The sequence below is a fragment of the Micromonospora sp. NPDC023644 genome, from assembly GCF_040640115.1.
In the GTDB taxonomy this organism is placed as follows: domain Bacteria; phylum Actinomycetota; class Actinomycetes; order Mycobacteriales; family Micromonosporaceae; genus Micromonospora.
This window is the reverse complement of record NZ_JBFABA010000052.1, coordinates 1-40846: the sequence shown is the minus strand read 5'-3', so window position 1 is coordinate 40846 and position 40846 is coordinate 1. Positions and strand designations below refer to the sequence as shown.

The 40846-nt window shown below is 75.6% G+C and carries 41 protein-coding genes; 13 read left to right on the top strand and 28 right to left on the bottom strand.

The window, feature by feature from the left end; genetic code table 11:
- A partial coding sequence (locus tag AB0G08_RS25725) for a DUF6597 domain-containing transcriptional factor (protein WP_358092230.1) occupies positions 1 to 425 on the bottom strand: 425 nt, incomplete at its 3' end.
- 37 nt (positions 426 to 462) lie between these two features.
- Between AB0G08_RS25725 and AB0G08_RS25720 the strand changes: the two genes are divergently transcribed.
- A complete protein-coding gene (locus AB0G08_RS25720) occupies positions 463 to 1314 on the top strand; it encodes an arginase family protein (RefSeq protein ID WP_358092228.1) in 852 nt (283 codons plus the stop codon).
- Between the two features lie 203 nt (positions 1315 to 1517).
- On the opposite strand, the gene AB0G08_RS25715 is transcribed toward AB0G08_RS25720, so the two are convergent.
- Positions 1518 to 1751, bottom strand: a complete 234-nt coding sequence (locus AB0G08_RS25715; RefSeq protein WP_358092226.1) for a hypothetical protein — start codon at positions 1749 to 1751, stop codon at positions 1518 to 1520.
- Between the two features lie 171 nt (positions 1752 to 1922).
- Between AB0G08_RS25715 and AB0G08_RS25710 the strand changes: the two genes are divergently transcribed.
- The 3 genes from AB0G08_RS25710 to AB0G08_RS25700 all read left to right on the top strand — a co-directional run bounded on the left by AB0G08_RS25710 (position 1923) and on the right by AB0G08_RS25700 (position 4568).
- Positions 1923 to 2870, top strand: a complete 948-nt coding sequence (locus AB0G08_RS25710; protein WP_358092224.1) for a serine/threonine-protein kinase — start codon at positions 1923 to 1925, stop codon at positions 2868 to 2870.
- A 123-nt stretch (positions 2871 to 2993) separates the two neighbouring features.
- Complete coding sequence (locus AB0G08_RS25705; protein ID WP_089000686.1) at positions 2994 to 3422, top strand: OsmC family protein; 429 nt, start codon at positions 2994 to 2996, stop codon at positions 3420 to 3422.
- Positions 3423 to 3722: 300 nt separating this feature from the next.
- Complete coding sequence (locus AB0G08_RS25700; RefSeq protein WP_358092222.1) at positions 3723 to 4568, top strand: hypothetical protein; 846 nt, start codon at positions 3723 to 3725, stop codon at positions 4566 to 4568.
- A 36-nt stretch (positions 4569 to 4604) separates the two neighbouring features.
- Here AB0G08_RS25700 and AB0G08_RS25695 read toward each other — a convergent pair whose 3' ends face one another.
- The 5 genes from AB0G08_RS25695 to AB0G08_RS25675 form a co-directional block, all read right to left on the bottom strand.
- Entirely contained in the window at positions 4605 to 5153 is a 549-nt protein-coding gene (locus tag AB0G08_RS25695) for an ATPase (RefSeq protein ID WP_358092220.1), read from the bottom strand.
- Between the two features lie 161 nt (positions 5154 to 5314).
- A complete protein-coding gene (locus AB0G08_RS25690; RefSeq protein ID WP_357882723.1) occupies positions 5315 to 5761 on the bottom strand; it encodes a response regulator in 447 nt (148 codons plus the stop codon).
- A gap of 70 nt (positions 5762 to 5831) precedes the next feature.
- A complete protein-coding gene (locus AB0G08_RS25685; RefSeq protein WP_358092218.1) occupies positions 5832 to 6179 on the bottom strand; it encodes an STAS domain-containing protein in 348 nt (115 codons plus the stop codon).
- A gap of 85 nt (positions 6180 to 6264) precedes the next feature.
- A complete protein-coding gene (locus AB0G08_RS25680; protein ID WP_358092216.1) occupies positions 6265 to 7317 on the bottom strand; it encodes a cobalamin-dependent protein in 1053 nt (350 codons plus the stop codon).
- The gene (locus tag AB0G08_RS25675) at positions 7314 to 9074 is read right to left on the bottom strand and encodes a PP2C family protein-serine/threonine phosphatase (protein WP_358092214.1); all 1761 of its coding nucleotides are present in this window, start codon (positions 9072 to 9074) and stop codon (positions 7314 to 7316) included. The genes AB0G08_RS25680 and AB0G08_RS25675 overlap by 4 nt, the downstream gene beginning before the upstream one ends.
- Positions 9075 to 9322: 248 nt before the next feature.
- Between AB0G08_RS25675 and AB0G08_RS25670 the strand changes: the two genes are divergently transcribed.
- Together AB0G08_RS25670 and AB0G08_RS25665 are read left to right on the top strand one after the other, a co-directional pair.
- Positions 9323 to 9679, top strand: a complete 357-nt coding sequence (locus AB0G08_RS25670; protein ID WP_358092212.1) for an STAS domain-containing protein — start codon at positions 9323 to 9325, stop codon at positions 9677 to 9679.
- Between the two features lie 57 nt (positions 9680 to 9736).
- Complete coding sequence (locus tag AB0G08_RS25665) at positions 9737 to 10081, top strand: STAS domain-containing protein (protein ID WP_358092210.1); 345 nt, start codon at positions 9737 to 9739, stop codon at positions 10079 to 10081.
- Between the two features lie 71 nt (positions 10082 to 10152).
- Here AB0G08_RS25665 and AB0G08_RS25660 read toward each other — a convergent pair whose 3' ends face one another.
- Positions 10153 to 10467, bottom strand: coding sequence for a hypothetical protein (locus tag AB0G08_RS25660; protein WP_151454803.1), 315 nt, complete (start codon positions 10465 to 10467; stop codon positions 10153 to 10155).
- Positions 10468 to 10680: 213 nt separating this feature from the next.
- Between AB0G08_RS25660 and AB0G08_RS25655 the strand changes: the two genes are divergently transcribed.
- Together AB0G08_RS25655 and AB0G08_RS25650 are read left to right on the top strand one after the other, a co-directional pair.
- Positions 10681 to 11661, top strand: coding sequence for a DUF2267 domain-containing protein (locus AB0G08_RS25655; protein ID WP_358092208.1), 981 nt, complete (start codon positions 10681 to 10683; stop codon positions 11659 to 11661).
- Between the two features lie 63 nt (positions 11662 to 11724).
- Entirely contained in the window at positions 11725 to 12519 is a 795-nt protein-coding gene (locus AB0G08_RS25650) for a fused MFS/spermidine synthase (RefSeq protein WP_358092206.1), read from the top strand.
- Positions 12520 to 12646: 127 nt separating this feature from the next.
- On the opposite strand, the gene AB0G08_RS25645 is transcribed toward AB0G08_RS25650, so the two are convergent.
- Both AB0G08_RS25645 and AB0G08_RS25640 read right to left on the bottom strand, forming a co-directional pair.
- Positions 12647 to 13948, bottom strand: coding sequence for an NAD(P)/FAD-dependent oxidoreductase (locus AB0G08_RS25645; protein ID WP_358092205.1), 1302 nt, complete (start codon positions 13946 to 13948; stop codon positions 12647 to 12649).
- A 51-nt stretch (positions 13949 to 13999) separates the two neighbouring features.
- Positions 14000 to 16153, bottom strand: coding sequence for a glycogen debranching N-terminal domain-containing protein (locus tag AB0G08_RS25640; protein ID WP_358092204.1), 2154 nt, complete (start codon positions 16151 to 16153; stop codon positions 14000 to 14002).
- A 186-nt stretch (positions 16154 to 16339) separates the two neighbouring features.
- Between AB0G08_RS25640 and AB0G08_RS25635 the strand changes: the two genes are divergently transcribed.
- Entirely contained in the window at positions 16340 to 16501 is a 162-nt protein-coding gene (locus AB0G08_RS25635; RefSeq protein WP_334609429.1) for a hypothetical protein, read from the top strand.
- A gap of 39 nt (positions 16502 to 16540) precedes the next feature.
- Here the strand turns inward: AB0G08_RS25635 and AB0G08_RS25630 are convergent, their stop codons facing one another.
- The 8 genes from AB0G08_RS25630 to AB0G08_RS25595 all read right to left on the bottom strand — a co-directional run bounded on the left by AB0G08_RS25630 (position 16541) and on the right by AB0G08_RS25595 (position 22757).
- Positions 16541 to 17074, bottom strand: a complete 534-nt coding sequence (locus tag AB0G08_RS25630; RefSeq protein WP_358092203.1) for a GNAT family protein — start codon at positions 17072 to 17074, stop codon at positions 16541 to 16543.
- 62 nt (positions 17075 to 17136) lie between these two features.
- Positions 17137 to 17532 (bottom strand): hypothetical protein, encoded by a 396-nt coding sequence (locus tag AB0G08_RS25625; protein WP_358092201.1) that lies wholly within the window; start codon positions 17530 to 17532, stop codon positions 17137 to 17139.
- A 41-nt stretch (positions 17533 to 17573) separates the two neighbouring features.
- Complete coding sequence (locus AB0G08_RS25620; RefSeq protein ID WP_358092199.1) at positions 17574 to 17867, bottom strand: DUF6510 family protein; 294 nt, start codon at positions 17865 to 17867, stop codon at positions 17574 to 17576.
- 23 nt (positions 17868 to 17890) lie between these two features.
- On the bottom strand, positions 17891 to 18625 hold the full coding sequence (locus AB0G08_RS25615) for a ferredoxin reductase (RefSeq protein WP_358092197.1): 735 nt from the start codon (positions 18623 to 18625) through the stop codon (positions 17891 to 17893).
- Positions 18622 to 19212 (bottom strand): sulfite oxidase-like oxidoreductase, encoded by a 591-nt coding sequence (locus tag AB0G08_RS25610; RefSeq protein WP_357882679.1) that lies wholly within the window; start codon positions 19210 to 19212, stop codon positions 18622 to 18624. Before AB0G08_RS25610 ends, AB0G08_RS25615 begins: the two co-directional genes overlap by 4 nt.
- 81 nt (positions 19213 to 19293) lie before the next feature.
- A complete protein-coding gene (locus tag AB0G08_RS25605; protein WP_358092195.1) occupies positions 19294 to 20313 on the bottom strand; it encodes a TerC/Alx family metal homeostasis membrane protein in 1020 nt (339 codons plus the stop codon).
- 283 nt (positions 20314 to 20596) lie between these two features.
- On the bottom strand, positions 20597 to 21586 hold the full coding sequence (locus AB0G08_RS25600) for a glycosyltransferase family 9 protein (protein WP_358092193.1): 990 nt from the start codon (positions 21584 to 21586) through the stop codon (positions 20597 to 20599).
- Positions 21579 to 22757, bottom strand: coding sequence for a glycosyltransferase (locus AB0G08_RS25595; protein WP_358092191.1), 1179 nt, complete (start codon positions 22755 to 22757; stop codon positions 21579 to 21581). The genes AB0G08_RS25600 and AB0G08_RS25595 overlap by 8 nt, the downstream gene beginning before the upstream one ends.
- Positions 22758 to 22830: 73 nt before the next feature.
- Between AB0G08_RS25595 and AB0G08_RS25590 the strand changes: the two genes are divergently transcribed.
- Entirely contained in the window at positions 22831 to 23997 is a 1167-nt protein-coding gene (locus AB0G08_RS25590; protein WP_358092189.1) for a CaiB/BaiF CoA-transferase family protein, read from the top strand.
- Between the two features lie 153 nt (positions 23998 to 24150).
- On the opposite strand, the gene AB0G08_RS25585 is transcribed toward AB0G08_RS25590, so the two are convergent.
- On the bottom strand, positions 24151 to 24561 hold the full coding sequence (locus AB0G08_RS25585; RefSeq protein WP_358092187.1) for a DUF2267 domain-containing protein: 411 nt from the start codon (positions 24559 to 24561) through the stop codon (positions 24151 to 24153).
- Positions 24562 to 24715: 154 nt separating this feature from the next.
- Between AB0G08_RS25585 and AB0G08_RS25580 the strand changes: the two genes are divergently transcribed.
- The gene (locus AB0G08_RS25580; protein ID WP_358092185.1) at positions 24716 to 24985 is read left to right on the top strand and encodes a DUF2795 domain-containing protein; all 270 of its coding nucleotides are present in this window, start codon (positions 24716 to 24718) and stop codon (positions 24983 to 24985) included.
- 92 nt (positions 24986 to 25077) lie between these two features.
- Positions 25078 to 25731, top strand: coding sequence for a DUF1345 domain-containing protein (locus AB0G08_RS25575; protein WP_358092183.1), 654 nt, complete (start codon positions 25078 to 25080; stop codon positions 25729 to 25731).
- 243 nt (positions 25732 to 25974) lie between these two features.
- On the opposite strand, the gene AB0G08_RS25570 is transcribed toward AB0G08_RS25575, so the two are convergent.
- The 4 genes from AB0G08_RS25570 to AB0G08_RS25555 all read right to left on the bottom strand — a co-directional run bounded on the left by AB0G08_RS25570 (position 25975) and on the right by AB0G08_RS25555 (position 32874).
- Positions 25975 to 26640 (bottom strand): hypothetical protein, encoded by a 666-nt coding sequence (locus AB0G08_RS25570; protein ID WP_358092181.1) that lies wholly within the window; start codon positions 26638 to 26640, stop codon positions 25975 to 25977.
- Between the two features lie 118 nt (positions 26641 to 26758).
- A complete protein-coding gene (locus AB0G08_RS25565; RefSeq protein ID WP_358092179.1) occupies positions 26759 to 27730 on the bottom strand; it encodes a pirin family protein in 972 nt (323 codons plus the stop codon).
- A 392-nt stretch (positions 27731 to 28122) separates the two neighbouring features.
- Positions 28123 to 28716, bottom strand: a complete 594-nt coding sequence (locus AB0G08_RS25560) for a hypothetical protein (RefSeq protein ID WP_358092177.1) — start codon at positions 28714 to 28716, stop codon at positions 28123 to 28125.
- Positions 28717 to 29781: 1065 nt separating this feature from the next.
- Complete coding sequence (locus AB0G08_RS25555) at positions 29782 to 32874, bottom strand: BTAD domain-containing putative transcriptional regulator (protein WP_358092173.1); 3093 nt, start codon at positions 32872 to 32874, stop codon at positions 29782 to 29784.
- A gap of 266 nt (positions 32875 to 33140) precedes the next feature.
- Between AB0G08_RS25555 and AB0G08_RS25550 the strand changes: the two genes are divergently transcribed.
- Complete coding sequence (locus AB0G08_RS25550) at positions 33141 to 35132, top strand: BTAD domain-containing putative transcriptional regulator (RefSeq protein ID WP_358092171.1); 1992 nt, start codon at positions 33141 to 33143, stop codon at positions 35130 to 35132.
- On the opposite strand, the gene AB0G08_RS25545 is transcribed toward AB0G08_RS25550, so the two are convergent.
- From AB0G08_RS25545 to AB0G08_RS25525, 5 genes are all read right to left on the bottom strand, one after another.
- Entirely contained in the window at positions 35098 to 35700 is a 603-nt protein-coding gene (locus AB0G08_RS25545) for a hypothetical protein (RefSeq protein WP_358092169.1), read from the bottom strand. The genes AB0G08_RS25550 and AB0G08_RS25545 overlap by 35 nt on opposite strands.
- Before the next feature lie 40 nt (positions 35701 to 35740).
- Positions 35741 to 36655: a hypothetical protein gene (locus tag AB0G08_RS25540; RefSeq protein ID WP_358092167.1), complete on the bottom strand. Its 915-nt coding sequence runs from the start codon at positions 36653 to 36655 to the stop codon at positions 35741 to 35743.
- A gap of 146 nt (positions 36656 to 36801) precedes the next feature.
- Entirely contained in the window at positions 36802 to 38028 is a 1227-nt protein-coding gene (locus AB0G08_RS25535; protein WP_358092165.1) for a glycosyltransferase, read from the bottom strand.
- A 112-nt stretch (positions 38029 to 38140) separates the two neighbouring features.
- Complete coding sequence (locus AB0G08_RS25530; RefSeq protein WP_358092163.1) at positions 38141 to 39511, bottom strand: glycosyltransferase family 2 protein; 1371 nt, start codon at positions 39509 to 39511, stop codon at positions 38141 to 38143.
- 336 nt (positions 39512 to 39847) lie between these two features.
- A complete protein-coding gene (locus tag AB0G08_RS25525) occupies positions 39848 to 40672 on the bottom strand; it encodes a DedA family protein (protein ID WP_358092161.1) in 825 nt (274 codons plus the stop codon).
- Positions 40673 to 40846: the final 174 nt, after the last annotated feature.

Here is a 40846-nt window from a genome sequence, read left to right as displayed (position 1 = left end):
GCCAGCGCGGCGGCCACCCGGGCGCCCAGCGGATCGGGCCCGCCGGCCGCCCGCAGCCGCCGCGCGGCGATCTGCGTGAGCACGTCGGCCGGGGCCGTCTCCGCCCGCTCGGCCAGCCGGGCCACGTCCCGCTCGCCCCACAGCTCGGCCAGGGGCACCCGCCGGTCGCGCAGCTCGATCGCCGGTACGCCGAGCACCGCCGGGCCGGTGCCCGGCGGCAGCCGCAGCCCCACCCAGCGCTCCGCCGGCCCGCCTCCGCCGAGGTGGGCGGTGCGGTCCGGCCCGGCCACCACGAGCCCGAGGCGGCTCGACCAGAGCAGGTCGACGCAGCCGTCGGGGAGCACCCTGGTCGGCGCGGCGCCCGCCGTCGTGGCGCTGGTCCAGAGCACCGCGCCGGCGAACCCGGCCGGACGTTCCCGGTACATGCCGCCCAGCCTGCCACGCTCGGGCTAGCCTCCGGGTGTGCGATGGTCGGTGCTGAACGCTCCCCTCGACTCCTCCGGACGCGGCCGGGGCGAGCACCGGGCGCCCGCCGCGCTGCGGGCCGCCGGGCTGCTGGGCCGGCTGGGCGTGGCCGACGCCGGCGGGATCGACGCCCTGATCACCGACCCGGTCCGGGATCCGGAGACCGGGGTGATCGGCGTCGACCAGGTGCGCCGCGCCGCCCGCGCGATCGCCGTCCGGGTGACGACGCTGATCGGCACGGGGCGCCACCCGCTGGTGCTCGGCGGCGACTGCGCGATCCTGCCGGGCATCCTGCAGGGGCTGCCCGCCGGCTTCGACCTGTGGTTCCTCGACGCCCACCTCGACTTCGAGGACGGCCGCACCTCGCCCACCGGCGAGGCGGCGGACATGGACCTGTCGATCGTCACCGACCACGGCCCGGCGGGGGTCCTCGACCGGGAGGGGCCGCTGGTCGACCCCGACCAGGTGCACGTGCTCGGCCACCGGCCGCTCGACCGGGCCACGGACGGCAGGGAGGCCTCCCGGATCGACCCGGCCGTCCGCCTGGTGCCGGCGACCCGGATCCGCGGCGCCGACGCGGCGGCGGTGGGCCGGGAGCTCGCCGTCGGTACGACGCCGGCCTGGCTGCACCTCGACCTCGACGTGCTCGACCCGCTCGTGCTGCCGGCGGTCAGCTACCCGGAGCCGGGCGGCCTGGACTGGGCCGACCTGATCGCGCTGGCCCGGCCGCTGGTGTGCTCGGGTCGGCTGCTCGGAATGAGCGTCACCGACTTCAACGCCGACGAGGACCCGGACGGGCGGCACGCCGACCGGATCGGGCAGGCCCTCGCCGAACTGCTGGCCGACTGAACATCGGCGGTGACCGCCACCCCGCCCAGGGTGAGGCTGACCCGCGCGCCGGCACCGGCCGCCGTCGAAACCGGGCCACGCGTCGGCCGCCCCGGCGCGGCGCGCTCACGCCTCGGTGGCGGCGCCCCGCAGCCGGACGGTGAACACGGGCCGGGCGGCCGAGCGCCACGGTGGCCGCCCCGCCCGGCGCGCGGCGGGCGGTCTCATTCGGTCATGCCCACCGGATAGGTGTGCACGAAGCGCATCGTCCAGGTGTCGCCACCGGCGCGATGCTCGCGCTGGTAGAGGTGGTCCGGCCCGCCGGCCGTGGCCGGCCCGGCGCCGTCGGGGTGGCGCAGGATCCAGTGCGCCGGCGGGGAGCCGTCCGGCTCGGCGGGCAACGCCCGGACCAGGTCGTGGGCCGGGCCGTCGACGAAGCGTACGGTCACCTCGCTCATCCGCGCCCGCCCTTCCCGCGTACCGCCCCGCCACCGGCCCTGGCTCGCAAGCTACCGCAGCGCGGGGTGGCGCCGCCCGGATCCGGCAGCGGTTTGCCCTGATCGGAGCCCGGGTACCGCAGCTTTCGGGCGGCCTGTCGCGGGACGGGCCACGAGCACAGGGAGCGGTCGATGAGAACGCTGGACGGGCGGTACCGGCTCGAACAGCGCATCGGCATCGGCGGCATGTCGGAGGTCTGGCGGGCCCACGACGCGGTGCTGGACCGGCCGGTCGCGGTGAAGGTGATGTCCCCCGGGCAGGAAGGCCAGGACACCTCCGTGGAGCGGATCCGCGCGGAGGCCCGCTCCGCCGCCCGGCTGGTGCACCCGAACGTGGCCTTCGTGCACGACTTCGGCACCTGCGGAACGGCTCCCGAGGCACAGGTGCCCTACATCGTCATGGAGCTGGCCGAGGGCGAGACGCTGGCCGCGCACCTGCGGGCCGGGCCGCTGGACTGGCGCATCGCCGTCCGGGTCTGCGCCGAGGTGAGCGCCGCGCTGGCCGCGGCCCACGCGCACGGCATCGTGCACCGCGACGTCAAGCCGGCGAACGTGATCCTGACCCCGGCCGGCGTGAAGGTGCTCGACTTCGGCATCGCCACCCCGTCCGGCACCCCCGACCGGTCGCCGGAGGGGATGGTGGTCGGCACGCCGGCCTACCTCGCGCCGGAACAGCTGGAGCGGGCGCCCGCCACCCCGGCCGCCGACATGTACGCCCTCGGCGTCCTGCTCTACTACTGCCTGACCGGCCGGCTGCCGTACCAGGCGGGCACCACGACCCAGCTGCTCGGCGCACGCCGGCGGCAGCCGCCGCTGCCGCTGCCGGAAATCGAGGGGCTGCCGCCGGAGGTGGCCGACCTGTGCGCGAGCTGCCTGGCCGACGACCCGGCCGACCGGCCGTCCAGCCTGATGGCGGCACTGCTGCTGGCGGAGGCGGTGGACGCCCGGGTGTACGTGCCGCTGCGGCAGCCCACCCCGCCGCGGCAGCGCGGCGGGGCGATGTCGCCGTGGACCGAGCGGGCGGCGGCCGAGGTGACCGAGGCGGCCCCCCTGCCCGACTGGTCCACCCAGGCCGGCTGAGCGTCCGGCGCACCGGCGTCGTGGGCCGCCTTCGGCAGGTGCCCTCGGCCCTCCCGCCGGCCACCTGCGGTTTCACCGCCCTGGTGCCGGGTAGCCGGGCGGGTGAGCGACGGGAGGAACGCGATGCCGGAATCGAGCTCCTGGCTGAACGAGACGGCCACCGCGACCGCCGAGGGCGGCCACGTACGCACCGACGACGGAAGCCTGTCCACTGCCCTGGCGTCCCCGCTGGCGCCGCACTGCTCGGGGCTGACCCCCGAGCAGCTGCTCGCCGCCGCGTTCGCGTCCTGCCTGCACCACGCGGCGGTCGAGGCGGCGGGCGAGATCACCGACGAGGCGCACACCGTGCAGGTACGCGCGGAGGCGAAGCTCGGGCGCGACGACGACGGCCGGTACCGGGCCGACGTGCACGCGTCCATCTCGTCCGCCGGGCTCAGCCGGCAACAGCTGGCCGAGCTGGTCGAGCACGCGGACCGGCTCTGGCCCTTCTCCAGCGGCGACGGCAGCCGGCACCGGCTCACCGTGACGCCGGCGGAGAACGGCCGGCACTGACCGGCCCGGCGGGCGAGCCCCGGGGCGGGTCGCCTCGGGGGCCGACCCGCGGTCGTCCGGGGGGCGGGAACGGCCTCCACCGTTCGGTGGAGGCTCCGCCCCACCCCTCCACCCCGACTCAAGATCGACTCTTCGCCCGATAAGAGACGCCTTATCTGACATAGACGAAAGATGCGACAAGCGGTAATGGCGGAGTTAATGGCCCGGCGGGCGTAATCGGCCCGCGGATCGGCGCAAATTGTGGCGCATGCCACCAAGCAGGCCGATGGCAAGAGGGGCTCGCCTTTCTAGCCTCGGCGGGTGCACCACGACGACCACCCCGCCCAGAAGCTGACCCAGGATCGACCGGCCACCCGCCCGGACGATCCCGCCTCGACCGAACGGACGACCGGCCGTCATCGCGCCCCGGAACGGCAGCGTCGCGGGGGCCGGGCCCTGCTCGCCTCGACCCCCGTCCGGGTCGCGCTCGCCACCGGCGTGACCTGCTGCCTCGGCGTGGCCGTGTTCGCCGGCACGCGCGAGGACGCCGACGCCGCGCGGGAGCCCGTGGCCGAGGCGCTGGCCGAGCGGTCCGTCGACGACGACCGCGCCTCGCGGTCGCTGGACCGGGCCGTCTCCCCCTCCCCCACGCTCAGCCCCAGCCCGACGCCGAAGCCGACCCCCTCGGCCACCCGCAAGCCGGCCCCGCGCAAGCCGGCCCCGCCGCCCCGCCCCCGCCCGGTCGCCGGGCTCACCCAGGCGCAGATGGACAACGCCAAGGTGATCGTCGACGTGGGCGTCGAGCTGAAGATGCCCCGCCGCGCCCTGGTGGTCGCCGTGGCGACCGCGATGCAGGAGAGCCGGCTGTACAACCTCGCCAGCGACGTGCTTCCGGAGTCCAGCCGGTACCCGCACCAGGGCAGCGGCTCCGACCACGACTCGGTGGGCCTGTTCCAGCAGCGCCCGAGCAGCGGCTGGGGCACGGTACGCGAGCTGATGCGCCCCTCGTACGCCGCGCGGGCCTTCTACGAGGCGCTGCGCGACGTCCCGGGCTGGCAGCAGATGAGCATCGCCGGCGCCGCCCAGGCCGTGCAGGTCTCGGCCTACCCCGACGCGTACGCCCGGCACGAGGCGCTGGCCGGCACGGTCGTCGCCGCGCTGACCTGACGGCGCCGGGGGCCGCGCGCGCCCGGACCGGCGGGGTCAGCGGATCCCGGCGCGCCCGCCCGGCGGCTCGCTGGACGCGTCGGCGCCGCCGCGCGCGGCGATCCGGGTCGCCGGCACCCCGCTGCCGGGCACCCCGGCCGCGGCGGTCGGGGTGTCGGCCGGCACCGGTTCGACGGTCAGCCCGTCGAGGATCCGGTCCACCCGGGCCTCGCGCCTGCGCCGGGCGTGCAGCGCCTCCTCGAAGTCCCGGCGGGCCTGCACCGCCTCGGCGTAGACGCGCTCGCGCACCTGCCGGGCCTCCTCGCGGGCGGCGTCGAGCTCGATCCGCGCCCGGGCCAGGAGGTCGACCGCCTCGCGGTCGGCGTCGTCCGCCCCGCGCCGGGCCCGCTCCGCGTCGCCGAGGTCCAGCCGCTGGAGCAGGCCCCGCAGCGCCGTCGCCTCGTCACGGATCTCGTCCCACTCGCGCCCGGCCCGCGCGGCGCCCTCCGCCCGCGCGGCGAGCCGGGCCAACCGGACACCCATCTCGTCCAGGCAGGAATCGACCTGCCGCTGGTCGTAGCCGGTCTCAACGACGGAGAACCTCATACTGTCGCCCCCCAGGCAGCTGATGCTTCCTTCCCCACCCTGGATCCTCGGCGCTGGGGGCGGCGGCGGAGGGGGTTCGGGAAAAATGTTCACCATGCGGACGCGCCCGGGCCCGGGGCGGGCCGCGGGGTGCCGGCGGGGACGATCCGCCCGAAGGCGCCTCAGGCGCGCTTGGGGAGCACGACCACCCGGCCGAAGAACTCGTCGATCCGGCGCACCACGTCGTTGAAGTCGTCCAGGTCGATCGGCTTGGTGACGTAGGCGTTGGCCTGGAGCGTGTAGCTGCCCACGATGTCCGTGTCGGCGTTGGAGGTGGTCAGCACGACGATCGGGATGGTACGCAGGTCCTCGTCGCTCTTGACCTCGCCGAGCACCTGCCGCCCGTCCATCCGGGGCATGTTCAGGTCGAGCAGGATGACGTCGGGCCGCCGGGCGTCGGTGTGCCGTCCCTCGCGGCGCAGGAACTCCATCGCCTCCTGGCCGTCGCTGACGACGTCGATGACCTTGTCGACGTCGGAGTCCGCGAGGGCCTCCTCGATCATCAGGACGTCACCCGGGTCGTCGTCCACCACCAGGATGCGAACCGGACTCGGGCTGTCTGCACCCATCACTACCTGCTTCGGGTCGGTGGAACGGAGAATCGCGAGGCGCTCTGTGCCGGCGGGAAAATCTAGCCCATCAGCCGGCGGAGCGCGCCGTCGGGTCGGCCCGGTCGGACCGGTGCCTCAGCACCTCGGCGAGCCCCGTCACCTGGAGCACGCGGTCGACCCGGCCGGTGGCTCCGGTCACCCGCAGCCACCCGCCGTCGGCGGCGACCCGGTTGTCGCCCCGGACGAAGGCGGCGATGCCGGTGGAGTCGCAGAAGGTGAGCTCGGTGAGGTCGACCAGCAGGCGGCGCTCGCCGGCGTCGACCAGCCGGTCGATGGCGGCGTTGAGCTCGGGCGCCGTGCTCAGGTCGAGTTCGCCCGCCAGCCGCAGGCGTGTCGCCCCGCCCTCGCGGTCGGCGTGCGTGACGGTGAACGTCACCCCAGGTCCCCTTCGCTCCACCGCAGGCGGACGCTTGCAGTGTGGCAAGTATAAGCAGGACCACCCGACGGGGCCGCACCGGCGCTCAGCGCGCTGCGGCGCCGCCCAGCGAGGCCACGGACGACCGGGCCGCCCCGAGGAACCGCGCGGCCCGGGGGAAGTCGCGCAGGACCCGCCCGTAGTGTTCCAGAGTCACCCGCAGGGTGGGGGCCGGCACCCCGCGACTGGTGAGGATCTCGACCAGCCAGTCGACGAACTCGGTGAAGAGCGAGGCGTCGTCGACGTAGAGCGCGGCGGCCAGGAAGTCCACGATGTAGCCGAGGTCGCTGACGGTGGAGTCCAGCTGGCTGGGCGTGTAGTCGCGCGTGCCCGGATCGTGTTCCCGCAGCGCCGCCAGCGCCTCGTCGATCAGCTCGCCGCGCCGCTTGACCAGGCTGGTGTACTCGTCGTCGGCCAGGTGGCTCAGCTCCGCCGGCGCGACGCGACGCAGCGCCCGCTCGTCGGCGACCAGATCGGCGGCGCTCGGGGCGTCGGGCGCCCAGGCGACGCCGAGCCGCCGGGCCCAGCGCCCGTCCACGCCGAACCCCCGGCCCCCCACCACCACGGGGACGTCCACCCGGCGGCACGCCTCGATCATGCGGTGCGCGTGGGGCAGGCGCATCGGCAGCGCGCAGGCGAGCGCGACCGCGTGGGCGTCGTGCCGGTGCAGGTACGACACCAGGTGCGGGGCGGGGACGCTCGCGCCGAGGAAGGTGACCTGCCAGCCCCGCAGCCGCAGCACCTCGGCGACGAGCCGGGGCGGCAGGGCGTGCCACTCCCCGTCCATGCAGGCCACCACGACCCGGCCGCGCGTCGGGCGAGGGTTCGCGTACGCGGCCACGGCCGCCACCACCCGCTCGCTGATGTGCGTCGCGGCGTGCTCCTGGGCGACGCTCCACTCGTTGCGCGCCCACCGCTCCCCCACCTCGGCCTGCGCCGGGGCGACCAGGTCGAGCAGGACGCGCTCGGCGGGCACGCCGGCCTCCAGCAGGCCGGTGGCCACCTCGATGGCGGCGTACTCGTCCGCCTCCTGGAGGCAGTAGAGGTATCCGGGCCAGGCGCCGGCCGGGGTGACCCCGGCGGTCGGGGCGCCGGTCACGGTCGGGTCCCCCTCGCCTCGGCGGTTCCGGTCGCGTCGGGCACCGCGTGCAGATGCCGGGGGGTACGCCCACCCGGACCGCTCGCGCGCAGCGCGAGCACGGCGATGTCGTCGTGGTCGCCGTGGCCCAGCCAGTCGCAGGTCACCTGCTCGACGCGCTCGGCCAGGGCCGGGGCGGGCATCCGCTGGCAGCCGGTGAGGGCGTGGACCAGCCGTTCCGTGCCGAACTGCTCGTTGCCTCGGCGGCCACCGCGCGCCTCGGTCACCCCGTCGCTGTAGAGCAGGCAGGTCTCGCCCGGCTCCAGCCGGACGGTCACCTCCCCGATGCGGGGATCGGGGACCACGCCGACCAGCATGCCCGACAGCGCAATCGGCTCGACCTCGCCGGAGCCGCGCAGCACCAACGGCGGCAGATGGCCGCCGCCGGCCATCGTCAGGGTGAGGCCGCCCTCGCGATGCGCGCGGACCACGCCCAGCACCATGGTCGCGAAACGCCCCTGCCCCTGCGCCTGGCTGGTCTCCAGCAGCGCGTCGTTGAGCAGCTTCAGCAGGCGCCCCGGATGCGACTCGACCCGGTGCAGCGCCTGGAGGCACTGACGCAGCTGGCCGGTGAAGACCGCCGCCTCGACGCCCTTGCCGGAGACGTCGCCGAGGAAGAACACGGAGCCGCCGTCGGCGAGCCGGTGCGAGCCGTAGAAGTCGCCACCGATGCGCAGGCCGGCCTGGGCCGGCCGGTAGGCGGTGCCCCACTGCACCCCGGTCGCCTCGGCCGGCTCCACCGGCACCAGGCTCGCCTGGAGCGTGTCGGCGACCTCGGCCTGGTCGCGGTAGAGCAGCGCCGTGGTCAGCGCGGCCCCGGCCCGGGCCGCGAAGGCACGGACCAGGTCCACGTCGGCCTCGTCGTACCAGCGGTCGACGCGCCGCGCGACCAGCAGCACGCCGGCCGGGGCGTCCCGACCGGGCAGCGGCACCACCCGCGCGCAGGCGTCCGCCGCCGTCAGCCCGGGCAGCCAGCCGGCCTGCACGGCCTGCTCCGCCAGCCAGTCGACGGTGTGCGGTTCCACGCCGTCCAGCCCCTCGGTGATCGCCGCGGGCAGGTCGACGGCGGGCAGGACGCCGCTGTCGACCACCGGGGCGTCGTCGTCGCTGCGGGCGGCCCGCCACCAGCGGGCCCGCCCCGAACGGGGTGCCAGCACCAGCACCGCCACCTCGGCCAGCGTCGGCACGGCCAGCCGGACCACCGCTGCGGCGGCCCGGTCGGGGTGCAGCGGGTTGCCAAGCTTCTCGCCGACGACCGCCAGGAACGCCGAGCGGGCCCGCTCGGCGAGCAGGGCGTCGGCGCGGGTGACGCTCTCGGTGACGTCCTCGACGTACCAGCAGCAGCGGGCGGCCGACAGCGCCACCTGGCGCGCGCGCAGCCGTCGGCCGTGGTGCGTGAACTCGGCGCCGTCGGCCAGCCCGTGGATGCCGGCCGCCGCGAGCAGCTCGCCCTCGGTGACCTCGGGCAGCAGCCGCTCGGCCACGGGGCTGACGTGCCGGACGACGTCGTGCGCGTCGCAGACGACGAGGCCCTCGCGGAAGTGCTCGACGATTTCGGACCAGTCGGGTGCCGCGTGCTCCCGGTCGGCCGCGAGCGCGGGGAGCGCGGGTGCCGGGCGTGCCGCAGCGTCGGCCGACCACGCCGCGGCCCGGGCGGCCCTCGGTGTGGAGATCCGTCCGTCGCCGGGATCCCAGTCCCGGACGTCGGCAGCAGTCACCAGCTAAGCCCCACTCCTTGTCGGCACCCGTACCACCGTGAGGCGGCGCATGTGGTCAAATCTCTGACACCCACCCTACGCCCGTGTGCCGCGACCGCCACCCGACGCCCGTCGCGCGGTTGGCGATTCGCGTACCGGGCGGGACCTCCCGGGGGTTGTTACGATCCCCTCACCCTCCCCTCGGCGGCCTGCGGAAAGGCGTGATCGTGCTGTCCCACCGGAGCCATCCCGAGTCGACTCCGCTGAGCATGGAAGTCGACCGGTCGGATCCGGCGGCACCGCTCATCCGGGTGGGCGGCGACCTCGCCTACACCACCGCCGGGCCGCTGCGCGCCGAGGTCGACCGGGTGCTCGCGGACGCCCCGCCGGCCCTCGTCCTCGACTTCACCGGCCTGCTCTTCATCGACAGCACCGGCCTCGGGGTGATCGTGCACGCGTGGCGCGAGGGGCAGCAGTGCGGCACCGCCCTCCGGCTGCGCGCCGTGCCCCGGTTCCTGGCGACGATCCTCGACATGACCGGCGTCACGGGCCTGCTCGCCCGGCCGCTCGACGAGGGCCTCGCGGCGGCGGAGGGTGCCGCCGGGCACCCCGCCGGCACGGCCTGACCCGATCCGCCCGCCCCCCGGCTTTGCACCCGGGTCCGCGGCTGGGAACATGGTGGTATGGCCGCTCAGCTGTTGACCATCGAGGTGACCCGGCTCGACGCCGGACGCGCCCGGCTCCGGCTGTCCGGTGAGCTGGACTTCGACACCGCCCCGGAACTCGTCGCCGCCGCCGCCGAGCTGCGCCGGGACGGCTACCAGGAGCTTTTGTTCGACCTGAGCGCGGTCAGCCTGTGCGACTCGTCCGGGCTCAGCGCGTTCCTGACCGCCCACCACGGCGGCACGGGCGCGATCCGGCTCTGCGGGGTCGGTCCCCAGCTCCAGCAGCTGCTCGACCGCACCGGTCTGGCCGAGCTGCTCGCGGTGGAACGCGCCGCCGACGGCGCGAGCCGCCGGGCGGGCTGAGGCCGGCCGCTCGCTGCGGGCGAGGGGTGGCCCCCGACCCTGGGACCAGGGGCCGGGGGCCGGAGTGAGGATCAGGGTGCGGTGAGCGGTTGCAGCCGGGGCCCGGTCGTACGCCGCTGCCCCGTCGTCGGCGGCTCGGCGTCCTCCGGCGGCCCGGAATCGGGAGTCTGGAAGAGATAGCGGACGAACACCCCACCCGCCTCGTTGTCGTCCGCCCCGGGCCACTGCCCGATGCAGTCCACCCCGACCACCTCACGACCCGAGCCGTCGCCCTCCTCCAGCAGCGCCCACAGGCTCACCGGATAGCAGCGGGTGTCCTCGGGCGAGAGACGCCAGCGGGCGTACCAGCCGGGTCGGGCGGGAACGATCTCGACGATCCTCTTCATCACGACCTGTCCTTCCGCGTTCTCGGAAGTTCTCCGGTCCGCTCCGATCGTCGGCTCCCGTCGGGTGAGCGCCCCTCACCCCCGCCGGATGAAGCTCCCCCGCCGCCGGCCCGGGCGTCGCCGGCCCGGCCGTCGGCGTCCGTTTCGGTGCCGGCGACGGCGGGAAGGCGACCGGCGGAAGCGAGGGAACACCAGCGGAAGCGAGGTGTCACCATGCGCAAGCAGATGGAGGGCGACAACCAACGCCGCCGCGCGTTGGCCCGCCAGGCCCGCGAGCGCGGCATGCAGGCCAGCGAGACGGGGGCCAGCCTGAGCGCCTCCAAGCAGCTCACCCACCTGGAGCAGGGCAAGCGCGCCGGTCCGCCGCCGGCCGGCAGCCGCCACAAGCCGGACAGCGCCCGGGGCGGGCCGGCTCCACCGACGGCGGGCGTCGCGGAGTCCCCCCGTCCCCTGCCGGACCAGGGGCCGGGCGCGCCGGACGGGACTCCGCTGGGCTACCACGCGCTGGTCGACGACGTCGTGCGCCGTACCGGGGCCGACTTCCGGACCGCCAAGGTGGGGGTCGAGGCGACCGTGCTGGTCCTGGCGTTCGCCCTCGGCGAGGCGGAACGCCGACGGCTGCTGGCGGCGGTGCCGACGAAGCTGCACGACGTGCTCCCGGTGGACGGCATCAGACGGCGTCAGGACCTGCCCGGCTTCCTGGCCGAGGTGGGCCGGATCAGCGGCCGTACCCCGGAACAGGCCCGCTACCAGGCGGAGGCGACCGTGGCGGCGCTGGCCGACCACGACGGCGACCTGATCGAGTCGCTGCACGTGCCGGACGGCCTGCGGGACCTGCTGGAGCCGCCGGCCGTCGGTGGCGGGGTGGTCGGCGCGGTCAGCGCGACGCCCCCGCTGCGCGAGGTGGACCTGCGCGAGGCGCTCAGCGAGCTGCCCTACTGGTCCGGCGACGGCGACTCGCTGTCGCGCACCGTGGAGCTGCCGGCGGACAACCTAAACCGGGTGCTGGACCGGATCGACCGGCTGCGGCAGGAGACCGGGCGCGGCCCGCGGATCGGCCGCCCGGACCCGACCACCGCCGTGCTGACCGTACGGTCCCGGCAGGCCGGCGCGGTGACCGCGATGGACGTGGACCTCGCCCACGCCGTCGACGACGCGATCGACGAGGCGGGCGCCGGGATGGCGGCCGGCTGACCCGGCGCAGGGGCCGGCGGGCACCCACCCGCCGGCCCGCCCCGGCTCGGCTAGCCTGCCGGGATGGACTCCCCCGACGCGCCCCGGCTGGAGCTGGTCGTCGACCCGGCCCGCCCCACCGGGCGTACGCTCCTCGCCGCCGGCGTCGAGCAGTCCTACGTGGACGTGGCCGACCCGCGTCACCTGCACTTCGAGTACGTGCGGCGGATGGCCGCCGTGGCAGACCTCGCGGCGCCGCCCGGCCGCCCGCTGGACGTGCTGCACCTCGGCGGCGGCGCGCTGACCCTGCCCCGCTACCTGGCCGCCACCCGGCCCGGCTCGCCGCAACTGGTCGTGGAACGCGATCCGGCCGTGGTCGACCTGGTGGCGCGGGAGCTGCCGGCGCTGCCCGCCGACGTCGACGTACGGGTGGCCGACGCCCGGGACGCGCTGACCCGGGCGCCCTCGGCCGGCTACGACCTGGTGCTCGCCGACATCTACCGGGCGGCGCGGATGCCCGCCCACGTGCGCAGCGTCGAGTTCGTCACGGAGGTGGCCCGGACGCTGCGCCCCGACGGCGTGCTCATCGTCAACGTGACCGACCTGCCGCCGCTGGTCTTCGCCCGGGTCCAGGTGGCCACCCTGCGGGCGGTCTTCGCCGACGTCTGCCTGGTCGCCGACCGCCGGATGCTGCGCGGGCGGCGCTACGGCAACGTGGTGCTCGCCGCCGCGCCGCGCCCCGGGCGGCTGCCGGTGGCCCGGCTCTCCGCCCGGGCCGCACGGGATCCAATGCCCGGCGGCGTGCTGCACGGGGCGGCCCTGGACGCGTTCGTCGCCGGCGCCCGGCCCGCCACCGACGCCGCCCTCGTCCCGCGCTGAGCCACCCCGACCGCCCTCGCCCCACGCCGAGCCCCCGGCCGCGTCGGCGCGATCCGATCGCCCTCGCCCCGTGCCGGGGCCCTGTCCGAGCGGTCGGGAAGCGGCTTTCCTTCCCCGGGCCGGCGGGTCAGCGGGCCCGGACGGCCACCTCCGGCGAGGAGCTCTCCAGCGGGACGGCGTTGGCCGGGACCAGGCCGAGTTGCACGGCCGGGCGCGGCAGCGCGGCGTCGAGCAGCCAGTCGCTGCCCACCCGGATCCGGTTGCCCGGCATCGCCAGCAGGTGGTAGCCGCGGGTGACCGCCTTGGCGGGCAGCCCGGACAACGACACCTTCAGCGGGTTCGCCGCCGCGTCCTTGCCGCCCAGGTCGACCACCCAGCCCAGGTCGTGGTGCTTGTACGGCCGGCGTCGCCCCTGCCCGTAGGAGGCCGCGATGTTGTGCGCGGCCAGCTTGCCCTGCCGCTGCGCGTGCTGCGCCGTCATGGTGCAGATCTGCCCGGGCCGGGCCAGGTCCGGCACGGCGGCCGCGTCGCCGCAGGCGTACACCTCGGGGAAGCCGGGGACGCCGAGGTACTCGTCGACGACCAGGCGGCCCCGCTCGGTGCGCAGCCCCAGCTCGGCGACGAACGGGTCGGGGCGTACGCCGACGCACCAGACCAGGGTGCAGGTGGGCACGTAGTCGCCGTCGGTGAGGGTGACCCCGTCGGCGGTGGCCACGGCCACCGAGGTGCCCATCCGCACGTCCACGCCCCGGCGGCGCAGCACCCGGTCGGCGGTGTCCGACATCCGCTTGTCCAGCTCGGGCAGCACCCGGGGCGCGACGTCGAGCAGCATCCACTTCGGGCGGATCTTGAGCCGAGGGCGCTGGGAGACCAGCTCGTCGGTGAAGAGCTGGCCGTGCGCGGCCACCTCGGTTCCGGTGTAGCCGGCGCCGACGACCACGAAGGTGGCGCGCGCCTGCTGCTCGGCCGGGTCCTCGGTCTGCTCGGCCAGCTCGATCTGCCGGATCACGTGGTCGTGCAGGTAGAGGGCCTCGGGCAGGCCGCGGAAGCCGTGGGCGTACTCGGTCACGCCGGGGATCGGCAGCAGCTTGTTGACGCTGCCGACGGCCAGCACCAGCCGGTCGTACGCGATCCGGTTGCGGTCCCCCTCCGGCTGGGTGAAGCCGACCCAGCGGTTCTGCAGGTCGACGTGGTCGGCCTCGCCGATCAGCACCCGTACCCCGTCGAGCGTCCCGGTCAGCGGCACGGAGATCCGCCGGGGCTCGACCACGCCGGCGGCCACCTCGGGCAGCAGCGGCAGGTAGAGGAAGTAGTCGGTGGAGTTCAGCACCACGATCTCGGCCCGACCCCGGGCCAGCCGGCTCAACGTCTTCGCCGCGTGGTAACCGGCGAACCCGGCCCCCACGATCACCACACGAGGTTTCGTCATTGCGGCCCCGTTCCCACCCCGGGGCGGGACAAACGTGGCGGGTCGGACGATTCAGCACTCGGCCAGCCGGACGTGCCAGGTCCGCCCGATGGCCTCCACCTCCCAGCAGCGCCCGAACGCCCGTACCCGCTCGGCGGCGATCCGCCCGATCTCGGGCGGGATGTCGGGGTCGAGGACCAGCCGGCCGTCGACCGGCTCGACGCCGAGCATCGCCCGGACCAGGGCCAGTGGCGTGCCGGTCGCCCACGCCTGCGGGCTGCACGCGGTCGGGTACGGCACGGCGAACAGCAGCCGCTCCCGGGGGAATCCGCTGATCGCCTCCGGCAGGCGGTGGCCGAACTGCTCGGCCGCCTCCAGCAGGGCCAGGCTGATCCGGTTCGCCTCCGCGCGGTAGCCGTAGCGGGCCATGCCGAGCACCGCGAGCGAGTTGTCGTGCGGCCAGACGGTGCCCAGGTGGTAGCCGAGGGCGTTGTAGAGCCGGTCGTCCCAGGAGAGGGTGCGGATGCCCCAGCCGGTGAACATGTCGTCGGCCATCAGCTGCCGCACGACCGTCCCGGCCCGCTCCGGCGGCACGATGCCGCTCCACAGCAGGTGCCCCATGTTGGAGGTCTTCGAGTCGATCGGATTCTTGTCGCCGTCCAGCCCGACCGCGTAGAAGCCGCCCCGGTCGTCGATCCAGTAGTCGCGGTTGAACCGCTCGTACAGCGTGGCGGCGTCGGCGCGCAGCCGGCGGGCGAGGCCGGGGTCGGCGAGTGGGCCGTCGGCCAGCTCGGCCAGCCGCAGCTTCGCGTCGTAGGTGTAGCCCTGCAGGTCGCTGGTGGCGATCGGCAGCACCGGGATGCGGCCGTCGGCGAAGCAGACCCCGTCCGGGGAGTCACGCCAGCACTGGTTGCCCAGCCCCTCCGGGGAGCGCGTCGCGTACTCGACGTAGCCGTCGTCGTCCCGGTCGCCGTACCGGTCGATCCAGTGCAGCGCGGCGAGCGCGTTGTCGCGCAGGAAGCGGACGGTCTCGTCGTCGCCGGTCCACCGCCAGTACTCGGAGAGCAGCACCAGCCAGAGCTGGGTGGCGTCCGCCGAGCCGTAGTAGGGCCCGTACGGCTTCACCCCGGTGCGGGTCAGCTCGCCGCTGCGCACCTCGTGCAGGATCTTGCCGGGCTCCTCGTCGGTGAAGTCGTCGCATTTGTCGCCCTGCAACCGGGCCAGCGCGAGCAGCGCGCCCTTGGCCAGCGCCGGGCCGGCGACCAGCGTCTGGTAGGCGGTGATCAGGGTGTCCCGGCCGAAGACGGAGAGGAACCAGGGCAGGCCGGCGCCGGGGAGCATGATGCGCTGCCCCTTGACCTCCAGGTCCAGCCGCAGGGCCGCCAGGTCGTCGCGGGACTGCCGGACCGTCCGTTCCAGGGCCTGGTTGTCGCTGCGCAGCACCGCCCGCCCGAGGGTCCAGCGGCGCACCGGGTCGTCGGCCCGCCGGTGGAACACGTCGGCGATGTCGCCCCGGACCGGCTCCACCACCCCCATCCCCGGCGGCAGCGGCACGTGCAGGTCGAGCTGCCACTCCTCCCGGCGCGTCAGGGTGACGTCCCAGACCAGCTCGTCGCCCTCGATCCGGTCGGCCGGCCGGGAGCAGCAGACCCGGGTCTCGGCGGCGAAGTCTCCCCGCGCGTAGGAGAAGCACAGTTGCGAGCCGTCCGGCGCGTGGCTGCGGGTGATCTCCGCGGAGCGGTCCCGGACCCCGGACTTGACCTCGAAGAGGTCGGCGAAGTCGGCGACCACGGCCAGCCGCAGCTCGAACCGGACCGGTTCCGGCCGGAACGAGATCATCTCCACCCGCTCGTGGAAGCCGTCGCCGACGTACCGCAGCCGCCGGATGCCCAGGCTGTCCGGCGGCAGGCCGGACTGGGCGGGATTGGTCAGCACGTACTGGGCCGAGTAGTGGTCGACGGTCTCGGCGCGCAGCACCAGCAACTGCTCGCCGTTGAGGGTGAGCACCCAGCCGCTGAGCAGCCGGGTGTCCAGGTGCACCAGCCCGCCGATGCTGCCCGGCGGCACGTCCCCGCAGGGGTCGGAGTACATGAAGGTCGGGCCGCTGAGCACGGCGAGGGAGTCCGGGCCGAGCTCGGGCGGCATGGCCCGCTGGTCGCCGGTCTCCCGGGCCTCGGCCCGCAGGCCGGGCGTGGGGTCGGCCGGGGTCGGACGCACGACAGCCATGACTCCACCGTAGGAAGACCGTCGCCCTGCGTCATCACCCGCTCCGGGTGAAGCGGCGCCGGGCGGGCGGGCGCGCCGGGCCGCCCGCCGCGCCGGGGCGGGTCACCCGGGGCGGGTGGGTGCGCCTCACCCGCCCCGGCGGCACGGTGGTGCTCCACGGCCAGCCGAGCGACGGGAGGACAGCGCATGAGCACACCAATGTCGAACGACCAGCGACAGCCGATCTACCTGCGGCAGAGTGGTCGCAGGCAGCTCACGCCCCGGCAGCGCCGGCGCGTCGAGCAGAAGCAGGGACGCTTCGAGCGCCTCGGCGTCCAGCGGGCCGAGGCGCGCCGGCCCGGGCGCTGACCCGGCGGCCGGTGGCGGTCGCGACGGGCCGCCACCGGCCTACGTACCGGCGGGGGACGGCGCGGTGATCGCCCACCGCTCGTGGTCGCGCCACGCCCCGTCGATGAACAGGTAGTCCGGCGAGTAGCCCTCCAGCCGGAAGCCGAGCTTGCGGGCCACCCGGCGGGACGGCTCGTTGCCCGGCTGGATGTTCGCCTCCAGCCGGTGCAGGCCGAGCGCGTCGAAGGCGTGCCGGACCACCAGGCCGATGCCGGCGGAGGCGTGTCCGGTGCCGCTGTAGGGCAGGAAGGCGGCGTAGCCGAGGTAGCCGCCGCGCAGCGCGCCCATGAGGATGCCGCTGATGTTCACGTAGCCGGCGATCGCCCCGGACTCCCGGTCGCAGATCAGGTAGCCGGCGTGGTCCCGGCGGCGGATCTTGCGCAGGTACGCGGCGTACCGCGCCGGGTCGTCGGGGGCGGCGAGCCAGGGGTGGTGCAGGTCCCGGCTGCGCCGGGCCGCCGCGACGAACTCGGCCTCGTCTCTCGGCCGGGGCCGGCGGATGGCGGCCGGACCCGCCGTACGCAGATACCTCACGGCGAACCACTGTCGCCGGGGGTGCCGCCGTTGTCCAGCGGGTTGCGGGCGCGCCCCGGCCCTCACGGACCGGCCGGCCGGTCCGCCCCGTCGCCGACCCGCTCCAGCGTGTAGTGGACGGTCTGGGCGACGATCCAGCCCTGCTCGATGAGGAACGAGTCCGCCCCGTCGCGGACCCGCACGCCCTCGATCTCCGCCGTCCACTCCAGGAACGCCACCCGGCCCTCGACCAACCGGTTCGTGTACACGTACCGGGCGCCGGGCAGCTCCTCCTCCAGCAGCCGCGCCAGCTCCCCGACGCCCGCGTGCCCGCGGAACACGCCGCGCCGCTCCAGGACCACGCACGACGGCGACACGTTGCGCGCCAGGTCCTCCGCGAACCGGTGCTCGCCGGCCAGCCGGAGGTGGTCGTCGAACACCTCCCGCGCCGACCGCGCCCGCAGGGCCTCGTCCGCCACCCGACCCGCGTCCGGTCCGGCCGCGGCGCCCTCCCCCGCCGTCACAGCGGGCCCGGGTACGGCTGCTGCGGCGGCATCGGCACCCGCAGGAAGGTGGCCCCGCGCAGGTCCAGCCAGGCGTGCTCGGGCGAGCGGACCAGCCGCAGCATCACCTCGGCGCAGTTCGGGCAGCGGCCGACGAGGCCGGGCGCGTGCGGGTAGACCCGCAGGCCGGCCACCGGGCCGAGCATCCCGCAGTGCTCGCACCGCCCGGCGGCGGTGCTCAGGTCGACGGCGAACAGCTCGCGCAGCGGGCCGTCCAGCATGTTGCCGTCCAGGTACGACGTGTCGGTCATCGGGCGCTCCTCCTCTTCGACGCCTAGCCGGTCGGGCCGAACCGTTCGGTCCGCACCCGCCGGCCCTGGTGGCCCAGCCCGACGAGCAGGTCCGCCACCGTCTCCACGAACCCCGTCGGGCCGCAGACGTAGCAGAGCGGCTCCAGCTCGGGCGGCCAACCGTGGGCGACGACGTCGGCGGGCCCGATCCGGTGCGGCTCGCCCCGCCAGCCCTGCGGCGCCTCGCGGGTGAACACGTACGTGACGTCCAGGCCCGGGTCGTCGCGGACCCGGCGGCGCAGCTCGTCGGCGTAGAACACGTCGGCCGGGGTGCGCACCGAGTAGAGCAGCCGGAACGGCACCCGGCTGCCGGCGGCCCGGCGGGCGCGGACCATCGCCATCAGCGGCACGACGCCCGACCCGCCGGCCACCAGCAGCACCGGGTCGGCCTCCTCCGACCGCCAGACGAACCAGCCGCCGACCGGGCCGCGCACCTCCACCGGGTCGCCCTCGGCGTAGACGTCGATCAGGTACGGCGACACCTCGCCGTCGGGCACCCGCTGCACCGTCAGCGCGATCCGGTCGGCCTCGGCCGGACCGGCCAGCGAGTACGACCGCGCCGCCTGGTAGCCGTCGGGTGCGGTCAGCCGCACGTCGACGTGCTGCCCGGGCAGGTGCCCCGGCCAGCCGGGCGCCTCCAGCACCAGGGTGTGCGCGCTCGGCGTCTCCACCCGGCGCTCGCGCAGCCGGGCCACCCGCCAGCGCAGCGGGGCGGTCAATCGCCCTGGTACCGCTGCTCACGCCACGGGTCCCCGTAGTCGTGGTAGCCGGCGGTCTCCCAGAACCCGGGCTGGTCCTCCGTGCCGAGCCGGATGCCGCGCACCCACTTGGCGGACTTCCAGAAGTAGAGGTGCGGCACGAGCAGCCGGGCCGGGCCGCCGTGCTCGGCCGGCAGCGGGCCGCCGTCGTAGCGGTGCGCGACCCACGCCCGCCCGCCGCGCAGGTCGGCCAGCGGCAGGTTCGTGGTGTAGCCGCCGTACGAGTGGGCCTGCGCGTACCGGGCCCCGGTGTCGACGCCCTCCAGCAGCGTGTCCAGGGAGACCCCCTGCCAGTCGGTGTTCCGCTTCGACCAGCGGGTGACGCAGTGGATGTCCACCGTCGGGGTCTCCTGGGGCAGCGCCATCAGCTCGTCCCAGCTCCAGCGGAACTCGGCGCCGGACTCGGTGGAGACGACGAACTCCCACGTCTCCAGCGGCACCCGCGGCGTCGGGCCGGCGGAGAGCACCGGGAAGTCCTGCGTCAGGTACTGCCCCGGCGGCAGGGCCGGCTCCGCGGAGCGGGGCCGGCCCTGGAAGCCCGGTGACACGATTCCCACCCGTCAGTCGTACCACCCGGGGTGGGGCGGCGAGGCGCGGTCGGCCGGAACCGCACCGCGACGGGTGACGCCTCAGTGCCGCTCGACCACGATCTCCTTCTCCTTCCCGCTAGCCTTGCTGGTGGCCCGCAGGCTGGTGAGGGTGACGATCACCAGGACGCCGACGATGACGCCCAGGGAGGCGAGGGTCGGGATCTCCGGCACGCCCTTCCAGATGCCGTGCGCCCAGTGCAGGCCCAGCTTGAGGCCGATGAACGCCAGGATGATCGCCAAACCGTAGCTGAGGTGCACCAGCCGGCTGAGCGCGGCGTGCAGCACGAAGTAGAGCGCGCGCAGCCCCAGCAGGGCGAACGCGTTGGTGGCGAAGACCAGGTACGGGTCCTCGGTGATGCCGTAGACGGCGGGCACGGAGTCGACGGCGAAGACGATGTCCGTGGCGAGCAGCGCGGTCACCACGAGGGCGAACGGGGTGAGCGTCCGCCGGCCGGCGATGCGGACCACCATCTTCGGGCCGTGGTAGTCCTCGGTGACCGGCATGAACTTGCGCAGCAGCCGCACCGAGCGCATCTTGCTGATGTCGACTTCCTGCTCGTGCCCGGTGACGGCGTCGCGCAGCAGCTTCGCCGCCGTGAGCAGCAGGATGATCGCGAACAGCAGGAAGGCGAAGTCCAGGGTCTGCAGGGCCGCCGCGCCGATGGCGATGAAGACCGCCCGCAGCAGGAGCGCGCCGGTGATGCCGTAGAGCAGGGCCCGCTGGGCCAGCTCGGCCGGCACCGCGAACGCGGCCAGCAGCAGCATGAAGACGAACAGGTTGTCGACCGAGAGGGACTTCTCGACCAGGTAACCGGTGAGGTACTCCACGCCCTGCTTCGAGCCGAAGCGGGACCAGACCCAGGCACCGAAGGCCAGCGGCAGGGCGATGTAGAACGCCGACCAGCCCAGCGCCTCCCGCATCGACACCTCGTGCGGCTTGCGGGTGACCAGGAAGTCCAGCACCAGCAGGGCGAGCACGGCGGCGATGGTGACGCCCCAGAGCGTGGGGGTGCCGACCGACTGGAGACCGGCGGCAGCAAGATATGGCGAATCGGACATGGAGCCTCCTCGAACACCCTGTCATGTTCGAGGTCTCCTTCACCCACTTTTCGTGGGCAGCCACCCGAGGCGTGCTCCGGGCACGCCGTACTGACCGGGATGGCTCGTGGGAAGTACTCCCCTCGTCGCGACAAGGTTAGGGCAGGCCCGTGGGCTCGGCAAACGCGCACGCCGGAACACGCGTCCCGGCGCCGGACCGACACCGGGCACCCCCGGCGCCGCCGGCGCCCGCCGGGCGCTCAGCGGGCGCTCAGCGGGCGCTCAGCGGGCGCTCAGCGCGCTCTCAGCGGGCGGTGACGGCGGCGAGCACGGCCGCCACGTCGAGGTCGGCCATGCACGCCGGGCCGGCCGCGTCGAGCGGGCAGTGCGCCTCCCACCAGCAGGGCTGCTCGGTGATGGCGGTGGGGCGACGGTACGCGCACCCGGGCAGGCCCTGGAGGTCGGTGCCGCCCATCCCGTACCGCCGGGCGTCGGTGGGACCGAACAGCGCCACGGTCGCGGCGCCGGTCGCGGCGGCGAGGCGCACCGGGCCGGTGTCCGGCCCGACCACCACCCCGCCGCGCCGGCGCAGCGCCGCGAACTGGCCGGCGAGGGTGGGCAGGTCGGAGCGGGGAAGCGGCACCCCGACCGGCGCGGCGGGGTCGACCGGGCCGACGGTGAGCACCGGGTGCCCGCGCCGGGTCAGGGCGAGGGCCAGCCGGTGCCAGTACCGGTCCGGCCAGCGCTTGACCGCCATCCCCGCGTCGGTGACGAGCACCACCGGCGGCGCGAGGGGCTCCCCCACCAGCCGCGCCACGGCCCGCTCCCCCGCCCGCAGGGCCTCGCCGCCCAGGTGCACCCGGGGCCGGGCGGCCCGGTCGGCCGCGTCGAGCAGGCCCTCGGCGCAGAGGATCTCCAGGTAGCGGTCGCCGACCGGCTGCTCCGGCGGCGGATCGCGCCACAGGTTCGTCACGGCCCGCCCGGCGCCGGCCTCGAGCAGCTCGGGGATGCCGTCGTAGCGGGTGGTGGCGACCGCCAGGTCCGGCCGCGTGGCCGCGAGCGCCTCGACGACCGCCTCCCGCTCGGCGCCCGGCCGGCCGTGCCGGGGCGTGCGCACCTCGGCGACCACCGGGTCGGCGCGCACCAGGTCCGCCCCGGGGTCGTGGGTGAGCACCCGCAGCCGCGCGCCGGGGTTGCGGCGGGCCAGGCCGTGCACCGCCGGCAGCAGCATCAGCAGGTCGCCGATCCCGCCGAGCAGGTCGACCACCAGGATGTCCGCGTACCGGTCAGGCATCGGCGCGCCCCAGGGTGCGGGCGTAGAGGTCGCGGTGCGCGGCGGCCACCCTCGGCCAGGAGTACGCGGCGGCGAAGGCCCGCCCGCGCTCGGCGAGCCGGCGGCGCAGCACCGGATCGGCGAGCAGCCTGCCCACGGTGCGTACGATCGCGGCGCTGTCGCGGCGGGCGCCGATCACCGCCACGGCCCCACTGCGGTGCGGCCCGTCGTCGCCGGCGTCGGGCTCCGTCACGGCGGTCGGCACGCCGTGCGCGAGGGCGGCGAGCAGGGCCCCGCTCTTCGTGCTCACCCCGGCGGTGAACGGCAGCACCACCACGTCGGCGGCGTGCAGCGCGGCGGAGACCCGGTCGGCGGGCAGGTGTCCGGTGAACGTCACCGCGTCGGCCACCCCGCACCGCTGCGCCAGCCCGGTCAGCTCGGCGCGGAACGCCCGCGCCTCCTGCTCGGGCAGTGCCTGCGAGGTGAACCCGCCCACCACCAGCAACCGCAGGTCGGGATGGTCGCGGCGCAGCTCGGGCAGCGCCTCGATCAGGTACCGCAGGCCCTTCACCGGGTGCACGAAGCCGAAGAAGGCCAGCAGCGGCGCGCCCTGCGGCAGGCCCAGCTCCGCCCGCAGGCGCGCCCCCGCCGTGGGCGCGCCGACGTGGTCGACGACGTTCGGGGCGATCGGGATGTGCGTGGCCGCCCGGCCGGTGCGCGTCCGGACCACGTCGCCGTGGCCGGGGTTCGTGACGATCACGGCCGCGCTGGCCGGCACCAGCCGGCCGGACTCCCGGTCCCAGCAGCGGGCCCGCTCCACCGCCGACCAGAGCCGCCCCGGCAGCCAGCCGGGGCAGGCCCACCAGCCGTACTCGTGCAGGGTGGTGACCAGCGGCACCCGCCGGGGCAGCCGCCAGGGCAGCAGTCCGGGCTGCCCCGAGAACCGGTACGCCGACGGGGCGAACTGCACGTGCACCACGTCGGGGGCCAGCTGACGGACCCGGCGGGCGGCCCGGGCGGTGGCGACCCGCCAGCGTCCCCGCTCGGCGTCGGGGCGGACCGGCACCGGGGTCGCGTCGACGCCGACGCCGGCGAGCGCCTCGACCAGGTGCGTCACGTAGTCGCTGACGCCGTCGGCGTCGGGCCGACCGGGACCGTGCAGCATGGCCACCCTGATCCGGTCGTCGACCACGCCACCTCCCGCGTCTCGGCGGGCGGGTTCCCGACCCCTTACGACGCAAACGCGCCTCGCCTATGGTGTGCCGATGACCGAGGACGTCCCGGCCGGCCCGCTGGCCGGCGTACGGGTGATCGAGCTCGCCGGCATCGGGCCCGGCCCGTTCGCCGCGATGATGCTGGCCGACCTGGGCGCGGACGTGGTCCGGGTGGACCGGGCCACCGACGTGGACCCGGAGGCGTTCGGCACCCCGCACCCGGACCTGCTCAACCGGGGACGCCGCTCGGTCGGGGTGGACCTGAAGTCCCCCGGCGGCCGGGAGGTGGTGCTGGCCCTGGTCGCCGGCGCCGACGCGCTGGTCGAGGGGTTCCGCCCGGGGGTCACCGAGCGGCTCGGCATCGGCCCGGCGGACTGCCTCGCGGTGAACCCCCGGCTGGTCTACGGGCGGATGACCGGCTGGGGGCAGGACGGCCCGGCGGCCCCGTACGCGGGGCACGACATCGGCTACGTGGCGCTGACGGGCGCGCTGCACGGCATCGGCCGGGCCGGCGAGCGCCCGGTGCCGCCGATGAACCTGCTCGGCGACTTCGGCGGCGGCGGGATGATGCTCGCCCTCGGCCTGGTCTCCGCCCTGTACGCGATGCGCGGCGGCGCGCGGGGGCAGGTGGTCGACGCGGCCATCGTCGACGGCGTGGCGGTGCTCAGCACGCAGATCCACGCGCTGCGCCAGCTCGGCATGTGGCAGGACGCGCGCGGGGTGAACCTGCTCGACGGCGGCGCACCGTTCTACGACACCTACGAGTGCGCCGACGGCCGGTACCTGGCGGTCGGCGCACTGGAGCCACGGTTCTACGACGAGCTCGTCCGGCGCACCGGCTTCCCGCTGCCCCCGGACGAGGCGCTGGACCGCACCGACCCGGCGAACTGGCCGGAGCTGCGCCGGTCGTGGGCGCGGCTGTTCCGCACCCGGACCAGGGACGAGTGGACGGCGCTGCTGGACTCCTCGGACGCCTGCGTGGCGCCGGTGCTGGACTGGCGGGAGGCGCCGGACCACCCGCACCTGGCCGCGCGGGGCACCTTCGTGCGGCGCGACGGGGTCACCCAGCCGGCCCCGGCACCCCGCTTCTCGGGCACCCCCACCGCGCTGCGCCGCCCGCCACCCCAGCCCGGCGAGCACACCGACGAACTGCTGGCCGAGGCGGGCTTCGACCCGCAGCGCGTCGCCGGCCTGCGCGCCGCCGGCGCCGTCGCCTGACCGGCCGGCACCGCCCCGGCCGGCACCTCGGGCGGCCGGCACCGCCGACGGCCGGCACGGCCACTTCCGGGCCTGCCACGGTCGGCGCCGCCGCCGCGGCGGACGGCGGGCAGCGGACGGTGGACGTCGGGCACGGGCGGACGGTGGGTGCGGTCAGGAGCGGCGCAGGGTGGCGCCCGGCGCCATCGCGGGCTCGACCATGTCCCGGTAGTCGCGTGGGAGCTGGACCACCACGTCGTCGAACTCGCCGCCGCTGATCGCCTCGCGCAGCGTGACGAAGACCGCCCGGGCGGCGTCCCGCGCGGCGGGCTCACCCACCCCGGCCCGGACGGCGACGCGGGCGACGAACTCGGCCGCGCCGAACCGCTCCGCCGACTCGGTGCGAGGGCTCGGCTTCAGCACGAGCTGCAGGGGTCGAGGCAGCTGGGCGGCCAGGTCCAGCACCTCCCCGCCGGTCAGCCGCTCGGCGAGGGTCTCCAGCATCGCCCGGGTCAGCGCCACCGCCTGCTCCGAGGAGGTACGGGTGCGCTGGGCGACCTGGTCGACGAAGGTGTCGTAGTTCATCCGGGCTCCTTGGGGCTGCGTCGGGGCCTGCGCGTACCCGCCGGAGCGGCCGGGAAACGGTGGGGATTTCCGCGTCGGGCGGCGCGTGACGGCCCGCCGGGCGGGTAACCGCCGCCGGTCGTGACCCGATCGATGCCCCGGAGGAGCCGACACCATGGCGAGTTACGCCGACGTGCTGCAGTACCTGTCGAGCCTGGACTACCCGGCCGAGAAGGACGACGTGGTACGCGAGGCCGAACGGGAGGGCGCCCCGCCGGACGTGCTGCGCGCGTTGCGGGCCCTGCCGCCGGTCGACTACGCCAACGGCAACGAGGTGGCCCGCTCCGCGGGCATCGAGGCGGCCCCAGAGGTCGACCCCGCCCAACGGGCGGCGCAGGCCCGGGACAAGCACCAGCGGGTGTCGCAGCACCTGCGCGGCATCTGAGCCTTGCCACCGTGGGCCGGCAGCGCGCCCGGGCCGGGCACGCCCGGGCCGAACCGCGGCACCCGCGCCGGGCGGGACCGCGCCGGTGACGGATGACGACCCACCGGCCGGCCGGGCACACCCCGGCCGCGGTCCAGCTCACCGTGATGGGCGTGGTCGGCCTGGTGGTCGGCGGGCTCACCGCGCTGGCCGCCACGCCGGCGCTGGCGCCGCTGGCCGGCTGGGACGCCGCCGCGCTGAGCTGGCTGGTGCTGGTCTGGCACAAGCTGTGGCCGATGGACGCGCGGCGCACGGCCCGATTGGCGGTGTACGAGGACCCCAACCGGGCGGCGCGTGACGCGCTGCTGCTCGCCGCCTGCCTGGCCAGCCTGCTGGCCGTCGGCGTCGTGGTGACCCGCGCGCACGGCGGATCCGCCACGCCCGCCCGCAACGTCTACGGCGGGCTGGGCGTGCTGAGCGTGCTGCTGTCCTGGCTGGTGGTGCACACCGTGTTCGCCGCCCGGTACGCGCGGATCTACTACACGGGGCCCGACGGTGGGATCGACTTCAACCAGCCCGAGCCGCCCCGCTACTCGGACTTCGCCTACCTGGCGTTCACCGTCGGGACGACGTTCCAGGTCTCCGACACGGCGCTGACCAGCAACGAGATGCGCCGGACGGCGCTGCGGCACTCGATGGTGTCGTACCTGTTCGGGGCCTTCATCATCGCGGTCACGGTGAACCTGCTGGCCGGCCTGGCGAGATGAGCGGGGTGGCGGCGCCCGGCGAGAGGGCGGGAGTGCCGGACAGGCGGGCGCCCCGGTCGCGAACCGCGACCGGGGCGCCACGCAGAACCTGTCCGGTGGCCGGTCGGACCCGAACCGGGCCGCGACCACCAGGCGGTCGATGTACGCCCGAACCGGGCGGGCATCTGTGCCGCGACAAGCATACGATGAAACATCATCCGTTCGGCTGATTACGGCACAAGTGTGGGCCAGCCCACCGCGGCGTCAGGCGGCCAGCTCCGCGTACCGCTTCTCCAGGTCGACCCGGGCCAGCGCCCCCACCAGCCAGGCCAGGCGCTCGGACTCGCCGCTGCCGGCCAGGCCCGCCAGGTCGTCGGCGGAGCGGCCCAGCCCGAGCCTGCGGGCCGCGACGAGCGCCCTGCGGTCGGCCACCGGCGCCACCTCCCGCCACAGCGCCTGGGCCTCGCGCAGGAACAGGTCCACCACCTCGGCGTCGACCCCGGGCAGCTCGGTGAGCAGTTCCCGCTCCCGGGCCGGGTCGTGGTGGGCCACCGCGCGCAGCCGGCGCAGGTCGCCCCGGTAACGCTCCACCACGGCGCGGGCCAGGTCGCCCAGGGTGTCGGCGAGCGCGTCGACGTCGCCGCGTTGACCGCTGTCGCGCAGCACGCGGATCCGGTCGGCGTGCAGGGAGCGGGCCAGCCGGGCGGCGCTGTCCCAGCCCGCGGCGGGCAGGGCGTGCGCGCTGTCCACGGCCCGCCGGAAGTCACCCCGGCGGGCCAGCAGCACGGCGAGACAGAGCACCTGGAACAGGCTCGACGGGTTGTTGATCACCCGGAAGCCGTACTGCTCGGCGAAGCCGCGCCCGCTGCCGGCGAGCCGGCGTACCAGGCGTTTCCTGTCCTCGACGCGGGAAGTGGCTGTGGTCGGCATGCCGGCGACTACCCACGCCGCGCCCGCCCACGCCTGCCCGCCTCAGCCGCGCCCGCCCCGTCTCAGTCGATGCCCGCCTCAGCCGGCGCCTGCCCCGTTCCAGTCGCGCCTGGCCGCCTCAGCCGCGCAGCCCGCCGCTGCGGTCGCGCGCCTTGAGGCGGGTGGTCGGCAGCGCCGGGGCAGGCAACGGCGGGGCGGGATCGTCGGCGACGACGCCGAAGCGCCGCCCGGCCATCCAGTCCTCCCGGGCGGCAGCCACCTCCTCGTGCGAGCGGCCGACAAAGTTCCACCACATCACCAGCGGCTCCTCGAACGGGGCCCCGCCGAGCAGCAGCAGCCGGCTCCCCGGCTCGCCCGTCAGGGTGAACCGCTCCCGGCCCGTGCCGAGGTAGAGCAGCGCCCCCGGGGCGATCCGCACCCCGTCGACCTCGGCGGCGCCGGACATGGCCAGCAGCCCGTACTCGAAGTCCGGACGCAGCGGCAGCGTGGCCGGCGCGGGCCCGCGCAGCTCCACCTGCGCGCCCAGCAGCGGGGTGTAGGTCAGGGCCGGCGATCGCTCGCCCGCGAGCTCGCCAACCAGCAGGGTGACGTCCAGCTCGCCGTCGCGCCAGCGCGGCAGGTCGGCGTGGTGGGCGAAGTCGGCGTCCCCGGCGCGGGCGGGGTCCGGCAGCGCCACCCAGAGCTGCACGCCGTGCATCAGCGGCGGATGCCGCTCGGGCGACCGCTCGGAGTGTGCGATGCCGTGCCCCGAGGTCATCACGTTGAGCTGGCCGGGGCGGATCGGCTGGACGTTGCCCAGGCTGTCCCGGTGCAGGATCTCCCCGTCGAGCAGCCAGGTCACGGTCTGCAGGCCCGTGTGCGGGTGCGGCGGCACCTCCATGCCGGGCCGCTCGGCCACGTCGTCCGGGCCGAAGTGGTCCACGAAGCACCACGCTCCGACCATCCGCCGTTGCCGCTGCGGGAGCAGCCGGCGAACGGTCGTGTAGCGACCCAGCGGCACATCGTGGCCCGGCAGCAGGACGCTGCCGGGATCGGCGCTCGCCACGCCGGGTGGTCGGGTCTCCGCGGGCACCTTCTCGGTACGCTCCACCGCCCGACTGTACGCCCGGGCGAGGACCCGAAGCTGTCGGCCGCCCACCGCCCAGCCGGCCCCGCCCCAGGTCCGACCGGCTCCGCCATGCGTCGCCCAGACGCTCACCCGGCTTCGGCTCCAGCTTGGCCTGCCTCCGACTCCGACCGGCTTGGCCGCCTCGCTCCGACTTGCTCCCGGCGCCGGCTTGGCCGCCTCCGGCTCCAACTTGCTCTCGGCTCCGGCTTGGCCGGCTCCGACCCAGGCTTGACCGACTCCGACCCCGACTCCGGCTCCGGTTGTGGCTGGTGGCTGTGGCTGCGGCTGCGGCTGTGGCTGCGGCCCGGCTCCGGACATGCGTCTGGCCGGCACCCCGGGTGGGGTGCCGGCCAGCGGCGTCAGTCCTTGCGAGGTCAGCTGTTCCAGTGCTCGGCGACGAGGTCGGCGGCCTGCTGCTCCCACTGGGCGTAGTGGTCGGGGTACGCCGAGACCTGCACGGTCTGGGCGGCCTCGGTCAGCGGCATGTCCTGCCACCCGTCGACCTGCTTCAGGCCCTTGAGGAACGCCATCGTGGAGTACTCGGGGTCGGTGATCTGCTCGACGGTGCCCCAACCCGAGGTCGGGCGCTGCTGGAACAGGCCCTGCGAGTCGTGGTCGTTGCGCTCACCCAGGTGACCCAGGTTCTCCAACTTCGACTCCTGCAACGCGGTCGCGATCGACACCACGGCGGCGCGCTCGTCCATGCCGGCCTTCTTCGTCGCCGCGATGATCGCCTTGACGTTGCCGACCTGCTCGTCGGAGAGCTCGATACGCGACTGCGCACCCTGCACACCATGCGGCACCAGCTTCGCCTTGTCGACCGACGGCTTGTCGGCCTGCACCGCCACCGCCACCGGCATCGACTCCACCGACGGGACTGCGTGGGCGGTCGCGGGACCGGCGAACACACCACCGGCAAACGCCAGACCAGCAACACCAAGAACGCTCTTACGCAGAATCGTGTTCATCACAGATGCTCCATTCGGGGGTCGGCACCCACACCGAAAAAGGGGGATCCGGCTGTGTGGGCGCAAGCACCGTCCGGCGCTCATGAACAAACTCAGGGGAGATCTCCGGCATCTCGCCGAAGGAAGAAGATCAGATCGGCCATGTCGGCCGGGAGGATCGGGCTGATTCGTGGGGCGGGGGATGCCCTCACGTCGGCCGGACCATGTGTAACGACCGCCGGCCCGCCATCATTCCGGGGGCCCGGCCCACCATCCTGGGGCGCGGTCTTGCTCGGTCGTACGCAGGGTGTAACGACCCCACCCCGGCCACGATTCCGCCCCCACGATGCCCCCGGTCACACCCCGAAACCGGACACCGGCCCCGATCGGGGACCCGATGACGCCGGCCGGTCGATGCCGCACCGGACACCTATGACGTAACCGGACGCCACCTGCATCCGGGGTCGAGGCGCGATCGGTGGGAATCTCGGTAAGACGGCCCGTGGCGGGCGGTTCGTACCAGGAGCCACCAGTGCCGCTGGGCGGCACTCATGATCGATTGACGCTCCGCCGGGCTCCGCGCTGCCGTTTGCCCGGGCCAGCGTCAACGGATCATGGGAATGCGACGAGGACCAACCGGCCGCCCGGACGATACGCGGGCAGGCAGCGGCGCTACGGGCGCCGGCGGGCGCTAGGGGTGTAGGCAGGCATGGCCCCGGAAGGGAGGGTGAGCCGAGGACGGCGAGCGGGCACCGACGGGGTGTGGCCCGCCGTGCCCGGCGCAGGGATCAAGCCTGACCGCCCGGAGCCGGGTACGGCGGGCCGCACCCCCACCACGACGGACCCGCAACCACCCGACGCCCCGCAACCACCCGACGCCCAACCACCCCAACGACCGCGCAACTAACCACCGACGCCGCGCCACCACCGCACCGAACGCGCAACCACCGAGGCCGTCCAACAACCGCACCGAGCCCGCCAACACCCCGACGCCGCCGCGAAACCGCCCCGGCGGCGCCCCGCAGCACCCGGCGACGCCCGCGCGACCACCCGGCGGCGAACTCCCCAAGAAGACGAGCGCCCGCCTCAGCACGCCTCGCGCAGCAGCGGTTCCGTCTCCTCCTCGGTGATGGCCTCCCGGACCTGCCGGGCCAGCAGGTGGTGCTGGGCGTCCCGGGCGATGGCCTCGCCGAGGCGGGCGTGGTGCGCCGCCTCCGCGAGCCGACCGGCCGCCCGGTGCGCCGCGACGAGCCCGATGAGGGCGCAGACCTCGCCGCGCCGGTAGCCGATCTCCCGGCTGAGCCGCAGGGCCTCGTGCAGGAGCGCGATCGCCGGCCCCGGGCCCTGCAGACCCAACGCGATCAGCCCGTGCGTACTCAGCGACTCCGCCTCGACGCGACGCCTGCCGATCGCGCGCGCGATGCTCAGGCACTCGTCGGCGAGGCGGAGCGCCTTGGCGTCGTAGCCGAGGTCGACGTAGGCGGCGGCGAGTTGGTCAAGGTCGGTGGCGACTCCGTAGAGGTTGCGCAGCTGCCGGCGGATCACCACGGCGCGGGTCAGGTGCACCACCGCCAGGGCGGGCCGGCCGAGCGCCCGGAGCCCGACGGCGAGGTTGTGCAGGGCGTTGGCGACGTCGTTGGTCGGCCGGTCGGGCCCGGCGAGGGCGGTGAACCCGGTCAGGGCCGTGTGCTGGGCGCGGAGCGCCTCGCCCACCTGGTCGAGTTCGAGCTGCACCACGCCGAGGTTGCTCAGGCAGCTCCACTCGGCGTGCCGGTTGCCCAGCTCCCGGTAGAGGCGGAGGGCGTCCGCGTAGCACCTGCCCGCCTCGGCGAGGTCGCCCTCCTCGCGGTGCACGACGCCGAGGTTGTTGAGGATGGACGCCTGCCCGGCCCGGTTGCCCAGCCGGCGCTGGAGCACCAGCGCGGTGGCGAACCGCCGTCGGGCGTCGGGGTAGTCGGCGCGGCTGGCGCTGAGCGTGGCCAGGCTCAGCTCCATCGCGGCGACGCCGTGGTCGTCGCCCTCCCGGCGTGCCTGGTCCAGGCCCAGTTCGACGACCATGCGCCACTCGCCGTGGGCCCCCGTCTCCTGCAGGTGGCCGCGCATCCGGTCGGCCAGCTGCCAGGCGAGCCCGGGCGGGCCGTGCTGCGCCGAGTGGCGGATCGCGGCGAGCAGGTTGGCGTACTCGGTGTGGAACCACTGCGGGGACTCGGCTTCGTCCGGCGCGTCGGAGACCCGGGCGAGGGTGTCGGGCGGGGGCAGGAAGGTCATCCGCGGGTAGGCACGACGGGCGAGGGCGTCGGCGGTGGCCAGGTAGGAACCGAAGAGCCGGGCGAGGGCGGTGGCGCGCTGCTCGTCGCTGTCCTCCGTGCGGGACCGTTCGGCCGCGTAGAGCCTTATCAGGTCGTGGGTGACGTACCAGCCGCAATGTCCGGGGCGCACCAGGTGGCCGGCGGCCAGGGTGCGCAGGAGGCCGTCGGCGTCGGCCCAGCCCGCGTCCAGCAGCGCCGCCACCTCCGCCGTGGTGAAGCAGTCCACCGGGGCCGACGCCAGCAGCCGCAGCGCGCGCCGCTCCGGTGCGCCGAGCCGCCGGTAGGACGGCTCGATCGCGGTACGCAGCGCGACCTCCGGGTCGCCCGGCACCGACAGGCCGCCGAGCCGGTCCCCGTGGCGCAGTCGCCGTACGTAGCCGGTCGCGTCGGACAGGCCCGCCGTGGCCAGGTTGGCCGCCGCGATCCGCAGCGCGAGCGGAAGGTGGCCGCACAGCGCGGCCAGCTCGGCCACGACGCCGGGCGCGACGGTGATCGCGTGCTCCCGGAACACCGACGTCAGCAGGGCTGCGGCGTCGGCCGGGGTGAGCGGGTCGAGGCTGACCGCCCGCCCGCCGTGCAGGGCCACGAGACCGCCGAGCGTGCTGCGGCTGGTGACGATCACCGCGCAGCTCGCCGTGCCGGGCAGCAGTGGCGCGACCTGCTCGGCCGAGGCGGCGTCGTCGAAGACGAGCAGCACCCGCCGTTCGGCGAGGGCGGCCCGCAGCGCCGCGGCGCGGGCGTCGGTCGTCGCCGGTTGGGCGGAGCCGCGTACGCCGGCGTTGGTGAGCAGTTCGGCGAGGACGTCCGCCGGCCGGGCCGGGTCCACCTGCTGCCCGCGCAGCCGCACGAACCACTGGCCGTCGGGGAAGAGGTCGCCGAGGCGGTGACCGACGTGGACGGCCAGGGCGGTCTTGCCGACGCCCGGCGTCCCCGAGACGGACACCAGCGGCAGGCGCCCCGCGGCGGCCGCCGCCGCGATGGACGCCTCGACGGCCGCCACCACGTCGGCGCGGCCGTGCAGCGTGCCGGGATCGGCGGGAAGCTGGAACATCGGGTTGGCCGGCGGTGCGGGGTCGGGCGCGGGTCGCGTCACCGTCGCGGCGGACGGGGGCGGTTGCCAGCGCAGCTCCGGATCCGAGCGGAGGATGCCCGTGCGCAGGTCCCGCAGCGCGGGCCCCGGGTCCAGACCCAGATCCTCGGCGAGGATCGTGGCCAACCGCTGGTAGGCGTCGAGGGCCTCGGCCTGCCGGCCGCTGCGGTAGAGGGCGAGCATCAGCTGCGCCCAGAACCGCTCCCGCAGCGGGCTGCGCCGGGCCGCCCCCCGCAGCTGCGTGACGATCTCGGCGTGGCGGCCCAGGGCGAGTTCGGCGTCGAAGTACGTCTCCGTCGCGCGCTCCCACCGCTCGGTCAGCGCCGGCACGTCCTCGCGGTGCAGCACCTCGGACACGACGTCGGCCAGCGGCTCGCCGCGCCACAGCGCGAGGGCCCCGCGCAGCAGGTCGGCGCGCCGCCCCGGATCGTCGGTCCGGTTCGCGGCGGCCAGCAGTGCGTCGAACCGGCCCAGGTCGAGGGCGTCCGGTGGCAGCTCGACGAGGTAGCCGTTTGCGCGGGTGACGATCAGCTCGCTCTGGTGATCCTCACCGACCAGGCCACGGCGCAGCCGCCCGACCAGGGAGTGCAGGGAAGCCTTGGCGTGGGCGGGCACCTCGTCGCCCCAGACCCGGTCGACGAGCGCGGGGACGCTCACCGTCTCGCCCCGGTTGAGCAGCAGCGTGGCCAGCAACGCCCGCTGCCGGTTGGCCGGGACGGGGGTCGCGCGCCCGTGCCGGCTCACGCGCAGCGCGCCGAGCACGCCGAAATCCCACTCCACGACAGCCCCCTGCGCCGCGCCGGCCGCGCCCCGTGACGCCGACCGAGAGCGACGGTAACACGACGCTCCGACACGACCGTCCCTCCGCGACGCCGGGCGGTCGTCGCCGCCGACGGCGCGGGTGGCGCTGGCCGGTGACCCGCCCGCCCGGCCGCCGGGCGGGCCTGTCCCGGCCAGACGGCCGGCCCGTCGAACCGACGGCAGCGCGACGACAGTGGATCGGCGGCGGCCGGTGCGACGGTGCCCCCGACAGTGAGGAGGGGCGGATGACGCGAGTGGACTTCCGCATCCTGGGGCCGATCGAGGCCGTCCGGGCGGGGCGAGGGCTGCCGCTGGCCGGCACGCACCAGCGGACTGTGCTGGCCGCGCTGCTGCTCGCGCGGGGCCGGGTGGTCAGCGTGGACCGGCTGGTGCGCCTGCTGTGGAACGAGCGACCGCCGGTGACGGCGCGCACCCAGGTGCGCAAGGGGATCTCGGGCCTGCGCGGCGCGCTCGGCGCCGACCGGGTCCGGTCGTGGCGCGACGGGTACGCCGTGCGGCTGGAGGCCGGCGAGCTGGACCTCGACCGGTTCCAGCACGAGGTGGGACGGGCTGCGGCGCTCCTCGGCGCGAGCCGGCCGGCCGAGGCGTCGACGGTGCTGCGGCGGGCCGAGGCGCTGTGGCGGGGGCCGGCCTTCGCCGACGGCAGCGCCGAACTGCTGCGCGCGGAGGCGCCGCACCTGGAAGAGGCGCGGCTCGCGGCGGTCGTCGAGCGGATCGGGGCGGATCTCGACCTCGGCCGCCACGAGCAGGTGGTCGGCGAGCTGACCGGGCTGGTGCGACGGTATCCGCTGCGGGAGCGGCTGCGCGGCCAGCTCATGCTCGCCCTGCACCGCAGCGGCCGTACCGCGGACGGCCTCGGGGTCTACCGGGACGGGCGCGCGGTGCTGTCGACGCAGCTCGGCATCGAGCCGGGGAAGGAGCTGCGCGACCTGCACCGAGCGATGCTCGGCGGTGACACTCCCCCGACGGGTCGGCCCGCCCCACCAGGCGGGCGCGCGGGGCAGGCCGCCGCCCCGGCCGGGCCGCCCGCCCGTCCCGCCCCGCCGACCACCCCACCGCCGCCAGCCCGGTCGGTCCCGCCACTGCCGGACCGGTCGGTCCCGCCGGCCGCCCGGCCGGTGGTCGGCCGACCCGTGGTCGGTCGGCCGGCGGAACTGCCGCCGCCGGTGGCGGACTTCGTGGGGCGCGGGGCGGAGGTCGACGCCCTCCGCGCCGCGCTGACGGGCGGTCCGCGCCCCGTGGCGGTCGTGCACGGTCGCGGCGGGACCGGCAAGACGGCGCTCGCGCTGGAGGTGTCGCACGCGCTCGCCGGCCGCTTCCCCGACGGCCAACTCTTCGCCGAACTCGGCGACCGGAATCCGGCGGAGGTGCTGGGCGGGTTCCTGCGAGCGCTGGGCGTCGAGGAGGCGACCCTGCCGGCGTCGCCGCAGGAGCGCGGCGCCCGCTACCGCAGCCTGCTCGACGGCCGGCGGCTGCTGGTGGTGCTGGACGACGCGCGGGCCGAGGCGCAGGTGGCCCCGCTGCTGCCGGGCGCCCCGGGGTGCGCCGTGCTGGTCACCAGCCGTACCCGGCTGGGGGTGCTGTCCGGCGCGGACCGCCACCGGCTGGGGACACTGCCGGCGCGCCACGCCGTGGAGCTGCTGTCGCGCATCGCCGGGCCCGACCGGATCGCCGCCGAGCCGGCCGACGCGCGCCTGCTGGTGGCCCGCTGCGGGCGCCTGCCCCTCGCGGTGCGGATCGCCGGGGTGCGACTGGCCGCGCGGCCACACTGGCGGCTCGCCCGACTGGTCCGGCGGCTGCGGGACCCCCGCCGGCGCCTGGACGAGCTGACCGCCGCCCACCTCGACGTGCGGGCGAGCCTGGCCCGCGACCACTCGGCGCTCGACGCGCCGCTGCGGCGGGCCCTGCGGGTCGCGGCGCTGCTGCCGTACGCCCCCTTCGGACTCGCCGAGCTGGCCCGCCGCCTCGACGTGCCGCCCGAACTCGCCGAGGACCTCACCGAGGCGTTGGCCGAGGCGGGCCTGCTCGACGTGGTCGACGACGACGGGGCGACCTACCGGCTCGACGGCCTGGTCCAGGCGTACGAGCGCGAGCGCGCCGAGGGGCTGCGCCGCGCGTCTGCCTGCGCCGTGCGGCCGGAGCACCCGGGCGGGGGCCGCGTGGCCCCCGCCCGGTCCGCCGTCACACGCAGGGCCCGCCCCAGTAGTGCGAGCTGATCTCGTTGTCGGCGGGGGTGCCGTCGTTGAACACCTCCCAGCCGAGGGTGAAGTCCTGCCAGTAGTCGCCGTGGTCCAGGCACATCCGGCCGCCCCGGTAGAACGTCTCGACGTGCATGTGCACCGCGCTGACCTCCGGGACGTAGAACCCGTTGTTCCAGACCGAGGTCGCCATGTTGTCGAGGCCGTAGTATCCGCCGCAGTCCCACCGGCCGCCGGTCCCACCGCCGCCCGCGTTACCCCAGTTCTTCTCCGTTCCCTCCCAGGCGCACCACTTGCCCTGGAAGTTGGCGTGCTCGTAGGCGTAGAACCAGCCGTCGGCCTCGGCGGCCGAGGTGCTGCCGGCGGTGGACCCCGCCCGGCCGGCCGTCCCGGCGACCGCCGGGGCCTTGTAGGGCAGGTCGACGTGTTCGGCGGGGCCGTCCCGGTCCGGCTCGGCCGCCGCCGCGGGGCCGGACTGCCCCACCGCCGGAGCGAATCCGGGCGTCGCCGACGCGGTGCCCGGCGCGACGGCCAGCAGCGTCACGAGCGTCGCGACGCCCGCCATGAGCGTGTACAGGCGTTTCATCTGTTCCTCCTTCTCGGCACGGCGACGGTCGCCGGGCCGGTCATCGGTCTTCGGATGCGGCGACGACGGCCCGGGCCCGGGACAGCGCCGCCCGTTCGAGCCGGTCCCGCGTCGCCACGTCCTGTCGGTGGGCCGCCGCCAGGTCAGCGCCGTGGCGGGCGTCCAGGGCCCGGGCGGTGGCGGCCAGTCCGCCCTCGGCGCACCGCGCCTCGGCGACGGCGGCGGCGACCTCGGCCGCGCGTCCCCGGTCGGCCACGTGCTCGCGCAGCTGCCCGGGCGTGTCGACCGGGTACCCCCGCTGCCGCAGGCACTGCGACCATGGCCGCAGCGCCGCCGTCCAGGCGGGGTCCGCGAGCACCCGACGCTCCCGCAGGGACGCCAGCTGGGCCACCACCTTGCTCGAGCGGTACCAGGCGGCCAGGTTGCCGTAGAGCCGGTGCCACGCCTGCGCGGTGCAGCCCTCGGCGCTGTGCCGGATGACGCCGCCGGACGGCAGCCGCGCCTCCAGGCCCTCCGGGCGGGCGCCGTTGAGCGCGACCAGCGCCGCGGCGCGCCGGTCCCGGGGCAGGGCGGCGAAGTACCGCTGGTTGGGGTCGGCGAGCCGGCGGGCGTTCGCCGCCTCGATCAGGTCCGTGCCGAACCCGTGCGCCCGGGCCCACTCGACGTCGTCGACGACGTACGGGAACACGCGCGGTTCGTCCGTCCGCTTTGGCGGGCCCAGCCACAGCTGGAAGCCCGCGCGGTTCATGCACTCCCTGGTCAGGAGCTGCTCGGCCCGGTCCAGCACGCGCCGGTCATCGGCGGTGACCGCGACCGGGGGGACCGGCGCGGGGCCGGGGGACGGCGGGGTGGCCGACGACCCGGTCAGGGGCGACGCGGCCACGAGCGCGGCGGCGACGGCCAGGGCCGCCCACCAGCCCCGCCGCAGCGGCCCGGTCGTTCTCCGTACTCGCATGGGGCGAGCACACCAGTGGCGGGTACCGATTCCGTACCGCCGCCGTACCCGCCGTCGCCTGGCGTGGCGGAGCCCGGCCCCGGCTCACGGCCCGAGGCGCCGCGCACCGCCGGCGCCCGGCGGGTGATCCCCCGGTGGCAGGGGGCTCAGGCCGGCAGGGTGGCGGTCAACCGCTGCGCGGCGACCTGCGCCCCGTCGGGGCGGATGACGGCGGCGAACGCGTGGGCGCGGGCCGCCACCTCGGGCCGCAGCGCGGCGCCGAGAGCCGCGGTCAGCGACTCGGCGGTCGGTACCGCGCCGGGGTGTGCGGTGCCGATGCCCAGCGCGGACACGCGTCGCGCGAAGTAGTGCTGGTCGTAGACCTGCGGTATGACGACCTGTGGCGTCCCGGCCCGCGCGGCCGTGGTCGTGGTGCCCGAGCCGCCGTGGTGGATCACTGCGGCCACCTCCTTGAACAGCGCCTGCTGGTTCACCTCGCCGACGACCAGGCAGTCGGGCGCCCGGTCGGTGAGCGTGAGTGGCGCCCAACCCCGGGAGACGACCAGACGACAGCCGACCGCGCGCACCGCCCGGATCGCCGTCTCCAGCAGGCCGGGGGGCGCGGCGACACTGCCGAATCCGACGTAGACGCACGGTGCACCGGCGTCGAGGAAGGTCCTCAACTCGGTGGGCAGGGGCCGCTCGTCCGGCAGGAGCCAGGCGCCCGGTTGATAGACGTCCGTGCCGGCGGCATCCGGCCAGGGCGCCAGTGTCGGGTCGGTGGCCAGCCACGGCTGGTCGGTGTGGATGTGGTCGCTGACGTCGTCGACCGGGGCCAGTCCCAATCCCGCCCGGAGCGCGTTGAGCGGCACGCCGAAGGTGTCGTTGACCTGCCGCAGGTTGGCGGCCCACAGTTCGCCGTTGTCGGCCGACGCGGGGGGTGGCGCCTGCCCGAGCAGTGGCAGCGGCAGCGGCGGATGGTGCGGTGAGGGAAGGGCCGCCGGGCAGAGCGCCGCGAAGACGTACGGTATGCCCCGCTTCTCCGCCACGGTACGGGCGGCGATCTGCAGGCCGGTTGACGCGACGAGGACGTCACAGTCCCGGGCCGCCGCCGACAGCACCTCGAACTGGATGCCGATGGAGGACGCGGCCAGCTGACGTACCTGTGCCGGCGAGGGTCGGGGCGCGGCGGCGCGCGGCCTGGGCGCCGCGGACCTGCGCCAGGGCGGGCCGACGGGCACGAAGGGAATCTTGAAGGTCGCCACCCACCGGGCGAAGTCCGGCGGGGCGCAGAGGCGGACCTGCAGGCCGAGAGCCTTCAGCCGCGCTGCCAGCGCCACCAGGGGTTGGACGTCGCCACGCGACCCGAGGGTCGACAGCAGTACGCGCTTCATGTTCGCCTTTCCGTCTGTTGCGGCGGATCCGGGCGCGGCGTGACGGGGCCGGGACACCTGCGGCGGGCCTGGTTGCACCGTCGATCCACCAGCCCGGCGCCGGTGCCGTGGGTCACGCCCTGGCGGCGACCGGGCCGGGCGTTCGGCGCGCGGCGCTGGCGACGGGCCGGCGGGCCCGCAACGTCAGCACGTCGCCGAGCCCTTCGACCGTGCGCAGCTCGGCCGCGTACTCGGCGGCCTGTGCCTGGCGCAGGTAGTCCAGCGTCTGCGGGTCGGCGGCGCACATCCCGGGCGTCGAATCGGCGGTGGCCACCAGGTGGACCTCACCGGCCAGCGCCACCGAGGCGGAGATGAACTGGCAGAGCTCCGGCCACAGGAGGTATCGCCAGAAGTCGACGCTGACCACCGCGTCCAGGCTGCCCGGCGGCATGGGCGGGGCGACGCCGAGCAGGTGGAAGTTGGTCGGCCCGATGGGTGCGGCGTAGTCGAAGGTGAGCGCCGAGGCGGGCAGCCCCGACTCGGCGCGGCCGGTGCCTATCCAGAGCGCCCTGGGTCCCCCCAGCTGGCCGGCGAGGCGCGCGGCGGCGGGCCCGATGGCGCAGGCCGACCGCTCGACGCACTCCTCGATGAGCGCCCGGTAGTGCAGGATCCGCCGGATCGCCTCGTACCCCATGACCGCGGTGAGGAACTCCCACTCGAGGCAGGAGTACATCTTGGCCGCCTGCTGGAAGTTGGCCTTCATCTCCATCCAGTTGCGGGTGATGTTCTTGTGGTGCGGCAGGTGGACGACCCGGGCCTCGTCGTCGTAGCCGAAGTTGACGCCGTCCGGCAGGCTCCGGTCCACGCGGTAGAACAGCTCGACGTCCTCCACGCCGTAGCTCAGGCCGAACGCCTCGCGGTAGCCACCGACCTGCGCGAAGAGCGAGGTGGCGAGCGAGATGTTGTGCGTGTAGGCGACCACCCAGCCGGCCCGCAGCCAGGCGCCGTCGTCGTCCGGGAGTCCCGTCGCGAACCGCAGGTCGCCGCCGTGCGGGAAGGCCCGCGCAATCGTGTGCGACTCCCCGGCGAGCACGGCGGGCAGGTCCGCGAGGCCGATCTCGTCCCGCCGGCCGATCAGCACCGCCGCGTTGCCGGGCGTGCTGTGCCACGCCAGGTGCCTCTCCAGCAGGTCGGGCACCGCCCACGAGTCGGCGTCGAGGAAGACCAGCAGGGGCGCGGAGGCGCGCCGCGCCCCTTCGTTGCGGGCGACGGAGCGGCCCTTGCGCCGGGGGAGCTCCAGCACGCGCAGGCGGAGGCCGGCGCCCTCGGCGAGAGCCTGGGCGTACCCGTCGGACGAGCCACCGTCGCGGACCACGATCACTTCGAAGCGTTCCGGCGGCAGCGTCTGCCGGGTCAGCGCCCGCAGGGTCAGCGCGAGGCACTGCGGATCCTGGTAGGTCGGCATCACCACGCTCAGCGCCGGGCGGATGGTGGGCAACGACATGGCGATCCTCTCCGTCGGACGAACGTGCCATCGGAGTTCAGGCGACAGTAGCCAGAGAATAGCGTTCCGCAAGGATTCTTTATTACATACGTAGGGGTCGATAGGGGTAGGACCGTCCACTCACGACAGTCGTCGCGCCGGCCGGGCGTACTCGCGCGCCCGCCGACCGCCGGCGGGACATCGACCGCCGGCACGCCCACCGACCACCGGCGGGACCGTCGACGCGCGACCGCCCGGCCCACCCGGCGACCCGGCGCATCGGGCCCGGGAGCCCCGGAGGCCACCCCGAGGGGTTCCGGACCGGGCGTGGTGGCACCCGCCGTGGCTACGCCCGGCTCAGCGCGGCAGGCCGCGGTCCGGGGCCTGCCCGTCGGAGTAGGCGCTGCGGTAGATCGTGCCCCGACCCGTCGGGTCCGGCGCGTAGGGCAGCGGGGCGGGCTCGACGGGCGGGAGGGGATCGACGGGCGGGGCGGGCTCGACGGCCGCCGTCGCGCCGCGCCGGGCCCGGATGACCCGGGAGACCACGAACCAGCCGGCGGCGGCCACGCAGGCGACGATGACGACCTTCTGCAGCACGCCGGCGTACCCCTCGACCAGGTGCCAGTTGTCGCCGAGCAGGTAGCCGGCCATCACGAAGGTGGTGTTCCAGATCAGGCTGCCGAGCGTCGTGTAGACCGCGAAGGTCCACACCGGCATCCGCTCCACGCCGGCCGGGATGGAGATCAGGCTGCGGAAGATGGGAATCATCCGGCCGAAGAAGACGGCCTTCACCCCGTGCCGCAGGAACCACTCCTCGGTGCGGTCCACGTCGCTGAGCTTGACCAACGGCAGCCGCTGCGCGATCGCCCGCACCCGCTCCCGGCCGAGCGCGGCGCCGATCCAGTACAGCGCGAGGGCGCCGAGCAGCGAGCCGAGGGTGGTCCAGAAGATCGCGCTGACCACGCTCATCCGACCCTGGCCCGCGACGAAGCCGGCCAGCGGCAGGATCACCTCGCTGGGGATCGGCGGGAAGAGGTTCTCCAGGGCCACGGCCAGACCCGCGCCGGGGCCGCCGAGCCGCTCGACCAGGCCGATGACGAAGCCGATCAGTCCGTCCTCGGGCGGCGCGGCCTCCGCGGTGGTGGAGCCGGCGGCGAGCAGGGCGTGCGCGGTACGAATCATGACTCACACGCTACGAACCGATCCTGGGAGCCCGCCACGGGGCCGGCCCTCCCGTTCGGCGGACGCCCGGGTGGGCAGACCGCAGGGCCGCCCGCCTCTACCGTGCGGCCCGCGCGGCGACGGCGCGGGCGGGGCGCCCACGGCGCCGCGCGCCCCCCGGCCGCCCGCGCCCCT

Coding starts and splice junctions, on each gene's coding strand:
- AB0G08_RS25715 (WP_358092226.1), bottom strand. CDS start 1,751: ATGAGCGAGGTGACCGTACGCTTCGTCGACGGCCCGGCCCACGACCTG.
- AB0G08_RS25710 (WP_358092224.1), top strand. CDS start 1,923: ATGAGAACGCTGGACGGGCGGTACCGGCTCGAACAGCGCATCGGCATC.
- AB0G08_RS25705 (WP_089000686.1), top strand. CDS start 2,994: ATGCCGGAATCGAGCTCCTGGCTGAACGAGACGGCCACCGCGACCGCC.
- AB0G08_RS25695 (WP_358092220.1), bottom strand. CDS start 5,153: ATGAGGTTCTCCGTCGTTGAGACCGGCTACGACCAGCGGCAGGTCGAT.
- AB0G08_RS25690 (WP_357882723.1), bottom strand. CDS start 5,761: ATGGGTGCAGACAGCCCGAGTCCGGTTCGCATCCTGGTGGTGGACGAC.
- AB0G08_RS25670 (WP_358092212.1), top strand. CDS start 9,323: ATGGAAGTCGACCGGTCGGATCCGGCGGCACCGCTCATCCGGGTGGGC.
- AB0G08_RS25665 (WP_358092210.1), top strand. CDS start 9,737: ATGGCCGCTCAGCTGTTGACCATCGAGGTGACCCGGCTCGACGCCGGA.
- AB0G08_RS25660 (WP_151454803.1), bottom strand. CDS start 10,467: ATGAAGAGGATCGTCGAGATCGTTCCCGCCCGACCCGGCTGGTACGCC.
- AB0G08_RS25655 (WP_358092208.1), top strand. CDS start 10,681: ATGCGCAAGCAGATGGAGGGCGACAACCAACGCCGCCGCGCGTTGGCC.
- AB0G08_RS25650 (WP_358092206.1), top strand. CDS start 11,725: ATGGACTCCCCCGACGCGCCCCGGCTGGAGCTGGTCGTCGACCCGGCC.
- AB0G08_RS25645 (WP_358092205.1), bottom strand. CDS start 13,948: ATGACGAAACCTCGTGTGGTGATCGTGGGGGCCGGGTTCGCCGGTTAC.
- AB0G08_RS25640 (WP_358092204.1), bottom strand. CDS start 16,153: ATGGCTGTCGTGCGTCCGACCCCGGCCGACCCCACGCCCGGCCTGCGG.
- AB0G08_RS25635 (WP_334609429.1), top strand. CDS start 16,340: ATGAGCACACCAATGTCGAACGACCAGCGACAGCCGATCTACCTGCGG.
- AB0G08_RS25620 (WP_358092199.1), bottom strand. CDS start 17,867: ATGACCGACACGTCGTACCTGGACGGCAACATGCTGGACGGCCCGCTG.
- AB0G08_RS25605 (WP_358092195.1), bottom strand. CDS start 20,313: ATGTCCGATTCGCCATATCTTGCTGCCGCCGGTCTCCAGTCGGTCGGC.
- AB0G08_RS25600 (WP_358092193.1), bottom strand. CDS start 21,586: ATGCCTGACCGGTACGCGGACATCCTGGTGGTCGACCTGCTCGGCGGG.
- AB0G08_RS25590 (WP_358092189.1), top strand. CDS start 22,831: ATGACCGAGGACGTCCCGGCCGGCCCGCTGGCCGGCGTACGGGTGATC.
- AB0G08_RS25585 (WP_358092187.1), bottom strand. CDS start 24,561: ATGAACTACGACACCTTCGTCGACCAGGTCGCCCAGCGCACCCGTACC.
- AB0G08_RS25580 (WP_358092185.1), top strand. CDS start 24,716: ATGGCGAGTTACGCCGACGTGCTGCAGTACCTGTCGAGCCTGGACTAC.
- AB0G08_RS25575 (WP_358092183.1), top strand. CDS start 25,078: ATGACGACCCACCGGCCGGCCGGGCACACCCCGGCCGCGGTCCAGCTC.
- AB0G08_RS25570 (WP_358092181.1), bottom strand. CDS start 26,640: ATGCCGACCACAGCCACTTCCCGCGTCGAGGACAGGAAACGCCTGGTA.
- AB0G08_RS25560 (WP_358092177.1), bottom strand. CDS start 28,716: ATGAACACGATTCTGCGTAAGAGCGTTCTTGGTGTTGCTGGTCTGGCG.
- AB0G08_RS25550 (WP_358092171.1), top strand. CDS start 33,141: ATGACGCGAGTGGACTTCCGCATCCTGGGGCCGATCGAGGCCGTCCGG.
- AB0G08_RS25545 (WP_358092169.1), bottom strand. CDS start 35,700: ATGAAACGCCTGTACACGCTCATGGCGGGCGTCGCGACGCTCGTGACG.
- AB0G08_RS25540 (WP_358092167.1), bottom strand. CDS start 36,655: ATGCGAGTACGGAGAACGACCGGGCCGCTGCGGCGGGGCTGGTGGGCG.
- AB0G08_RS25535 (WP_358092165.1), bottom strand. CDS start 38,028: ATGAAGCGCGTACTGCTGTCGACCCTCGGGTCGCGTGGCGACGTCCAA.
- AB0G08_RS25530 (WP_358092163.1), bottom strand. CDS start 39,511: ATGTCGTTGCCCACCATCCGCCCGGCGCTGAGCGTGGTGATGCCGACC.
- AB0G08_RS25525 (WP_358092161.1), bottom strand. CDS start 40,672: ATGATTCGTACCGCGCACGCCCTGCTCGCCGCCGGCTCCACCACCGCG.